Annotated in this window: 37 protein-coding genes; 20 read left to right on the top strand and 17 right to left on the bottom strand. The window is 72.1% G+C overall.

Going from position 1 to position 50,978, the window contains the following annotated elements; genetic code table 11:
- The first annotated feature begins 125 nt into the window (after positions 1-125).
- On the top strand, positions 126-461 hold the full coding sequence (locus C1I95_RS03720) for a hypothetical protein (RefSeq protein ID WP_438941278.1): 336 nt from the start codon (positions 126-128) through the stop codon (positions 459-461).
- 73 nt (positions 462-534) lie between these two features.
- Here C1I95_RS03720 and C1I95_RS03715 read toward each other — a convergent pair whose 3' ends face one another.
- The 3 genes from C1I95_RS03715 to C1I95_RS03705 all read right to left on the bottom strand — a co-directional run bounded on the left by C1I95_RS03715 (position 535) and on the right by C1I95_RS03705 (position 3,762).
- On the bottom strand, positions 535-1,794 hold the full coding sequence (locus C1I95_RS03715) for an acetyl-CoA C-acetyltransferase (protein ID WP_111212338.1): 1,260 nt from the start codon (positions 1,792-1,794) through the stop codon (positions 535-537).
- Positions 1,795-1,909: 115 nt separating this feature from the next.
- Entirely contained in the window at positions 1,910-2,713 is an 804-nt protein-coding gene (locus C1I95_RS03710) for an SGNH/GDSL hydrolase family protein (RefSeq protein WP_111212337.1), read from the bottom strand.
- Positions 2,710-3,762 (bottom strand): SGNH/GDSL hydrolase family protein, encoded by a 1,053-nt coding sequence (locus C1I95_RS03705; RefSeq protein WP_111212336.1) that lies wholly within the window; start codon positions 3,760-3,762, stop codon positions 2,710-2,712. Before C1I95_RS03705 ends, C1I95_RS03710 begins: the two co-directional genes overlap by 4 nt.
- A 139-nt stretch (positions 3,763-3,901) precedes the next feature.
- Here C1I95_RS03705 and C1I95_RS03700 point away from each other — a divergent pair, with 139 nt between their 5' ends.
- The 3 genes from C1I95_RS03700 to C1I95_RS03690 all read left to right on the top strand — a co-directional run bounded on the left by C1I95_RS03700 (position 3,902) and on the right by C1I95_RS03690 (position 7,249).
- The gene (locus C1I95_RS03700; protein WP_111212341.1) at positions 3,902-4,258 is read left to right on the top strand and encodes a YkvA family protein; all 357 of its coding nucleotides are present in this window, start codon (positions 3,902-3,904) and stop codon (positions 4,256-4,258) included.
- 85 nt (positions 4,259-4,343) lie between these two features.
- A complete protein-coding gene (locus C1I95_RS03695; protein WP_111212335.1) occupies positions 4,344-5,714 on the top strand; it encodes a cystathionine beta-synthase in 1,371 nt (456 codons plus the stop codon).
- 584 nt (positions 5,715-6,298) lie between these two features.
- Positions 6,299-7,249 carry a glycoside hydrolase family 11 protein gene (locus tag C1I95_RS03690; RefSeq protein WP_438941277.1) on the top strand — a complete coding sequence of 317 codons (951 nt, stop codon included), beginning with the start codon at positions 6,299-6,301 and terminating at the stop codon, positions 7,247-7,249.
- 221 nt (positions 7,250-7,470) lie between these two features.
- On the opposite strand, the gene C1I95_RS03685 is transcribed toward C1I95_RS03690, so the two are convergent.
- Positions 7,471-7,980: a GNAT family N-acetyltransferase gene (locus C1I95_RS03685; protein ID WP_111212333.1), complete on the bottom strand. Its 510-nt coding sequence runs from the start codon at positions 7,978-7,980 to the stop codon at positions 7,471-7,473.
- Entirely contained in the window at positions 7,977-8,906 is a 930-nt protein-coding gene (locus tag C1I95_RS03680; protein WP_111212340.1) for a ribonuclease Z, read from the bottom strand. Before C1I95_RS03680 ends, C1I95_RS03685 begins: the two co-directional genes overlap by 4 nt.
- A gap of 476 nt (positions 8,907-9,382) precedes the next feature.
- Between C1I95_RS03680 and C1I95_RS03675 the strand changes: the two genes are divergently transcribed.
- Entirely contained in the window at positions 9,383-11,092 is a 1,710-nt protein-coding gene (locus C1I95_RS03675; RefSeq protein WP_146605628.1) for an alpha/beta hydrolase domain-containing protein, read from the top strand.
- A gap of 124 nt (positions 11,093-11,216) precedes the next feature.
- On the opposite strand, the gene C1I95_RS03670 is transcribed toward C1I95_RS03675, so the two are convergent.
- The 3 genes from C1I95_RS03670 to C1I95_RS03660 are packed head-to-tail and all read right to left on the bottom strand — an operon-like array spanning position 11,217 to position 16,110.
- Complete coding sequence (locus tag C1I95_RS03670) at positions 11,217-12,410, bottom strand: osmoprotectant NAGGN system M42 family peptidase (RefSeq protein ID WP_111212339.1); 1,194 nt, start codon at positions 12,408-12,410, stop codon at positions 11,217-11,219.
- Positions 12,407-14,323: an N-acetylglutaminylglutamine synthetase gene (gene ngg, locus C1I95_RS03665; protein ID WP_111212331.1), complete on the bottom strand. Its 1,917-nt coding sequence runs from the start codon at positions 14,321-14,323 to the stop codon at positions 12,407-12,409. Before ngg ends, C1I95_RS03670 begins: the two co-directional genes overlap by 4 nt.
- A 2-nt stretch (positions 14,324-14,325) precedes the next feature.
- Positions 14,326-16,110, bottom strand: a complete 1,785-nt coding sequence (locus tag C1I95_RS03660; protein WP_111212330.1) for an N-acetylglutaminylglutamine amidotransferase — start codon at positions 16,108-16,110, stop codon at positions 14,326-14,328.
- A gap of 451 nt (positions 16,111-16,561) precedes the next feature.
- Between C1I95_RS03660 and C1I95_RS03655 the strand changes: the two genes are divergently transcribed.
- Together C1I95_RS03655 and C1I95_RS03650 are read left to right on the top strand one after the other, a co-directional pair.
- A complete protein-coding gene (locus C1I95_RS03655) occupies positions 16,562-22,765 on the top strand; it encodes an RHS repeat-associated core domain-containing protein (protein ID WP_111212329.1) in 6,204 nt (2,067 codons plus the stop codon).
- Between the two features lie 80 nt (positions 22,766-22,845).
- Complete coding sequence (locus C1I95_RS03650; RefSeq protein WP_146605626.1) at positions 22,846-23,247, top strand: hypothetical protein; 402 nt, start codon at positions 22,846-22,848, stop codon at positions 23,245-23,247.
- A gap of 96 nt (positions 23,248-23,343) precedes the next feature.
- Here C1I95_RS03650 and msrA read toward each other — a convergent pair whose 3' ends face one another.
- The 4 genes from msrA to C1I95_RS03630 form a co-directional block, all read right to left on the bottom strand.
- The gene (gene msrA / locus C1I95_RS03645; RefSeq protein ID WP_111212327.1) at positions 23,344-24,006 is read right to left on the bottom strand and encodes a peptide-methionine (S)-S-oxide reductase MsrA; all 663 of its coding nucleotides are present in this window, start codon (positions 24,004-24,006) and stop codon (positions 23,344-23,346) included.
- An 84-nt stretch (positions 24,007-24,090) separates the two neighbouring features.
- Complete coding sequence (locus C1I95_RS03640; RefSeq protein WP_111212326.1) at positions 24,091-24,507, bottom strand: HIT family protein; 417 nt, start codon at positions 24,505-24,507, stop codon at positions 24,091-24,093.
- 52 nt (positions 24,508-24,559) lie between these two features.
- Positions 24,560-25,231 carry a nucleotidyl transferase AbiEii/AbiGii toxin family protein gene (locus C1I95_RS03635; RefSeq protein ID WP_158566276.1) on the bottom strand — a complete coding sequence of 224 codons (672 nt, stop codon included), beginning with the start codon at positions 25,229-25,231 and terminating at the stop codon, positions 24,560-24,562.
- Between the two features lie 22 nt (positions 25,232-25,253).
- Complete coding sequence (locus C1I95_RS03630; protein ID WP_111212324.1) at positions 25,254-25,580, bottom strand: hypothetical protein; 327 nt, start codon at positions 25,578-25,580, stop codon at positions 25,254-25,256.
- A gap of 96 nt (positions 25,581-25,676) precedes the next feature.
- Between C1I95_RS03630 and C1I95_RS03625 the strand changes: the two genes are divergently transcribed.
- The 4 genes from C1I95_RS03625 to ilvA are packed head-to-tail and all read left to right on the top strand — an operon-like array spanning position 25,677 to position 30,399.
- Positions 25,677-26,819, top strand: coding sequence for a cystathionine gamma-synthase (locus tag C1I95_RS03625; protein ID WP_111212323.1), 1,143 nt, complete (start codon positions 25,677-25,679; stop codon positions 26,817-26,819).
- A gap of 16 nt (positions 26,820-26,835) precedes the next feature.
- The gene (locus C1I95_RS03620) at positions 26,836-28,245 is read left to right on the top strand and encodes an amidase (RefSeq protein WP_111212322.1); all 1,410 of its coding nucleotides are present in this window, start codon (positions 26,836-26,838) and stop codon (positions 28,243-28,245) included.
- Positions 28,246-28,288: 43 nt separating this feature from the next.
- The gene (locus tag C1I95_RS03615; RefSeq protein WP_111212321.1) at positions 28,289-29,182 is read left to right on the top strand and encodes a DUF4328 domain-containing protein; all 894 of its coding nucleotides are present in this window, start codon (positions 28,289-28,291) and stop codon (positions 29,180-29,182) included.
- Positions 29,179-30,399, top strand: a complete 1,221-nt coding sequence (gene ilvA, locus C1I95_RS03610) for a threonine ammonia-lyase (RefSeq protein WP_111212320.1) — start codon at positions 29,179-29,181, stop codon at positions 30,397-30,399. Before C1I95_RS03615 ends, ilvA begins: the two co-directional genes overlap by 4 nt.
- Before the next feature lie 72 nt (positions 30,400-30,471).
- Here the strand turns inward: ilvA and greA are convergent, their stop codons facing one another.
- Together greA and C1I95_RS03600 are read right to left on the bottom strand one after the other, a co-directional pair.
- On the bottom strand, positions 30,472-30,969 hold the full coding sequence (greA, locus tag C1I95_RS03605; protein WP_111212319.1) for a transcription elongation factor GreA: 498 nt from the start codon (positions 30,967-30,969) through the stop codon (positions 30,472-30,474).
- Between the two features lie 180 nt (positions 30,970-31,149).
- Positions 31,150-31,584, bottom strand: coding sequence for a DUF4307 domain-containing protein (locus C1I95_RS03600; protein WP_111212318.1), 435 nt, complete (start codon positions 31,582-31,584; stop codon positions 31,150-31,152).
- Positions 31,585-31,790: 206 nt separating this feature from the next.
- Here C1I95_RS03600 and mca point away from each other — a divergent pair, with 206 nt between their 5' ends.
- The 6 genes from mca to purE all read left to right on the top strand — a co-directional run bounded on the left by mca (position 31,791) and on the right by purE (position 39,557).
- A complete protein-coding gene (gene mca, locus C1I95_RS03595; protein WP_111212317.1) occupies positions 31,791-32,672 on the top strand; it encodes a mycothiol conjugate amidase Mca in 882 nt (293 codons plus the stop codon).
- Positions 32,673-32,720: 48 nt separating this feature from the next.
- Positions 32,721-33,014: a hypothetical protein gene (locus C1I95_RS03590; RefSeq protein WP_111212316.1), complete on the top strand. Its 294-nt coding sequence runs from the start codon at positions 32,721-32,723 to the stop codon at positions 33,012-33,014.
- A gap of 179 nt (positions 33,015-33,193) precedes the next feature.
- Positions 33,194-35,725 (top strand): putative bifunctional diguanylate cyclase/phosphodiesterase, encoded by a 2,532-nt coding sequence (locus tag C1I95_RS03585; protein WP_111212315.1) that lies wholly within the window; start codon positions 33,194-33,196, stop codon positions 35,723-35,725.
- A 62-nt stretch (positions 35,726-35,787) separates the two neighbouring features.
- Entirely contained in the window at positions 35,788-37,827 is a 2,040-nt protein-coding gene (locus tag C1I95_RS03580; protein ID WP_111212314.1) for a thioredoxin domain-containing protein, read from the top strand.
- A gap of 51 nt (positions 37,828-37,878) precedes the next feature.
- On the top strand, positions 37,879-39,069 hold the full coding sequence (locus tag C1I95_RS03575) for a 5-(carboxyamino)imidazole ribonucleotide synthase (protein ID WP_111212313.1): 1,191 nt from the start codon (positions 37,879-37,881) through the stop codon (positions 39,067-39,069).
- Positions 39,066-39,557, top strand: coding sequence for a 5-(carboxyamino)imidazole ribonucleotide mutase (gene purE, locus C1I95_RS03570; RefSeq protein ID WP_111212312.1), 492 nt, complete (start codon positions 39,066-39,068; stop codon positions 39,555-39,557). The genes C1I95_RS03575 and purE overlap by 4 nt, the downstream gene beginning before the upstream one ends.
- Positions 39,558-39,668: 111 nt before the next feature.
- Here the strand turns inward: purE and C1I95_RS03565 are convergent, their stop codons facing one another.
- Positions 39,669-44,573, bottom strand: coding sequence for an SCO7613 C-terminal domain-containing membrane protein (locus tag C1I95_RS03565; protein WP_111212311.1), 4,905 nt, complete (start codon positions 44,571-44,573; stop codon positions 39,669-39,671).
- A 93-nt stretch (positions 44,574-44,666) separates the two neighbouring features.
- Entirely contained in the window at positions 44,667-46,094 is a 1,428-nt protein-coding gene (locus tag C1I95_RS03560) for a UDP-glucose dehydrogenase family protein (RefSeq protein ID WP_111212310.1), read from the bottom strand.
- A 252-nt stretch (positions 46,095-46,346) separates the two neighbouring features.
- Between C1I95_RS03560 and C1I95_RS03555 the strand changes: the two genes are divergently transcribed.
- A complete protein-coding gene (locus C1I95_RS03555; RefSeq protein ID WP_111212309.1) occupies positions 46,347-47,510 on the top strand; it encodes an acyl-CoA dehydrogenase family protein in 1,164 nt (387 codons plus the stop codon).
- Between the two features lie 82 nt (positions 47,511-47,592).
- On the opposite strand, the gene C1I95_RS03550 is transcribed toward C1I95_RS03555, so the two are convergent.
- Positions 47,593-48,246: a hypothetical protein gene (locus C1I95_RS03550; RefSeq protein ID WP_111212308.1), complete on the bottom strand. Its 654-nt coding sequence runs from the start codon at positions 48,244-48,246 to the stop codon at positions 47,593-47,595.
- A gap of 23 nt (positions 48,247-48,269) precedes the next feature.
- On the opposite strand from C1I95_RS03550, the gene C1I95_RS03545 reads away from it, so the two are divergent.
- Entirely contained in the window at positions 48,270-48,788 is a 519-nt protein-coding gene (locus C1I95_RS03545; RefSeq protein ID WP_111212307.1) for an acyl-CoA thioesterase, read from the top strand.
- Between the two features lie 226 nt (positions 48,789-49,014).
- Positions 49,015-50,976: an acetoacetate--CoA ligase gene (locus C1I95_RS03540; RefSeq protein WP_111212306.1), complete on the top strand. Its 1,962-nt coding sequence runs from the start codon at positions 49,015-49,017 to the stop codon at positions 50,974-50,976.
- Positions 50,977-50,978 lie beyond the last annotated feature (2 nt).

The raw sequence follows: 50,978 nt of genomic DNA, 5'->3' as shown, positions 1-50,978 counted from the left end.
CCCCGCCCCGCTCCGCCCCGTCGATCATGCGATTCTGGTCGCGGCATAACGGTCCAAAAGGGGTTTTTGGGCGACCGAAACTGCATGATCGACGGCGGCGGGGTGGCGGTGCGTAGAGTGCGGGCGTGGGTGGCGACGAGGTGCGGGGCGTGGAACTGGGGCGGGGAGTGGAACTGCTGGTGCGGCAGGTGGGGCACTGGCAGCAGCCGCGGTGGTCGGCCATCGCGTCGGCCGGCAACGTTTCCCGAGGGGATCTGGTGCACCGGCTGGTGCAGGAGATCGCCAACCTCACCGCCGACGCGGAGGGCGAGCCGCGGCGCAGCGTACCCCGGCTCGACAACGACCTGGCCCTGCCCGACCAGCTCCGGGTGGTCGCGACCGACCTGCTCGCCGCCGGCCCGCCCGACGAGGTCCTGGCCCGGGCCGCCACCGAGGTGGCCGCGACCCGGACCGCGCTCTAGGAGCGCCGACCCGAACCTGCTCGGAGCGCCGACCCGAACCTGGTGGCGGTGCCGGCCGGCCCGCCCAGATCGCTCAGCTGAGGCGTTCGAGGACCATCGCCATGCCCTGCCCGCCGCCGACGCACATGGTCTCCAGGCCGATGGTCTTGTCGTGCCACTGCAGGGCGTTGAGCAGCGTGCCGGTGATCCGGGCACCGGTCATGCCGAAGGGGTGGCCGACGGCGATCGCACCGCCCATCACGTTCAGCTTCTCCTCGGGGATGCCGAGCTGGCGGTACGACGGGATCACCTGGGCGGCGAACGCCTCGTTGATCTCGACGAGGTCGACGTCGTCGATGGTCATCCCGGCCCGCTTGAGCGCCTGCCGGCTCGCCTCCACCGGGCCGAGCCCCATGATCTCCGGCGACAACGCGGTGACGCCCGTGGAGACGATCCGGGCCAGCGGGGTGATCCCCAACTCCTCAGCCCGCTGGGCGCTCATCACGACCACGGCGGCGGCCCCGTCGTTGAGCGGGCAGCAGTTGCCGGCGGTGATCCGGCCGTCGGGGCGGAAGACCGGCTTCAGTGTGGAGACCGCCTCCAGGGTCACCCCCGGACGCGGACCGTCGTCGGCGCTCACCAGCGTGCCGTCCGGCGTGCTGACCGGGGTGATCTCGCGGGCCCAGAAGCCGTCGGCGATCGCCTTCTCGGCCAGGTTCTGGCTGCGTACGCCGAAGGCATCCATGTCGGCGCGGGTCACGTCGTACACCTGGGCGAGGTTCTCGGCGGTCTGCCCCATGGCCAGGTAGACGTTGGGCAGCGCCTCCTTCTCGCGCGGATCGGTCCAGACCGGTGCGCCGGCCTCGGCGCGGACCTTGGACCGCTCGCGTGCCTCGGCGAACCGGGGGTTCTCCCAGCGACCCACCACGGCCTGTGCCTCGGGCGGCAGGACGTCGGAGTTGCCCCGGGCGTACCGGGAGACGGCCTCGACCCCGGCGGAGACGAAGACGTCGCCCTCGCCGGCCCGGATCGCGTGCATCGCCATCCGGGTGGTCTGCAACGAGGAGGCGCAGTAGCGGGTGAGCGTGGCACCGGGCAGGCCGTCGAGGCCCATCAGTACGGCGACCACGCGGGCCATGTTGAAGCCCTGCTCGCCGCCGGGCAGGCCGCACCCGAGGTAGAGGTCGTCGATCTGCTGCGGATCGAGCTGGGGAACCTTGTCCAGGGCGGCACGCACGATGGTGGCGGCCAGGTCGTCCGGACGGAGGTCGCGGAGGGACCCCTTGTGGGCCCGGCCGATGGGGGAGCGGGCGGTGGCGACGATGACGGCGTCGCGGGACGACTCAATCGGCATGGGCCAACGTTAACGCCCCGGTAACTTGCGGCGGAAGTTGTCCGGCCGCCGGGAAATGTCACCCTCTGCCGCCCACCCGAACACCGAGTGCCGGCGCTCACCGCCGGCCGGAGAGTCAGCGTCGGGGGGTGACCGCTGCGGCGGCGGCCACCGCCGGCAGCAGGGCGTGGGCCCAGACCCGGTAGCCGTCGGCCGAGGGGTGGTAGCCGTCGTGGCAGAAGGTGCCGGCGTCGGCCCGGAACACCGGGCCCGTCTCGGTGGCCAGGTCGACCACTGTCCCGCCGGCGTCGAGCACCGCGCTCGTCTGGGCTCGACCGACCCGGCGACCGACCCAGCCGACCACCTGGCGCAGCGGCGGCGCGATCGCCCGTACCGCGCCGAGGTCCGGACAGGTGCCGACCACCACCTCGACGCCGGCCTGCCGCAAACGGTGCACGGCCGCGCCGAGGTACGCGGCGGCATCGGCCGGCCGCCGCAGGCTGGTGGCGTCGTTCGCACCGACCAGGATGACCGCCACGTCCGGCCGCTCGCCGAGCAACGCCCGGGCCACCTGAGTGGCCAGGTCGGTGGAGCGGGAACCGGAGACACCGACGCTGGACAGGTGCACCTGCCGCCCGGCCGGCCCCTCGGCGAGCAGCTCGGCCAGTTGCCCGCCGATGGTGTCGCCGAGGCGGTCCACCCCGACGCCGAGCGCGGAGGAATCGCCGAGCAGCACCAGGCGCACCGGCGGGGCGTCGGCCCGGCCGACGGTTGCCCGCAGCGCGAGGCCCAGCTCGGGCTGGGCGTACCGGCGGTTGCGGGCCATCACGGCCTGGCCGGCGAGCACGGCCGCGCCGCCGAGCGTGCCGGCGAGCAGGGAGACCGCCGCGGTGCGGGCCAACCGCGCCGCGGCCCGGGCACCAGGCGACAGGCTGGTCATGTGAGTCCCTCCACTGCGGGTGAGTCGATGGCGGAGGCGGACTGCGGCGCCGCGCCGACACCGAAGAGCCCCCGGCGGCGCAGCTGTGCCCAGCGGCCGGCCGGACCGCCCTCGCTGCCGCGGACCCGCGTACCGCTGACCTCCGTCCCCGGGTGCCGAGCCGCCTCCTGAGCGGCCTTCGGCAACGACCGTACGCCTTCCGCGCGCGTGAGCGTAGGCCTGCGTTCGGCGCCGTACCCCAAGGCGGACAGCACCGTGGGCAGCAGGGCGGCGGCGGCCGCGGCGTAGCCCTCGGCCGAGGGGTGGAACCGGTCCCAGGCGAACATCCGCCCGGGCTCCGCGGCGAACCGTGGACCGAGCAGGTCGCCGAGGGAGACCGTCCAGCCACCGGCCGAGACGACGGCGATGGTCTGGGCGGCGGCGAGCTGCCGGCTCCACCGGCGGGCCAGCCACCGCAGCGGCGGCTGGATGGGGCGGATCGCGCCCAGGTCGGGGCAGGTGCCGACGACCACCTCCGCGCCGGCCGCGCGTAGTGCGCGCACCCCTTCGACGAGGTAGCGGATGGCCAGGGCGGGCGGGGTGCGGTTGGTCACGTCGTTGGCGCCGATCAGGATGACCGCGACGTCGGGATCGCACTCAAGGGCCGCCTCGACCTGGAATCTGAGGCCGGCCGAGATGGCGCCCACCACGGCGAAGCGGTGCAGCCGGACGGGGCGCTGGAGCCGGCGGGACAGGCCGGTGGCCAGCAGCGCGCCGGGTGTCTCCCGGCGCCGGTGCACGCCGTACCCGGCGGCCGAGGAGTCGCCGAGGACGACCATGGTGACCGCGGGGCCGGGAAACTTCGCGCCGTAGACTCCGTCGCATCGTGGTGGCGGCGCCTCGGCCATCGGGATGATGCGCCGGGCCTGGCGGGCCTGTCCGAGGAGCACGCCCGTGGTCGCCGCTGCGGCCGCCACGGTGGCGCCCGTGCCGATCGCCGCCAGGCGGGCCACCCGCCAGGCGCGCTGCCAGCGTGGACGATCCGGTACGACGGAACCAGCCACCCCCATACCGCGACACTAGCGCGCCAATCCGACGGGCCGCTGTCGTCGTGACGGCACCCCGGTGCCTGGAAAACGACCGCTCTGGGTACTTGGATGGGCAGTGTTGCGTCGGTTCGTCACGCTGCACGTGGAGAGGAGCACGACGATGGCTAAGACGTTGAAGCGGGGTGCGGCGTTCGTGGCGCTGGCGCGGGCGCTGACGGCCGGTGCCCGCGGCGGCCCGACGATCGGCAAGCGGGTCGGCGCGCTGCCCCGGATGATCGCGGCCACCGCCCGAGGGCAGTACGACGGCGGCCTCCGGCTGGCCATGATGACGGCGGCGACGGCGTACATCGTCTCCCCGATCGACGCGGTCCCGGAAATGTTCCTCACCGTGTTCGGGCTGATCGACGACGCGGTGATGGTCACCTGGCTGGCCGGCGCGGTGCTCGCCGAGACCGAACGGTTCCTGGAGTGGGAGGCACGTCGCAGCTCCGTGATCCCCGGCCACGTGGTGCCCTGACCCGACGTACCCTGGGCGCGGGAATTTCACGGAATCACCCGCCCCGGCCTGCGGCGCCGGCGCCGGAGGAGAAGGGCACAACGCGGTGCAGTACTACGACAACGTCGTCGAGATGATCGGCAACACCCCGCTGGTGCGGCTGCGCAACGTCGCCGAGGGCATCCAGGCGACCGTTCTGGCGAAGGTGGAGTACCTCAACCCCGGCGGGTCGGTGAAGGACCGGATCGCGCTGCGCATGGTGGAGGACGCCGAGGCCGCCGGGATCCTCCGGCCGGGTGGCACCATCGTCGAGCCGACCAGCGGCAACACCGGCGTCGGGCTGGCCCTGGTGGCCCAGCTCAAGGGCTACAAGTGCGTCTTCGTCTGCCCGGACAAGGTCAGCCAGGACAAGCAGGACGTGCTGCGGGCGTACGGCGCGGAGGTGGTGGTCTGCCCGACCGCCGTCGCGCCGGAGGACCCCCGTTCGTACTACAACGTCTCCGACCGGCTGGCCCGGGAGATCCCCGGCGCCTGGAAGCCCAACCAGTACGCCAACCCGGCGAACCCGCGCTCGCACTACGAGACGACCGGTCCGGAGCTGTGGAAGCAGACCGAGGGCCGGATCACCCACTTCGTCGCCGGGGTGGGCACCGGCGGCACCATCTCCGGTATCGGGCGCTATCTGAAGGAGGCGTCGGACGGCAAGGTCAAGGTCATCGGCGCGGATCCGGAGGGCTCGGTCTACTCCGGCGGCACCGGTCGGCCGTACCTGGTCGAGGGCGTCGGCGAGGACTTCTGGCCGGAGACGTACGACCGGGGCCTGGCCGACGAGATCATCGAGGTCTCGGACAAGCAGTCCTTCGAGATGACCCGGCGGCTGGCCCGTGAGGAGGGGCTGCTGGTCGGCGGCTCCTGCGGCATGGCGGCGGTGGCGGCGCTGGAGGTGGCCCGCTCGGCCGGCCCGGACGACGTGGTCGTGGTGCTGCTGCCGGACGGTGGCCGGGGCTACCTCTCCAAGATCTTCAACGACAACTGGATGGCCCGCTACGGGTTCCTCGACAACTCCGGCTCCGAGCCGACGGTGGCCGAGGCGCTGGCCAGCAAGCCGGGTGGGCTGCCCGAGCTGGTGCACGTACACCCGACCGAGACGGTCCGCGACGCGGTCGACTACATGCGCGAGTACGGCGTCTCCCAGCTGCCGGTGCTCAAGGCCGAGCCGCCGGTGGTCACCGGCGAGGTGGCCGGCTCGATCGCCGAGAAGGACCTGCTGGACGCCTTGTTCACCGGCCAGGCCCAGCTGCACGACACCATCGAGCGGCACATGGCCGCGCCGCTGCCGATGATCGGTGGTGGCCAGCCGGTCAGCGAGGCGGTGAACCTGTTGGAGAAGTCCGACGCCGCGTTGGTGCTGATCGACGGCAAGCCCAAGGGCGTACTCACCCGCCAGGACCTGCTCGCCCACCTCGGCGCCCGCTGACCTACCGAGCGACGGCCGGGCGACCTCGCCCGGCCGTCGTCGTCTGCATCCCCGCCGGGTCGGGCCACGCCGTCACGCCGTGGTGCATCGGCGGTGCGCGTGGTGCACCATCGGTGCGCCGGAAGCCTCCGAAACTTTCGGTGTTTCCTGCTCGGGATCTTGGTTACCTCAACCCGGACTCCGATGACCCGCGCCCGAGGATTCGTCAGGCAGACGTGGCCAAATAGCCAGGCTTGACGACAATAAGCGGCGGCCGGTTGTTACGACCAGGCTTCCGTGGAGTTTCCGGAAGTTGTTGACAGTGCGACTGGGTCGGACCAATACTGTCGCCATCGAAGCAGCTCGATAACTGCTCGATGGCCACCCCACCGCGACCCATTCCTCCGGTCGTGCCGGAAAGGACGACCGGTCCCACCACCACCGCGTAGTGCGATGCCGGCAACGTCCGGCGGCTGGCACCTGGCCACCGGAACCTCGCCGGGTCGTACGCGCTGCTGGCCCCCCGCCAGCCGTCAGGAGGAGGAAGCCCGCACATGAACAACATCCCCGCCCAACCGACAAGCCGCAGGCGCAGGCGTCTCCGGATGCTGATCGCCGGCGCCTGCGCCGCGGTGCTGGTGACGACCGGTGTCGCCGCGATCGGATCCAGCCCCGCCTACGCCCAGACGGTGACCTCGAACTCCGAAGGAAACCACAACGGCTACTTCTATTCCTTCTGGAAAGACAGTGGCAATGTCTCCATGACCATGGGCAACGGCGGCCAGTACAGCGTCCAGTGGAGCAACGTCAACAACTTCGTCGCCGGCAAGGGCTGGAATCCCGGCACGCGTCGGGCCGTGACCTACTCGGGCACCTTCAGCCCGAACGGCAACTCGTACCTGACCCTCTACGGGTGGACGAGGAGCCCGCTCGTCGAGTACTACATCGTCGACAGCTGGGGCAGTTGGCGTCCCCCGGGTGCGAATTCCATGGGCACGGTCAACACCGACGGCGGCACGTACGACATCTACCGCACGCAGCGGGTGAACCAGCCCTCCATCGACGGCACCGCGACCTTCTACCAGTACTGGAGCGTCCGGACGTCGAAGCGGGTGGGCGGCACCATCACCGCGGGCAACCACTTCGACGCGTGGGCCAGCCGCGGCATGAACCTCGGCAACCACTACTACCAGATCATGGCCACCGAGGGATATCAGAGCAGCGGAAGCTCCAACATCACGGTGGGCAGCAGCGGAGGTGGCTCCAACCCCACCACGCCGCCGCCGGGTAGCGGTGGCTGCACGGTCAGCGTCAACCGCGCCGAAGATTGGAACGACCGCTTCAACGTGACCTTCTCGGTCAGCGGCACCAACAACTGGGTCGTCAGCATCCGTACGAACGGCAGCCAGAGCCTGCAGAACAGCTGGAACGCTTCGGTCAGCGGCAGCAGCGGCACTCTCACGGCGCGCCCGAACGGTAACGGCAACAACTTCGGTATCACCCTGTACAAGAACGGCAACAACACCACACCCACCGCGACCTGCGCGACCGGCTGACCGGACCCGCAGAGTAGGGATGCCGGCCTCGTCCGGCATCCCTACTCTCGCGACAAGGGGCCTCGACGCACAGTGCGCGCACCAGCGCGGCAAACTGTCCGCCCATCCCGCGAACCTTGTGATGATCACGCTCGATCTCGGATCGAGTGGCATCAGCGGGCGGAGGAAGCCACTGGATCCCGGATTGAGCATGATTCCGGATCCAATGCGCGCCGGGCGGGTCAGAGCGGGCGGGCGTAGCGCAGTTGCGGAGTCTGCGCGGTGCCGATCACGTCGACACGTTCCACGCCGGTCGGCGACCAGCCGCCGCGCTCGTAGAAGCCGCGGGCGACGTTGTTCTCGCGCAGTACCCAGAGCGCCGCGCGACGCCAGCCTCGCGCCCGCATGGCGGCCAGCGCGTCGACCATCAGTGCCCGGCCGATGCCCCGACCGCGCTCGGCCGGGGCCAGGTGAATAGCGCAGAGCAGCCCAGTGTCCGGTTCGTCCTCGTCGTCCGGGCCGAGGTAGCTGAACCCGGCCAGGGCGTCGCCCCGCACGGCCAGGATCATCCGATGGCTGTCGCGCTCCCAGGACCACCGCTCCGCCCAGTAGGCGCCCATGGCCTCCGGGGTCGGGTTGGCCAGCGCCTCCGGCGGCAGGAACGACGAGTACGCGGCGACCCGGGACCGCTGGTGGAGCTGCCCCACCGCCATCAGGTCGCCGGCGGTCGCGGAACGCAGCGTGACGGTCACCCGGCCGAGGGTACCCGCCGGGGCGGGACCTGCACCGTGGTCAGGTCCTCGGCGATCACCAGTTCGCCGTCGAAGTGCCGGCGGGCCTCCTCGGCGAACCGGGCCGGGTCGGCGTACCGCTGGGAGAAGTGGGTGAGCACGAGCCGGCGTACCCCCGACTCGGCCGCCACCCGGGCGGCCTGGCCGGCCGTCAGGTGCCCGACCTCGGCGGCGAGCGCGGCCTCCGACTCCAGGAAGGTCGCCTCGATCACCAGCAGGTCGGCGTGCTCGGCCAGCGCGTACACCCCGTCGCAGAGGCCGGTGTCCATCACGAAGGCGAATCGTTGCCCCGGCCGGTGCACGCTCACCTCCTCCCGGGTGACCCGGCGCCCGCCGAGGTCGAGGTGGCCGACGCGCTGCAACTCGCCGACCGCCGGCCCGGCGATGCCGTACGCGGCCAGCTTCTCCGGCAGCATCCGGCACCCGTCCGGTTCCACCAGCCGATAGCCGTACGTGTCGATCGGGTGCCGAAGCCGGCGAGCCTCCAGCGTGCCGCAGCGCAGCGCGATCCGCTGCCCGTCCGCCTCGATCGGCGCCACGGCCAGCTCGGCGGTCTCGTGGAAGGAGCTGGCGTGCCGAAGTCGGGTGAAGTAGTCCGCACCGGCGGCGGGGAAGTGCACCGGCACCGGGTGCGGCACCCGGTCCAGGGACAGCCGCTGGATGATGCCGGGCAGGCCGAGGCAGTGGTCGCCGTGGAAGTGGGTGACGCAGATCCGGGTCAGGTCGGTGGCGGTGACCGTGGTGTGCAGCAGTTGCCGCTGGCTGCCCTCGCCCGGGTCGAAGAGGATCACCTCGTCGTCCCAGCGCAGCACGTACCCGTTGTGGTTCCGGACCCGGGTGGGGGCCTGGCTGGCCGTCCCGAGCACCACCAGCTCGCGCATGGACACAACGACCTCCAGGGCTGGCGCGGCCGGTCCGGCGTAGCCGGACATGAAGCGACCCCCGGGGCTTCCGCGCTGACGCGGGCCGACTGGACTGGGCCGGCACCCCGGGGGTCGGGTGGCTGTCGTGGTTTCGCCGCACCGCTGCCACACGGTCTCGACGATTCTTACTGTCCGCCCCCGCAGGGTCGGATCACTGTCGAGGACAGCGGCTAGCGGACAGCCACCTCACGAGTCCGATTGCTATACAAGTCTGGACCACCTCCTTTCCCGTGTACCGCCACGCTATCCAGTCGGCCCCGGCCGGGCAACGGATTTCGATCACAGGCACCATGGGTGACTTTCGTAGGAATCAGCAAAAGATGCGACGCTCGCGCCCTATCTTTCGCCTGATTCGACCGTTACGGTGTGCGGCAGAACGGTAACGGCCTCCCCACCGCCAACAGACGTCTCACCAGTCGCTCCCCATCGTGAGGTGAACCTTGTCTGTCCTGCCCACGTTCCGCCGACATGCCCCTCGGTTCCTGCTCGCACTGGGCCTGGCCGGCACGTTGACCGTGTCCCTCGCCCCGCCCGCCGCCGCCGTCGACCGCGGCCCGGGAGCAGCCCGTCCCTCCACTGCGACCGGTGAACGCGTCGCCGACCCGGTGGTCGCCGGGCCGATCGCCCGGACCTCCCAGGTCGGGCATCCCAGCCGTGGGTACCCGTTCCTCGCGACCGACCTCAACCTCGCCGCGCTCGGCTACGTCGAGCAGGAGTTCTTCATCTCGGGCACGGCGACCCGTTACGCGACGCGGGGTACCGACACGGCGGTGGTGACCAGCGCCGACCACCCGTACGCCACCCGGATCGTGGTCCGCCGGCCGCTCACCCCCAAGGCGTTCAACGGCGTGGTGATCGCCGAGTGGAACAACGTCAGCAACCAGTGGGACCAGGAGGTCGACTGGTTCCAGTCGCACGAGCACCTGATCCGGGAGGGGTACGCGTGGGTCGGCGTCTCCGCCCAGCGGGCCGGGCTGCACTCCCCGACGGGCCTGCTGGCCTGGAGCCCGACCCGCTACGGCACGTTGGACGTCACCGTGGGCGGGACGATCAACGACGACAGCCTCTCGTACGACATCTTCAGCCAGGCGGTGAAGGCGGTACGCAGCCCGACCGGCGTCGCCCCGCTCGGCCGACTGTCGCCCCAGTACGTGATCGCGACCGGTCACTCGCAGTCGGCCGGGCGCCTCGCGAACTACTACAACGGCGTTCAGCCGCTGGCCAACGTCGTCGACGGGGTCGTCCTGCACGGCGGCGGCGGGGTCCTGCGTACCGACCTCACCCGCCCGGTGTTCCGGATCAACTCCGAGGGGGACGTGTCCAGCGGGATCCTTCCCGCGGCGGCCCGGGCGCAGGCCGACTCGCCGGTCCTCCGCTCCTGGGAGGTGGCCGGCGCATCGCACGGGGACTGGAAGCTCATCACCGACTACGGCCCGTTGCGGAAGCGGGACATCGGCAGCTACCCCGGCGGATACCCGGGTGAGCCGCAGACCTGCGCGCTGCCGGCGCTGTCGCGGGTGCCGCAGCACATGGTGCAGAACGCGGTGTACGACCACACCGCCAACTGGATTGCCCACGGCGTGCAGCCGCCGATCGCGCCGAAGATCCAGATGACGGGCAACACCGTTGCCCGTGACGAACTCGGGCTCGCGCTCGGCGGCATCCGGCTCGCCCAGCACGAGGTGCCGCTGCGGATCAACAGCGGCAGCAACACCGGGCCGGGCTTCTGCTTCCTCGACGGCAGCTCGGTGCCGCTGTCCGACGCTCAGCTCGCCGCGCTCTACCCGACCGTGTCGTCGTACGTCGACGAGACCGTGGCGGTGACCATGGCCAACGTCCGTGCCGGCTACCTCCCGCGGGCGTTCACCCGTGACCCCGCCTGGTACTCCGACATCCGCGAACTCATCGGCGAGTACGTCGCCGCCGGCCGGATCACCGAGCGCGTCGGGGCGCAGCTCGAGGTCCGCCTCGGGCCTGCCGAGCGGGCGGGTGTCGACGGCCGCGATCGTCCCGCGATCGTCCTGCTGGGGCACCTGGCCGACAAGGCGGATGCCCTGATCACCGGTGACCCTGCGGCCCGGGACGCAGTGCTGCGCGTGACCGAGGCGCTCGTCGCGCTCCTCAACGAGGCGAAGGGGACGGACCGGTAAGGGTCGGCTGCGGGGTGCCGGCTGCCGGCCGGCGCCCCGCCAGCCACCGCCCGCAGCCCGTCGGACGGTGCGCCGCCGCGCCGGGCCGGCGGTGGGGCCGACCCGGCGCGCACGGGAGCGACGGTCAGGACGCCTGGGCGATACCGATCGGGCCCTCCCGGGGGCCGTCCGCGCTGGCCGGCTGGACCGCCAGCGACGGGAAGTCGGCCAGGTCGCCCTCCGGCTCGGCGTCCCACTCGGGGAACACCAGGTCGCTCTGTAGGTAGAGGCAGAGCAACTGGGCCAGGTGGCGCAGCCCGTCGAGGTGGGTGCGCTCGTGGCCGTGGGTGGCGTCTACGCCGAAGCCGAGCAGCGCCACCCGGGCATGCGCCCCCGCCTCCACCGCCGCCGCCACGTCCGAGCGGTAGTAGTCGAAGACGTCCCGGACCAGGTCCACGTCGTGCTCGCGGGCGATCGCCGCCAGGTTCCGGGTGAGGTGGTAGTCGAACGGCCCCACCCCGTCACCCATCGCCAGGGTGGCGGCATGCTCCCGGGACTGCTGCCCGGGCGCGACCACCGCCGCGTCCACCGAGACGATCTCGGCGACGTCCGGGTCGAGACCGTGCGACGCGCCGTGGCCGATCTCCTCGGTCACGGTGACCAGCAGGTGCGCGGTGACCACCGGCTTCACCCCCGCGTCGACCATCGCCTTCATCGCGGCGAGCACCGCGGCCACCCCGGCCTTGTCGTCCAGGTGCCGGGACTTGACGTACCCGCTGGGCGTGACCGTCGGGTTGGGCAGGAACGCCACGAAGTCGCCCGCGTCGATGCCGAGCGCCCGCAGGCCGGCGATGTCGTCCACCGGCTCGTCGACGCGTACCTCGACCTGCTCCCAGCCGATGCCCTGGAGATCGACCCCCTCGTTGTAGCGGTGCCCGCTGGCCTTGAGCGGCAGCACCTGGCCGGTGATCACTCGCTCCAGGTCATCGGTGAAGATCCGTACGTGGGCCCCCTCGGCGAACCGGGCGCTGTGCGTACCGATCGGCTTCAGCTCCAGCCGGCCGTTCTCCTTCAGCCGCTTGACCATCCCGCCGATGGTGTCGGTGTGCACCACGATCGCCCGGTCCGCCCCGGTCTCCCGAGGGCCGGGCAGGCAGGCGCTGAGCGCGCCCCGACGGGTCAGCGTGGACGGGATGCCGAGCGCGGAGAGCCGCTCGCCCACGTACTGCTGCACGTGGTCGGTGCGCCCGGACGGGCTCGGGATGTCCAGCAGCTCGACCAGCACCTGGCGCAGGTAGTCCAGGTCGATCGGCAGCGGAGTGGTCTTGCGTACGGTCATGCACCAGATGGTGCCGCACCCGCCGGGGTCCACAGCCGTTGCGGTGCCCGCGTCCCGGGGAAGAGCAGATCCACGAAACGCTCGGCCGTGGGCTGCGGTTCGTGGTTGGCCAGCCCGGGCCGCTCGTTGGCCTCGATGAAGACGTGGTCGGGTCGGTCCGGTGCCGGAACCAGCAGGTCGAGCCCGGTGACCGGGATGTCCAGCGCCCGGCTGGCGGCCACGCACGCCTCGGCGATCACCGGGTGCAGCTCGCCCGTGACGTCGTGGATGGTGCCGCCGGTGTGCAGGTTGGCGGTCCGCCGTACGGCGAGCACCTGCCCCTCGGGCAGCACGTCGGGCAGTTCGTACCCGGCCTCGGCGACCACGTCCCGGGTCATGTCGTCCAGCGGGATGCGGGACTCGCCACCGGTGGCGGCGGCCCGGCGGCGGCTCTGCCGCTCGATCAGCTCGGCGATGTCGTGCACGCCGTCGCCGGTGATCGAGGCGGGCCGGCGTACCGCGGCGGCCACCACCTCGTGGTCGATCACCACGACCCGCAGATCCTCCCCGGTGCACAGCTCTTCGAGCAGCACGTCGGGGCAGAACCGGGCGGCCAGTTCGACGGCGGCGGCCAGCGCCTCGGTGGTGCCGACCCCCACGGTGATGCCGTTGCCCTGCTCGCCACGCGCCGGCTTGACCACCAGCTGGCCCACCTCGGCCAGGAACTCCGCGTCGGCCGAGTCACCGGTGGCGGTACGCCCGCCCGGCACCGACAGGCCGGCCTCGGTCAGGATCCGGCGGGTGACCCGCTTGTCGTCGCAGCGGCTCATCGCCACCGCCGAGGTCAACTCGGACAGCGACTCCCGGGTGAGGATCGTCCGGCCGCCACTGGTCAGCCGCAGCTCGCCCCACTCCGGATCGGTCACCTCCACCCGGATGCCCCGCCGCATCGCCTCGTCGGCGACGATCTTGGCGTACGGGTTGAGCCCGTCGTAGCCGACCGGCATGGCCGGCAGGAACAGCCGCTCGTTGATCGGGTTCTTGCGCTTCACGCAGAGCGTGGCGGTGCGGTAGAAGCCGAGCCGCTCATAGAGCCGGATCGCCCCGGCGTTCTCGGCGAGCACGGACAGGTCGACGTACGCCCGGCCCCGGGCGACCAGCCGGGCGGCCAGCTCGGTGATCAGCGCCTGGCCGGTGCCGGGCGGCGCCTGGTTGAAGTCGACGGTCAGGCACCAGAGACTGGCCCCCCGGTCCGGGTCGTCGAAGACCGCCACGTGATCGACGCCGGTGATGGTGCCAACGATCTCGCCGGTCGTCGCCTCCGCAACCAGGTGCAGGAAGCGATCGGTGGCGGCGTTGTCGACCAGCACCTCGACCGGCGCGGTGACCATGCCGTTGGCCGCGTAGATCCGGTTGACCGCGTCTGCGTCGGCGGCGTCGCGCAGCCGGCGGATGCGTACCCCGGGCAGTTCCGGCCGGCCGTCGATCGGCGCCGGTGTGTCGGCGGTGCCGGCCTCCTCGGCGGTCCCGGTGGCCTGCCGCGGGCCGCCCCGGGTGTCGCCGAGCGGCAGCCGGTAGGTCAGCGACGGGTCGATGAACAGCTCGTCGGGCAGCCGGGAGACCAGTACGTGCGGGTCGCGCAGGTAGATGCAGATGTCCCGGGCGCCGGCCGCCTCGGAGCGCAGCACGTCGGCGACGGCGGCCTGGTCGGTGAAGGTCTGCCCGAAGACCAGCCGGCCCCAACCGCAGTCGAGGACGATCCCCTCGCCGCCGTTCGGGCGTTCGTCCTCCCCGGCGTCCGGACCGCCGCCCGCGGCGACCGGATCACCGCCCGGGGCGACCGGATCACCGCCCGGCCCGACCCGCTCGTACCGCCGTCCCGCGCCCCGACCCCGGTCGGTCCGGGCCACCCCCGTTGCCAGGGTGTCGGTCACGGTCAGTCGATTCCGTGGCTCTGGAGCCACATTTCCAGGAGTCCGAGTTGCCACAGCTTGTTTCCGTTCAACGGGGTCAGTTCGGCGTTGGGCGCGTCGAGCAGGGCGTTGACGTAATCGGCGCGGAACAGGTCGCGGCGGCGGGCCTCGGGCGCGGACAGCGCGTCGCGTACCCGGTCGAGGAGCTTGCCCTCCAGGTGGGTGAGGCCCGGCACCGGGAAGTAGCCCTTGGGTCGGTCGATCACCTCGTGCGGCAACACCCGGCGGCCGATCTCCTTGAGCACACCCTTGCCGCCCTGGGCCAGCTTCAGCTCCGGCGGGCAGGCGGCGGCCAGCTCCACGAACTCGTGATCCAGGAAGGGCACCCGGGCTTCCAGCCCGTGCGCCATGGTCATGTTGTCGACCCGCTTGACCGGGTCGTCGGTGAGCATGATCTGCGTGTCGAGGCGCAGGCCGGCGTCGACCGCGGTCTGCGCGCCGGGCCGGGCCAGGTGCCCGGCGACGAACGCCCGCGCCGGGTCGCCATCGGCGAGCCAGTCGGGGTTGAGCACCCGGGCCAGCCCGGCCGCGTCGCGGTCGAAGAACGCCTGGGCGTACGTGTCGAGGGCCTGCTCACGGTCGATCCGGTGCAGCGGCGGGTACCAGTGGTAGCCGGCCAGGATCTCGTCGGCGCCCTGGCCGGACTGCACCACCTTGACGTGCCGCGACACCTCCTGGCTGAGCAGGTAGAACGCCACGCAGTCGTGGCTGACCATGGGTTCGCTCATGGCCGCGACGGCGGCCTCCAGCGGGGGCACCAGATCCTGCGCGGCGACCCGGATCTGGTGGTGGTCGGTGTCGAAGGTCTTGGCGACCACGTCGGAGTAGCGGAACTCGTCGCCCTCCCGGCCGCCGACGGCGTCGAAGCCGATGGAGAAGGTGGACAGCCCGCGCTGCCCCTCACCGGCGAGTAGGGCGACCACCAGGCTGGAGTCCAGGCCGCCGGAGAGCAGCACGCCGACCGGCACGTCGGCGACCATCCGCCGACGTACGGCGGTGGTCAGCGACTCCAGCAGGGCATCCTGCCAGTCCTTCTCGGACCATCCGGTGTGCTCGGGCCGGCGGAGGAACGGTGGGTCCCAGTAGACCCGCTCATGGGTGCGACCGTCGGGCTCGTAGACCCGGACGGTCGCCGGTGGCAGCTTGGTGACGCCACGCAGGATGGTGCGGGGCGGCGGCACGATGCTGTGGAAGCTGAGGTAGTGGGCCAGCGCCACCGGGTCGATGGTGGTGTCCACGCCGCCACCGGCGAGCAGCGCGGGCAGCGTGCTGGCGAACCGCACCACGTCGGGCGACTCGGCGAGGTAGAGCGGCTTGATGCCGAGCCGGTCCCGGGCGAGCACCAGGCGGCCGGTGTCCCGCTCGCTGATCGCCACGGCGAACATGCCGACCAGGTGGTCGACGAAGTCGAGCCCCCACTCGGCGTACGCCTTGACGACGACCTCGCTGTCCCCGCTGGAGAAGAAGTGGTGGCCCTTGGCCTGCAACTCGGCGCGCAGCTCACGGTAGTTGTAGATGCAGCCGTTGAAGACGCCGGTCAGGCCGGCGGCGGAGTCCACGATGGGCTGGCCGCTGGCGGCCGACAGGTCAATGATTTTCAGCCGCCGGTGACCGAGGGCCACCGGCCCCTGGGCCCACACTCCGCTGCCGTCGGGCCCCCGGTCGCACATCGTGGTGGCCATCCGTTCCACCGTGGCGACGTCGGCACGCGTCGCGTCCCGTCGGAACTCTCCAGCCAGTCCGCACATGCCAGCCCATGCTGCCAGAGGTTGTTGCGATTCGCCTGTTGAGACTATGACGGTCGTGTAACAGCATTGCTAGAATCCCCGCCCCCGCGATCAAGTTGGCGAAACGGCACCGGGGATTCCGGGCGTTTCGTGTCGACGTCAGTGCGCTCGTACCGATCGGTGCCGCCCCCGCAATGTGACGAATGCCGCTATCCGGATCGCGGCCCGGTAGCCGGTAGGTGCGCGCGGTGTCCAGAGCGTCGCCGTTCGCCGCCTGGCAAGGGCCGAACGGTCGATCTTCCGTAGTGGATATAGGGATGTGTCGACGTCTCGCTGCTCATACGGTCTGACCACACGCTGTCACCACGGGGGAGGATCAGTGCGTAGTTCTACGACTATGCCTTCGCACGAACGAGAGTCAGGCCAGGCACGGCGCACAGCGCAGCGGTGGATAGGTGCCGGACTGGCTGTCGTGCTCGCCGCGACCATGGCGGACTGGGCCGTTGCCCGGCCGGCGCAGGCGGCGCCCCCGTCGGAGCCCGCGCCAGCACCGGCGGCACCGCAGACGCTGGAACGGCCGGACGAGGCCGCCGCGATTCACACGGCGCGGCTGACCGGCAAGAAGGTACGCATCGGCGAGATGACCTCCGAGACCTCGGAGTTCTGGGCGCTACCGGACGGTCGGGTGGAGGCAGAGGTCCACCTCGGTCCGGTACGGGTGCGCGACGATGCCGGCGAGTGGCAGGCGGTCGACTTCAACCTGGCCAAGCAGCCGGACGGTTCGGTCCGGGCGAAGGTCCACCCGAGCGGACTACGGCTCTCCGGCGCTGCCGGCTCCGGTGAGCACGACCTCGTCACGGTCGGCCGGGACAGCGACCAGCTCTCCCTGGGTTGGTCCGGAGAACTCCCGGAGCCGGAGGTGGACGGCGTCCGGGCCACCTATCCCGAGGTGCGCCCCGGGGTGGACCTGGTCGTCGAGGCGACCCGGACCGGTTTCGAGCAGTTCCTGGTGGTCAAGAACCGGGCCGCGGTCGCGCAGGTACGCAGCATCGCCCTGCCGCTGCGCGGCAAGGGCCTCAAGGCGGTGGCGGACGACCGGGGCGGCTTCGAGATCCGTGACGCCGCCGGCGAGACCGTCGGTGTGTCACCGGAACCGCTGATGTGGGACGCGCGGGTCGATGCGAAGTCCGGCGAGCGGCTGCGGCAGACCCGGGTCGGTAAGAAGGTCGGCGCGGCCAAGGCGGGCCGCCTGGCGGTGACCCTCACCCCGGACGAGGCGTGGTTGACCGACAAGGCGACCACCTTCCCGGTGACCATCGACCCCGCCGTGACGCTCAAGCCGAACTACGACGCGTTCGTGCAGGTCGGCTTCACCAGCGACCAGTCCGCGGCGACCGAGTTGAAGGTCGGCACCTATGACGGCGGCACGACGAAGGCTCGCTCGTTCCTCAGTTTCCACAGCATGGAGTGGCTGCAGGGCAAGCAGGTCCAGGCGGCGACGCTGTACCTGTGGAACCACCACTCCTGGTCGTGCACGGCGCGGCAGTGGGAGACCTGGCAGACCGGCTACGTCAACACCTCCGCCCGGTGGACGAACCAGCCGACGTGGGTGAAGCGGTTGGGCTACACCACCGCGACCAAGGGCTACAACTCCTCGTGCGCCGCCGGTCGGGTCAACGCGTCGGTCACGACCGCCTTCGCCGACCACGCCAACGGCGTCACCTGCTGTAGCACCGTCAACATCGGGCTGCGGGCCGCCTCGGAGACGGACAACTTCGGGTGGAAGAGGTTCCACTCGATGGAGGGCGCGAACGACCCGTACGTGACGCTGACCTACCAGACGCCGCCCACGGCCACGGCGCGGGCGACCGTGCCGTCGCTGCCGTGCGCGACGGGTACCAGCACGCCGTACGTGAACACGAAGACACCGCAGCTGCGGGCGCAGATCACCGACGCGGAGGGCTCGCAGGTGCGGGCCGAGTTCGAGTGGCTGACCGGCGGCGGCACCCGGATCGGCGGCACCACCGTCGGCCCCGGCGCCTCGGGTTCCTGGCTGGCGACCACGGTGCCGGCCGGAGCGTTCGCCGAGGGCGGCACCTACTCGTGGCGGGTCCGCGGCAACGACGGCAGCGCGAACGGCCCGTGGACCGGCTACTGCGCGATGATCATCGACACGGTGGAGCCGTCGGCGATGCCGACGGTGTCGTCGACGGCGTACCCGGCCGGTCAGTGGGCCGGTGCGGTGGGGACGGCGGGCAGCTTCACCTTCGGTGCCTCCGGCGTGAGCGACGTGGCGGCGTACGAGTACGGGCTCAACGTGAACCCGCCGAACCAGACGGTGAACGCGCCGAGCCTGGGGGCGAACGCGACGGTGTCGATCACGCCGACGGCGGATGGTCCGCAGACGTTGTACGTGCGGTCGCGGGACCGGGCGGGCAACCAGTCGGCGATCCGCAGCTACACGTTCAACGTCGGCTCCGGGGCGGTGACGGCACCGAAGGAAGGCGACCTCACCGCGGCGAAGACCGCGATCACCGGTATCGGCCAGGCGGCGGCGACCGGGGTGACGTACCAGTGGCGGCGTGGTGACGCCGACGCGTGGGTGAACATCCCGGCCGGGCACGTCACGGTCGCCGCCGGTGGCGGCGCGGTGACCTGGCCGCTCCCCACCACCGGCGGTGGCAACTTCGCCAAGTTGAACTGGGACGTCGAGGCCACCCTCGCCGCTGCGGACGCGGAGTCGATTCCGCGCAACGGTCCGTTGCAGCTGCGGGGCACGTTCACCGGCGGCACGGGCGGCACGTCCAGCGCGGTGAAGATCACGTTTGACCGGGATCAGGCGTCGGCGGCGTCCCAGGAGATCGGCCCGGGCTCGGTCAACCTGATCACCGGCAACTACAGCCTCTCGGACACCGACGTGTCGGTCGACTCGTACGGCAGCGACCTGACGGTGACCCGGTCGTACAACTCGCGGCGGGCCGGGCAGTCGGACGCGGCGAACATGTTCGGGCCCGGCTGGGTCTCCGGCACGGTGGTGGAGGAGGCGGAATCTCCCTACACGTCGCTGACCGTGTACGGGTCGCTGGTGCAGGTCGGGCTGCCGGAGGGCGACACGATCGGATTCACCAAGCGCACGGCGACCGCCTTCGACCCGGAAATCGGGATGGAGTTCCTGCGGCTGTCCTATGCCAGCGGCAGTGACTCGTACTCGTTGATCGACGAAGACGGCAACAACGTCACCTTCACGAGGGTGGCCGGCACGGCGGCGGGGAAATACTTCCCGACCTCGGTGATGGTGCCTGGCAACAACCAGACCACCACGTTGGGCTGGGAGAGGGCCACCGTCGCCGGCAAGGAGGTGGTCCGTCCGGTCCGGATGCTCGCGCCGGTGGCGGACGGGGTCAACTGCGCCACGCTGACCCGGGGCTGCCGCGCGCTGACCTTCACCTACGCCACCACGACGACCGCGACCGGCACGGCCGAGTCGGCGTGGGGTGACTACACCGGCCGGGTGAAGGAGATCGCGTTCACCGCCTGGGACCCGGACCTGCCGACCCCGGCCATGCGTGCCGTGCCGATTGCCCGGTACGCGTACGACAACGCCGGCCGGCTGCGCGCGACCTGGGACCCGAGGCTGGACTGGAACGACGCCGGCACCACGCGTCAGCTGCGGGAAACCTACGACTACACCACCGACGGGATCCTCAGCGCGGTCAAGCCGGTGGCGGAGGAGCCATGGCAGCTGAGCTACACCACCGTCCCGGGTGACCCGGGTGTTGGTCGGCTGCACAAGGTGACCCGCACCGCACTGAGCGCCGGCACCGCCACCCAGACGTTGGTCTACCAGGTGCCGGTCTCCGGTGCGGGTGCGCCGTACGACCTGTCGCCGACGCAGACCAACCGGTGGGCGCAGCCCGAGGCGCCCGTCGACGCGACCGCGGTCTTCCCGGCGAACCAGGTGCCCACCGGTAACCCGGCCACCGGAGCACTGCCCTCGTCGTACGAGCGGGCCACGGTCACCTACCTGGACGCCAACGCCCGGCAGGTCAACACCGCCACGCCGGGCGGGCACCTCAACGCCACCTGGTACGACCAGTTCGGCAACACCGTCCGCACGCTCACCGCCGGGAACCGGGCCCGCGCCCTCAACGCCAGTGCGTCTGACAACGCGGCGGCGGAGAGCATGCTGGCCCGCAGCCGATCCACGCTCAACATCTACTCCGCCGATGGGCAGCGACTCACCAGCACCCTCGAACCGGAACACGACGTGATGTTGGACAGCGGCGTGGTGGTGCGTGGGCGCAAGCACACGATGAACACCTACGACCAGGGTGCACCCAACACCGGCGGGCCGTACAACCTGATCACCAAGCAGGACGTCGGCGTGCGGATCTGGGACGCGGGCGGCGTGGAAAGCGACCACGACATCCGCACCAGCACCATCACCTACGACTGGGGCCTGCGCCAGCCGACCGCGGTGACCGTGGATCCGAGTGGTCTCGCCCTGACCACCCGCACCACCTACGACCCGATCACCGGCCTGGTCACCGCCACGACCACGCCGGCCGGCGGCACCAGCACCACCACCCCGGCCACCCGCCGGACCGTCTACTACCGAGCCACCTCCGGCTCCGGCTACCCCGAATGCGACCTGCGGCCGGAATGGGCGAACCTGCCCTGCCGGGTGCAGCCGGGCGGACAGGCGGCCTCCGGGCCGGAACTGCCGGTCACGGTGACCACCTACGACATGCACCAGCAGACCCGGGTGGTCACCGAGAAGACCAACGCCGCAACGCTGCGGACCACCACCACGACCTACGACAGCGCCGGCCGGGCGTACGAGATCAGCGTGGCCGCGGCGTCGGGGCTCGGCACGGCGGTACCGATCACCCGCAATGTCTACCAGCCGGCCACCGGGCGGCTGGTCCGTACCCAGCAGGTGGTCGGTGGGCTGGCGACCGCGCAGGTGGAGCAGGGCTACGACAGCCTCGGCCGGCAGACCTCCTACACCGACGCCGACGGGATCAGCTCCACGACCACGTACGACCTGCTCGGCCGGGTGGCGACCAGCAACGACGGCAAAGCCACCCGCACCTACACCTATGACGGCGGCACCGAACGACGCGGCCTACCCACCTCCGTCACCGACACCCAGGCCGGCACCTTCAGCGGCAGCTACGACGCCGACGGAAACCTGACCACGGAGACCTGGCCCAACGGCGTACAGGTCACCACCGCCACCGACGAGACCGGCAACCAGACTGGCCTCACCTACGTCAAGCCGGGCTGCGCCGTCGCCGACTGCACCCTCTACACCGAGTCAGTGGTCGAGTCGGCGCACGCCCAAGGGCGCGACCGGGCGTCCACTCTGTCGGGGCAGACCTACAGCTACGACAGGGCGGGCCGGCTCACCTCGGTCCGGGACACCATCGGCGGCCAGTGCACCACCCGGTCCTACGGGTTCAGCACCTCGTCGAATCGCACCTCCGTCACCGAGTACGCACCCGGCGGCGACGGTGCCTGCCAGAGCACGGCGGCGGCGGCGTCCCGGACCTGGACGTACGACACCGCCGACCGGGTGAACACCACCGGCTACACCTATGACGCCCTCGGCCGGACGACCACGGTGCCGGCGGTCGACAGCGCCAGTTCATCGAGCGGGAACGTGACGGTCACGTACCACTCGACCGATCTGGTCGACACGATCACGCAGGGCGGCCGGACCACCGACTACACCCTCGATGTGACCGGAGAGCGGATCCGCTCCTGGACCGACAACTCCACCGGCACCGCGGTGCAGTCGGTGCATCACTACGACGGCGACGGGGACAGCCCGTCGTGGACGCAGGAGACGGCCGAACTGTTCACCCGCCCGGTCACCGGCATCTCCGGGATGGCGGGCAGCTACGACAGCGAGAGTGGGCAGGTCGACTGGCAGATCGCCAACCTGCACGGCGATCTGGTCGCAGCGATCGACGGTGACGACGAGGGACTCTCCCGTACCAACGAAACCACCGAGTACGGCGTCCCACGCAACGCCGCCGATGTCGGTACCCAACGGTACGGCTGGCTCGGCGGCAAACAACGCGCCGCCGACACCCCGTCCGGCATCATCCTGATGGGGGTACGCCTCTACAACCCCGTCACCGGCCGATTCCTCCAGGTCGACCCCGTCTACGGCGGCAACGCCAACCCGTACGACTACTGCTCCGGCGACCCCCTCAACTGCTTCGACCTCGACGGCAAGATCAGTTGGGGCAAGATCTTCGACCGGACCGCGACGGTGCTGGCGGTGGCGGGACTGTTCGGATGTGGTGCCTGCGCAGCCGTCTCTGCTGCCATCTCCCTCGGTCGCGGCATCTACAAGGTGTCACGCGGGGACCGATCCGGGTGGTGGGATATCGCCGGCTCGGCCACCTTCGGCGCCGGAAAGGCATTCAAGTTCTACAACAAGGCACGAAAAGCGAAGGCAATCAGTCGCGCACCGAAGGGCGTGCCCGGAAAGGGTGCGGTCAACAAGCGAAAGAGGCAGAAGGCCGCCGCCGCGCACCGGGGTTTCCACCGGAGATACACCATGCGAGCTGATCGAATCGACCGAGGGTATAGTTCCTTCAACATTGCGAGAGGGACGTACGACGAGATTCGAAGCTATCGAAGGACGCGGCGGTTCTGGTGAAAAGCGCCGGTGGTGAGGGGGCGCGGCTCCCGCTTCCCCTCACCATGGCGGGCTGGGTTGCGCGATCGATCGAGTCCGTGATGCGGAAGCGCGCCGCCGACAATTGGAGCCTCTCCTCCGGCTATTCGCTCTGGCTGGAGAAGATCGCGTCGGAGCGGCGGGTGGCGACCGAGGAGACAGAGGGCGAATGGGAGTCGCTCGTCGCGCGACTGATGTTCGCTCTGCTGTTCGTCTTCGGTGCGGTGCTGTTGGTCCTCACGCTTCCCCTGATGGCGATTCCGAACCCGGTGGGCGATGTCGTTGCGGCAGGTGTTGCCCTACTCGGCGTGGCGGCTGTGGTCGCGTCGTTATGCGGGGGCCTTACCGACCATGCGCTGGCGGTGGTGCGACGGAAACACCAGATCGCGTTCGACATCGTGTTCCTGAGCGTCACGACGCTCGCCTGGCTCCTGTTCGCGCTGACGGTCATCTACGGCGGGTAGCCATCGCAACACCGGCGGGGGAGCGCCTGGCGAGGTAGTGGCGGTGTGCCGAAGGGGCCCGCAGCACCATGCTGCGGGCCCTCCCCGTGAACGTGGTCAGCCGGCAGTGCGGGCGACGCCGACCGGGCAGCTCAGCCCGTTCGGGCCGTGGTTGCAGTAGCCGTTCGGGTTCTTCGTCGGCGCGAGGTACTGCTGGTGATAGTCCTCGGCCAGGAAGTAGTCACCCAGCCGACCGATCTCCGTAGTGATCTCACCCTTGCCGGCGCGGGCCACGATCGGCGCGAACGCGTCCCGGGACGCCTGCGCGGTGGCCAGCTGCTCGTCGGTGGTGACGTAGATCGTCGACCGGTACTGGGTACCCACGTCGTTGCCCTGGCGCATGCCCTGGGTCGGGTCGTGGTTCTCCCAGAAGACCTTGAGCAGGTCCTCGTAGCTGATCTTCGTGGGGTCGTAGACCACCTGGACCACCTCGGCGTGCCCGGTTTCGCCGGAGCAGACCTCCTCGTAGGTCGGGTTCGGGGTGTAACCACCCGCGTAACCGACCGAGGTGGTGAACACTCCTGGCAGCGTCCAGAACAGCCGCTCGGCGCCCCAGAAACACCCCATGCCGAACACGGCGACCTGCGAGCCCTCGGGGAACGGACCCTTCAGCGGGGTCCCGAGCACCTCGTGCCGGTCGGCGACCGGCATCGCGATCGGGCGGCCGGGCAGGGCCCGGTCGGGGGAGATCATCTCGGCCTTCATGCGGCGGAGGAACACGGTGGAACTCCTTTCGTACCCTTCCCCGCCTGCAACACCGGCGGACCTCACTTCCTTACCCGCCCCGCGTCCGCTCAGGCCCGCTCACACCCCGAGGGCGATTCGGATACGGTCCGCGTAGGAGGTGGCGTCGGCGTCGTCCGCGTAGCGGGTACGCGGCCAGAAGAAACCGCGCAGCCCGTCGCCCTTCGTCCGCGGCACCACGTGGGTGTGCAGGTGCGGCACCGACTGGGACACCTTGTTGTTCATCGCCACGAACGTGCCACCCGCGCCCAGACCGGCCTCCACCGCCGTGGCGAGCCGCCGGACCAGGCCGAAGTATCCGGCGACGGACTCCGGCGGCAGGTCGGCGAGGGTGACCAGGTGTGTGCGGGGCACCACCAGCAGGTGCCCCTTGAACACCGGCCGGGTGTCCAGGAACGCCACCCCGTCCGGTTCATCGACGACCCGGAACGCCGGCACCTCGCCCGCCACGATCCCGCAGAACACGCACCCCGCCATCGGCCCAGGCTAATGCCGGCCGGCGAACCCTGGCCGGCGGCCCGCCTCAGGCTTACGCCGGATCGAGGTAGGCCTCCCACTCGTCTCCTGCGACGCCGACCGGGCCGGTCTCCCCGTTCGCCAGCCGAGACCGGATGTCCGCCTCCCAGGCGAGCGCCCACCCGCACAGCGCCTCGACGTCGCCCTCGCTGAGCCCGTAGGCCATGAAAGTCTCGTCATCAAGTTCGCGGACGCCACCAAGCCGGTCGGCCAACTCCGCCAAGGAGAAACCGATGGTGTGCTGTGCGCCCAGCGACTCCAGCTCGTGCCGGTTCAGTCGGCCGTTGGCGGCGCAGATGTCGATGTAGTCCCGGTGCGCTGCGCGTTCGTGCAGGGCTCGCACCTTCAGCCCGACCGCATCCTCGAGCGCGAGGACAGGACCGATGCTGAGTTGCGCGGGAGGCCCGATCGCTTCCTTCAGGAGATCGACTTCACATTCGGTCGCCTCCGCGGAGATCACGAGTCGCGCCATTCGCGGGGTGGCCTCGATGATGCGTGCGGCGAAGCCGCCGGCGACGTAGGCGTCGGCGAGCCGTTCGGCCACCGCCGGCAGCGGCATGGCGGTCGCCGTTGCGAAGTCGATGTCCCGAGAGGGCCTACTGGTCAGCTCGTGTGCCGACAGGGCGTAACCACCCGCGAGGACCAAGCCGAGATCCTCGCCGGCGTCGAAGCCGATGCGCAGCAACCGTCGGTGTAGTTCCTCCATGTCATGCGGCCAACTCGGGAAGCTGCCGCTCCCAGACGGCAACCAGGCGGCGGGAAGTCAGCCGCCGGATCCGGGGCCAGTCGGCGCGCAGCAGGAGGGCGTTGACATAGCGGATGATGTCCTCACGCTGGCCGCAATCCAGGAGCGTGCGGTAAAGCGTCAGACGCTGTCGGGCGTCGCCGACGTCGAACTCGGTCAGGCCGGACCAGGCCAGTCGTACGGGCAGGGCGACGCGACCATGATCGGGACCTGCCAGCAGGTCGAGCGAGGCCGGGATGCGGTCGGCTACGCCGATCAGGCGGGATGGCAGCGTCTCGGTCGGGGTCACCCGGCCAGTATCGCCCAACGGTCCGACAGGACGTCGGAGGCGAACCGCGCCGGGTTCCATACGCTGGGACGGGGCGGGAGGACTAACGTCTGCGGAATGAACCACGGCTTCGAGACGCTCGCCATCCACGCCGGCCAGGACCCCGAGGCCCGCACCGGCGCGGTGATCCCACCGATCTACCAGACCAGCACGTACGCCCAGGACGCGGTCGGCGCGCCCCGGCTCGGCTACGAGTACAGCCGCTCCGGCAACCCGACCCGGGACGCGCTCCAGGAGTGCCTGGCCGCCCTGGAGGGCGGGCCGGTCGGGCTGGCCTTCGCCAGCGGCCTGGCCGCCGAGGACACCCTGCTGCGTACCGTCTGCGCCCCTGGTGATCACGTGGTCATCCCGGACGACGCGTACGGCGGCACGTACCGGCTCTTCGCGAAGGTGGCCGAGCGGTGGGGCCTGGCGTACACCCCGGCGAAGGTCTCCGACCCGGACGCTGTGCGGGCCGCGATCCGCCCCGGCGTCACCAAGGTGGTGTGGGTGGAGACGCCGACGAACCCGCTGCTCGGCATCGCCGACATCGCCACCCTCGCCGCCGTCGCGCACGACGCCGGAGCGCTGCTGGTGGTCGACAACACCTTCGCCTCGCCGTACCTGCAGCAGCCGATCGCGCTCGGCGCGGACGTGGTGGTGCACTCCACCACCAAGTACATCGGCGGGCACTCCGACGTGGTCGGTGGTGCGCTGGTGGCGGCCGACGCCGCACTCGGCGAGCAGCTGCGCTACCACCAGAACGCGATGGGCGCGGTCAACGGGCCGTTCGACGCCTGGCTGACCCTGCGCGGCATCAAGACCCTCGGTGTACGGATGGATCGGCACTGCGACAACGCCGAGCGGATCGCCGCGTACCTGGACGGGCACGCCAAGGTCGGTCAGGTGCTCTACCCGGGGCTGCCCTCGCACCCCGGGCACGAGGTGGCGGCGAAGCAGATGCGCCGGTTCGGCGGGATGATCTCGTTCCGGGCCGCAGGCGGGGAGGACCACGCCGTCGAGATCTGCAACCGGGCCAAGCTTTTCGTGCTCGCCGAGTCGCTCGGTGGGGTGGAATCCCTGATCGAGCACCCGGGCCGGATGACACACGCGAGTGCTGCCGGCTCGCCGCTTGAAGTTCCCGGCGATCTCGTGCGACTGTCTGTCGGCATCGAGACGGTCGAAGACCTGCTCGCCGATCTGGAGCAGGCGCTGGGCTGACCGCTGGCTGGGGAGGATGGCCGTGCAGGACATCATGCCGACCTGGGTCGGGGCGACCGCCAAACAGATCGCCCGGGGCGTACGGCGGGGGGACGTCTCCGCCACCCAGGTTCTGGCCGACCACCTCGACCACGTCGCGCAGGCCGACGTCGACCTCGCCGCGTTCCGCACGGTACGCGGCGGGGCGGCGGTCACCGAGGCGGAGAAGGTCGACGAGCAGGAGGACCTGGCCAACCTGCCGCTGGCCGGGGTGCCGGTCGCGGTCAAGGAGAACACCCCGGTGGCCGGCATGCCCACCTGGAACGGTTCCGCCGCGGTGCGTACCGCGGTGGCGGAGGCCGACCACGAGGTGGTCCGCCGGCTGCGCGGTGCCGGCGCGGTGATCCTCGGTGTCACCCGGATGCCCGAGCTGGGCCTCTGGGGGGTGACCGACGACGACACGGCGATCACCCGCAACCCCTGGGACCGGGGGCGTACCCCGGGCGGCTCGTCGGGCGGCGCGGCGGCGGCGGTGGCCGCGGGGCTGGTGCCGATCGCCCACGGCAACGACGGACTCGGTTCGATCCGCATCCCGGCCGCCTGCTGCGGCCTGGTCGGCCTGAAGCCGGGGCGGGGAGTGGTGCCCTGCCAGCTCGGCGCGGAGGACTGGTTCGGGTTGACCGAGCACGGCGTGCTCACCACCACGGTCGCCGACGCGGCCGTCGGCTTCCAGGTGCTCGCCGGCCGCGCCCAGGAGAAGCTCGTCCCGCCGCAGCGGCTGCGGGTCGGCGTGTCGCTGCGGTCCCCGGTGCGCGGCGTGTCGCCCGACGCGCCGAACCGGGACGCGGTCGCCGCCGCCGGCCGGCTGCTCGCCGCGGCCGGGCACGACACCGTGCCGGCCGACCCCGTCTACCCGACCGCCCTGGGGTTGCAGGGCATCGCCACCTGGTTCGCGGCCGCCGCCGCGGACGTGCGCGCCGTCGGGATCGACCGGCGCAGCCTGCAACGCCGCAGCCGCCGGCACGTCGCGCTCGGCGAATGGGCGTGGCGGCGCGGGTACGTCCGGGAGGCCGACCGGCTCGCCTGGCGCGAACGGTCGATCGGATTCTTCGCCGACCACTCGGTGGACCTACTGCTCACCCCGGCCCTGGCGACCGTGCCGCCGCCGGCCACCAACTGGTCGACCCGGTCCTGGCAGGCCAACATGCTGGCCAACATCCGGTACGCCCCGTACGCGGCACCGTGGAACATCGCCGGCCTGCCGGCGCTGGTGGTGCCGGTGGGCCGCCGCCCGGACGGGCTGCCGCTAGCCGTGCAGTTGGTCGGCCCGCCCGGCTCGGAACTGCTGCTACTCGGCGTCGCCGGCCAGTTCGAGATGGAGGCCCCGTGGCCGCGGCACGCCCCGGGTTACCCGCGCGTCGGAACGGGGTCGCCGGCCAGCGCTTGACCCTCTACGCTCCCGGTGCCACGTACCGGGAGGACCCAGGGTCATGCGCTGCCACACCTGCGACGCCGACGTCGACGTACGCACCATGGAATGTCCGATCTGCCGCACGCCGGTCGGTTCTCCCGCGCTGTACCCCGGTGCCCGGGTCCGGCCGGTCCACGGTATCGGTCGGGCCGCCGCGGTCGCCGTGGGCGCGACCACCCTGGCACTCCTGTTGACGCTGGCGATCCAACCGGTCAACGCACTGGTCGCGCACCGGGCGGCGGCCGGGGCCGACGGCGACCAGTTCCTGCTGATTACTGGCCTGCTGGAACTCACGGCAGGGGTGGCGCACGGCGCGGCGTTCCTGGTGGCCGTCGTGCTCGTCATCGTCTGGAGCTGGCGGGCCCGGATGAACCTGAACGCCTTCCCGGGCGCCGGGCCGACCCTCTCCGACGGATGGGCGATCGCCGGGTGGCTGGTGCCGTTCGTCAACGTCGTGGTGCCCTACCGGGTGGTGGCCAACATCGCCCGGGACAGCCTCTGGCGGCTGAGCACCCCGTGGCTGGTCAGGGTCTGGTGGGCGGCCTGGCTGGCGTACCTGTTCACGGATCGACTCACCAGCTCCGTCGCGGAGTACGAGGCTCTGCCGTATCCACCGGAGACCGAGGCCGACTTCGAGGCGTACGTCGACTACTACGCCTCGTCGGCCGGGGCGTACCTCGTGCCCACGCTGGCCTGTGTGGTGGCCGGGGGGTCGCTTATCGTGCTGATCCACCGGATCTCCGCCGCGCAGACCGCCCGGATCGCGCGCGGGATGCCCGCCGGCCCGATCGTGCCCGGCATGACCGTGGCCGCGCCAGCCAGCCCGGCCGGGGCGGCGCCGAGCACGGGCGGCCCGACGGGCACCCCGCCGCCGGCCGAGTCCGGCGGGGCGGGTGGCACGATCGGGGCATGACGGAACTGGTCAGCCTGGACGACGTGCGGGCCGCGAGGGAGCTGCTCGCCGGCGTCATCCGCATCACCCCGCTGGAGCCCTCCCGCCCGCTCAGCGCCGCGCTCGGCGGCCCGGCCTGGCTCAAGTGCGAGAACCTCCAACGGGCGGGGTCGTACAAGGTGCGCGGCGCGTACGTGCGGATCTCGCGGCTGTCGGCGCAGGAACGCGCCCGGGGCGTGGTCGCGGCGAGCGCCGGCAACCACGCGCAGGGGGTGGCGCTCGCCGCCGGGCTGGTCGGCACCCACGCCACCGTCTTCATGCCGGTGAACGCGCCGCTGCCCAAGGTGGCGGCCACCAAGGGGTACGGCGCCCAGGTCGAGCTGGTCGGAGCCACGGTGGACGAGTCCCTGGTGGCGGCGCAGACGTTCGCCGAACGCACCGGGGCGGTGCTGATCCACCCGTTCGACCACCAGGATGTGATCGCCGGGCAGGGCACGGTGGCGCTGGAGATCCTGGAGCAGTGCCCCGAGGTGAAGACGATCGTCACCGGGGTCGGCGGGGGCGGGCTGATCTCCGGCATGGCGGTGGCGGCCAAGGCGCTCCGGCCGGACGTCCGGGTGATCGGAGTGCAGGCGGCGAGCGCGGCGGCCTTCCCGCCGTCACTGGTGGCCGGCGAGCCGGTACGGCTGCCCGCCTTCGCCACCATCGCCGACGGCATCGCGGTCGGCCGCCCCGGCGACATCACCTTCACCCATGTCCGCAAGCTCGTCGACGAGATCGTCACCGTCACCGAGGAGGACATCTCGCGGGCGCTGCTCATGCTGCTGGAGCGCGGCAAGCAGGTGGTGGAGCCGGCCGGTGCGGTCGGCGTGGCGGCGGTGCTGGCCGGCGTGGTCGAGGTGGAGACCCCGCTGGTGGCCGTGCTCTCCGGCGGCAACATCGACCCGCTGCTGATGCTGCGGGTGATCGAACACGGCCTGGCCGCGGCCGGCCGCTACCTGCGGGTCACCGTGCGCTGCTCGGACCGCCCCGGGCAGCTCGCCTCGCTGTTGAGCGAGATCGCCGAGCAGCGGGCCAACGTGGTGGACGTGGAGCACCAGCGGGCCAACCCGCACCTGCGCCTCGGCGAGGTCGAGGTGGCGCTGTCGGTGGAGACCCGGGGCGTCGAGCACTCCGACATGCTGATCAGTGCCCTGCGGGCCAGCGGTTACCAGGTGACCATCGCGCCAGAGGCGTGACACCGTCCGGTGTCACGCCTCTGCACGAATGGGGGCGGCCGGCTGCGGATCGCGTCGCGCCGGCGGCGTGCCTCAGCCGGAGAACGGCTCGAAGCTGACCACGGTCACCTTGATGTCCGCGCCGCTGGGCGCGGTGTAGGTGCAGGCCTGACCGGCCTTGCCGCCCAGGATCGCCTGGCCGAGGGCCGACTCGGGGCTGTAGACCGTGAGGTCGGTGGTCGAGGCGATCTCGCGTGAGCCGAGCAGGAAGGTCTCTGTGTCGTCGGCGTCGTCGTCGAAGTAGATCGTCACGACCATCCCGGGCGCCACGGCGTCGACGGTCGGCGCCTCGCCGACCTGGGCCGTGCGGAGCAGCTCCTTCAGGTAGAGGATGCGCCCCTCGGCCTTGCCCTGCTCCTCGCGGGCGGCGTGGTAGCCGCCGTTCTCGCGCAGGTCGCCTTCCTCGCGCCGGGCGTTGATCTCAGCGGCGATGATCGGCCGATTGGCGATCAACTCGTCGAGCTCGGCCTTCAGGCGGTCGTACGCGTCCTGGGACAGCCAGGTGGCGGGCGCCTCGTTGCCATTGGACACAGGCGGTCCTCCTCCGTTGTGCGTGCTGGCTGACAGGTGAACCCTTAAGTTACCAGTGCGGTGCGACAAGGAGTGTCGGCGATCACGTCCTGTGCGCCGAGGAAGCACGGTCAGGGCCACCCCTCGACAGTCACCTCGGCGCCGGCCAGCGGCCGGGTCGGCGGGTCGCGGCGGGCGGCCTCAGGCGGGCGGTCGGCAGCGGACGACCTCACCGATGAACGGCCGGGCGCTGGTGGCGAGACGGTGCCGGACGGTGAGGTGCCGCTGCCCCGCTTCGCCGGTCACCGGCACCTCCTCGCGGGCCACCTCGGCGCCGGCGTGGTCCCGGGCGCGCAGCACGCACACCGCCGACCCGCCGTCCGGCAGGTTCACCCGGAAGTCGACCACCACCTGGGTGTCCGTGATGTCGCTGTAGGAGATCACCTGGACGTCGTAGGCCGGGTCGCCGTACTGCCGGTAGAGCCGGACCGAGATGACGGTGAGCGCCGCGACCACGGCGACCGCCAGCAGCGCGGTCAGCACCGGCCGGCGGCGACCGGGCGTGCGGCGGCGGCCGTACCGGCCGGACGGGAACACCGGCGTGTCCGATGGAAGTGTGGCGTGCGTCTCGGTCACCGGCGGGTATCTCCCTGGCGTTGTTGTCGGCGGCATCGGCAAGAATGGCAGAGGTCCGTCATCCCTGCCCGACTCGGTGCCAGATATGGCTGGTGTCAAATATGACAGGCCGGCCCGGGCCGGTACCGCGACAGGGAGAATTCCGGCAGGTCAACGGTTGGCCCAGGGGCGGGTGCCCCGGTGGGCAGAGACGAGGAGCGCCAACTTTGGCAGAACAACTTCGACTCATGGCCGTCCACGCGCACCCCGACGACGAGTCGAGCAAGGGCGCCGCGACCACGGCGAAGTACGTCGCCGAGGGGGTGGACGTGCTGGTCGTGACGTGCACCGGTGGGGAGCGCGGCAGCGTGCTCAACCCCAAGCTCGACCGGCCCGACGTGTGGGCCAACATCGCCGACATCCGGCGGGCGGAGATGGACGCCGCGCGGGCCATCCTCGGCATCGAGCAGGCGTGGCTGGGCTTCGTCGACTCCGGCCTGCCCGAGGGCGACCCGCTGCCCCCGCTGCCCGAGGGCTGCTTCGCCCTGCAGGACGTCGCGGTGGCCGCCGGCCCGCTGGTGCGCCTGATGCGCGAGTTCCGCCCGCACGTCGTCACCACGTACGACGAGGAGGGCGGTTACCCGCACCCCGACCACATCATGTGCCACAAGGTCAGCGTGGCGGCCTTCGAGGCGGCCGGCGACGCGGAGCGCTACCCCGAGCTGGGTGAGCCGTGGCAGCCGCTGAAGCTCTACTACGACATCGGCTTCTCCAAGGGCAAGATCCTGGCGCTGCACGAGGCCATCCTGGCCACCGGCATCGAGTCGCCGTACGCGGAGTGGCTGACCCGCTGGGAGGACCGGCCGGACAAGGGCCCCCGGATCACCACCCGGGTGGAGTGCGCCGAATACTTCCCGGTCCGCGACGACGCGCTGCGTGCCCACGCCACCCAGGTGGACCCGGACGGCTTCTGGTTCCAGGTGCCGATGGAGTTGCAGCAGCAGGCCTGGCCCACGGAGGATTTCCAGCTGGTCCGGTCGATGGTCGACAGCCCGCTGCCCGAGTCCGACCTGTTCGCCGGCGTACGCGAGACGGCTCATGCCCGCTGATCCGGCGGCGGGCTACCCTGGTCGCACACCGCACTCAGGAGGAACGCCATGCTGACCGCTGCCCAGGTGCTCGCCCAGAACAACTTCGGGGACACCCGCACGGGTGGCCTGGCCGGTCCGATGGGCCTGTTCCTCATCCTGGTCCTCGGCACCGCCACCGTGCTGTTGATCCGCAACATGAACGCCCGGTTGCGCCGGCTGCCCGACCGGTTCCCCGGTCAGGAGCCTGCCGCCGAGGCGGGCAACGCGGACCTGACGGTCGCTGATCCGACAGATGGGACCGTGATGAGGGATTCATCCGTAGAGGTTGCCAACGGGCGCGAGCAGCGCCGCGACACCTGATCGGGGCATGATTCACGTCGAACCGGATGGTCGCCCCCTGTTGCGACCATCCGGTTTGGCTTAGCCTTCCGCCGGGGGACCAGAAGTCTCCCGAGCCGTGCGCGGGAGGGGGCGCCGATGACGACCGCAGTCGGGTTCGCCCTCCGCGTGTCCTGTCCCCGGTCGGCGGGAGGAGGTCGGTGACCTCCGGCAGGGCTGGTCATTCGCTCGACCGGCCCCCAGGCCGTGGTACGCCACTCCGGGTTCACCTGCTCACGGCCGCCGTCGTCAGCACCGCGCTGATCGCCGCCGTGGTCGGGCTGAGTCTGCCGGTGCGGCTGCCGGCCGACGATCCGCTCGGCGGCCTGGCCCGGTTCGGCATCGCGGTCGCCGCGTTCGCCCTGTCGCAGCTGGCCCGGCTGCGGTTCCGGGCCGCAGCCGGCGTGGTCAGCATCACCTGGGGCGAGGCCGCGCTGGTCGTCAGCCTCTACCTGGTCCCGCCCGGTTGGCTGCCCGCCGCGGCACTGATCGGTGTCGCGCTGGCCTGGACGGCGCTGTCCGTGGTGGACGAGGGCCGGTCGACCTGGGACGTCGTCCGCATCGCCGGCGCGCAGACCGCCGCCACCGCGCTCGCGGTGTCGGTCACCACCGCCCTGGGCCAGCCGATGCTGGCCACCCCGACCCCGGCCCTCGCGCTCGCGGTCGCCGCCGGAGCGGTTACCTACCTGCTGGCCGGCGCATGGCTGGGCGGGGTCATGCTGGCGCTGCGGCACGGCATGCCGATCGGCCGCCCGCTGCTCGCCGCGCTGCGGGGCAAGCTGCTGATGTTCGTCGGCAACGTGGTGCTCGGCCTGCTCGTGGTAGTGCTGATCGAGAGCGACCCCCGATGGCTGCTGCTGCTCCCCGTCCCGCTGTGGCTGCTCCAACAGACCTACCGGCAGCGGCTGCGCGACGAGCGTGAGCGGCGTACCTGGCGGTCGTTCGCCGAGGCGACGGCCGCGCTCAACCAGCTCGACGAGCGCGGTGTGGCCACGGCGGGCGTCACCGGCGCCCTGACGCTGTTCGAGGCGGAGGTCGCCGACGTGGAGGTGGTCCGGGGCGACGGACGGTGGCGCCGCTACCGGGCCGACCCCGGCGGCCAGGTGGTCGACCGGGAGATCGCGCCCCCGGAGGATGACGAGCCCGCCCCGGAGGAGCTGGTCCGCGACCTGTCGGTGAGCGACACGCGGGTCGGCCGGCTGCGGGTGCGGTTCCCCCGCACGGCACCGCCCAGCGGGCGGGAACGGGACGCTCTCGCCGCCTTCGCCGACGCGCTGGCCGCCGCCCTGCACGACGCGGCGACCCACCGGGAGCTGCGGCTGGTCACCGCGCGTTCGTCGTACGAGGCGGTGCACGATTCGCTGACCGGCCTGGCCAACCGGGCGGCCATGCTCAGCCGGGGTGACCAGGCGCTGCGGCAGCTCGCCCACGACCATCCCGTCGCCCTGCTGCTGCTGGACATCGACCAGTTCAAGGAGGTCAACGACACGCTCGGGCACGCTGCCGGCGATCAGCTGCTGCGGCTGACCGCCAACCGGCTCGGCACCCTGGGCCGCTCCGGTGACCTGCTGGCCCGGCTCGGCGGCGACGAGTTCGCCCTGCTGCTGACGTCCGTCCCGGTGGTGGACGACCGCACCGCCCCGACGGCGTACGCGCTACGCCAGGCTCGGGACATCGCCGAGCGGCTGGCCGCGCCGGCCGAGGTGGCCGGCGTACGGATGTCCGTCGAGGTTTCCGTCGGTGTGGTGGTGGCCGGGGCGGGCACCGCCGACCTGACCGAGCTGCTGCGCCGGGCCGACATCGCCATGTACCAGGCCAAGGCCGGCGGTGGCAGCGTGGCCACGTACGACGGCTCACGAGATGCGGCCAGCACCGACCAGCTGGCCCTGCTCGCCGAGCTCCAGGAGGCGTTGCAGGCCGACGATCAGCTGGTGCTGGTGTTGCAGCCGGCGGTCGACCTGACCACCGGAGCGCCGACCGGCGTGGAGGCGTTGATCCGCTGGCGGCACCCGCGCCGGGGCTGGCTGGGTCCGGCCGATTTCATCCGGCCGGTGGAGAACAGCGATCAGCTCGGCCCGTTCACCCGTTACGTGCTGGACAAGGCGCTCACGGTCGCCGCCGGCTGGGCCCGGGAGGGTCTGGACATCCCCATCTCGGTCAACCTTTCCGCCCGCAGCCTGCTCGACCACCGGTTGCCGGCGGAGATCGCCGAGGCGCTGCGCCGGCACCAGGTGCCGGCCGACCGGCTGGTCCTGGAGATCACCGAGACGGTGGTGATGAGCGACCTGGAGGTCATCGACCAGGTGCTGAGCACATTGCGGTCGATGGGCGTGCAGTTGGCGGTCGACGACTTCGGCACCGGGTTCTCCTCGCTGGCCTTCCTCGCCCGGATCCCGGTGGACGAGCTGAAGGTCGACCGGTCGTTCGTGCTCCGAATGGCGGATTCACCGCAGGCGGCAGCGATCGTGCGCAGCACCGTGGGGTTGGCCCACGAGCTGGGGTTGCGGGTGGTGGCCGAGGGGGTGGAGACCGCCGCACAGCGGTCGGCGCTGGCCGAGCTGGGCTGCACCGCCGCCCAGGGTTACCACTTCTTCAAGCCGATGCCGGCCGACAAGATCGGCGCCGTCCTCGGCTCCCTGGCCCGTCAGGCCCCCACCAACGTCCTCCCGCTCCGCGCCGACGGCGCCTCCTGAGCCGCCGCCCGGCACCCGGCGTCCGCCCGGCGGCCGTGGGGCCGGCTGGATATGGTCGTCGGGTGAACCGACTCGCGGACGCCACCAGCCCCTACCTGCTCCAGCACGCCGACAACCCGGTGGACTGGTGGCCCTGGTGCGACGAGGCGTTCGCCGAGGCGAAACGGCGGGACGTGCCGGTGCTCATCTCGGTCGGCTACTCGGCCTGCCACTGGTGCCACGTGATGGCGCACGAGTCGTTCGAGGACGAGACCGTCGGCAAGCTGCTGAACGAGGGCTTCGTGTCGATCAAAGTGGACCGTGAGGAGCGGCCCGACGTCGACGCCGTCTACATGACCGCCACCCAGGCGATGACCGGCCAGGGCGGCTGGCCGATGACGGTCTTCGCCACCCCGGACGGCGTCCCGTTCTTCTGTGGGACGTACTTCCCCCGCCCGAACTTCGTCCGGTTGCTCCAGTCGGTCAGCACCGCGTGGCAGGACCAGCGGGATGCCGTGCTGCGCCAGGGTGCCGCGGTGGTGGAGGCGATCGGCGGCGCCCAGGCCGTGGGTGGTCCGACCGCCCCGCTCACCGCCGAACTGCTCGACACCGCCGCCGACCAGCTGGCCGGCGAGTACGACGAGACCAACGGCGGGTTCGGCGGCGCACCCAAGTTCCCGCCGCACATGAACCTGCTCTTCCTGTTGCGCCACCACCAGCGCACCGGCTCGGCGCGGAGCCTGGAGATCGTCCGGCACACCTGCGAGGCGATGGCCCGGGGCGGGATCCACGACCAGCTGGCCGGCGGGTTCGCCCGCTACTCCGTCGACGCGCACTGGACGGTGCCGCACTTCGAGAAGATGCTCTACGACAACGCGCTGCTGCTGCGGGTCTACACCCAGCTGTGGCGGCTCACCGGCGACGCGCTGGCGCTGCGGGTGGCCCGGGACATCGCCCGGTTCCTCGCCGACGAGCTGCACCGGCCCGGCCAGGGCTTCGCCTCGGCGCTGGACGCGGACACCGAGGGCATCGAGGGGCTCACCTACGCCTGGACCCCGGCCCAGCTGGTCGAGGCGCTGGGCGAGGAGGACGGCCGCTGGGCCGCCGACCTGTTCGCGGTCACCGAGGCCGGCACCTTCGAAGAGGGCATGAGCGTGCTGAAGCTGGCCCGGGACGTCGACGACGCCGACCCGGCCGTGCGGGAGCGCTGGCAGGGCGTCGTGAGCAGGCTGCTGGTCGCCCGGGATGCCCGACCCCAGCCGGCCCGGGACGACAAGGTGGTGGCCGCCTGGAACGGGCTGGCCGTCACCGCGCTCGCCGAGTTCGTCCGGCTCGTCGAAACCTCCGGCCGGATCGGTAGCGAGGGGGAGGCCAACCTGCTGGAAGGGGTCACCATCGTCGCCGACGGCGCGATGCGGGACACCGCCGAGTACCTGGCGCGGGTGCACGTGGTGGACGGGCGGCTGCGCCGGGCCTCCCGGGACGGCCGGGTCGGCGAGCCGGCCGGGGTGCTGGAGGACTACGGCTGCGTGGCCGAGGCGTTCTGCGCCATGCACCAGGTCACCGGCGAGGGGCGGTGGCTGGAACTGGCGGGGCAACTGCTCGACGCCGCCCTGACGCACTTCGCCGCGCCCGGCGGAGCCTTCTACGACACCGCCGACGACGCGGAGCAACTGGTCACCCGGCCGGCCGACCCGACGGACAACGCGACCCCGTCCGGCCGGTCCGCGATCGCCGCGGCCCTGGTCACGTACGCGGCGCTGACCGGGGAGAACCGCTACCGGGAGGCCGCCGAGGCGGCGCTGTCGACCGTCGCGCCGATCGTCGGGCGGCACGCCCGGTTCACCGGGTACGCGGCGACCGTGGGCGAGGCGCTGCTCTCCGGGCCGTACGAGATCGCGGTGGCCACCGGGGACCCGGCCGGTGATCCGTTGGTCGGGGCGGCGTATCGGCACGCCCCGCCCGGCGCGGTGATCGTGGCGGGCCACCCGGACCAGCCGGGAGTGCCGCTGCTGGCCGGCCGGCCGTTGCTCGACGGACAGCCCGCCGCGTACGTCTGCCGGGGTTTCGTCTGCCAGCGACCGGTTGCCGGCGTCGACGACCTGGTGACGCAGCTGGGCTGAGCCGGATCCGGCGGTCGCCGTCGCGGCCGGCCCGGATAGGCTGGCGGCGCTATGGATTCCCGAACCGGTCTGCCCGTTGTCGGCATGGTGGGCGGCGGCCAGCTGGCCCGGATGACCCACCAGGCCGCGATCGCCCTCGGCCAGTCGCTGCGCGTGCTCGCGCTCACCCCGGACGACGGGGCGGCCCTGGTCGCCGCCGACGTCCAGTACGGCGACCACACCGACCTGGCCGCGCTGCGTACCTTCGCCAAGGGCTGCGACGTGGTCACCTTCGACCACGAGCACGTCCCGACCGAGCACATCCGCACCCTGACCGGCGAGGGGGTGAAGCTGTTCCCGCCGGCCGACGCGCTGGTGCACGCCCAGGACAAGCAGGTGATGCGGGAACGGCTCGGTGCCCTCGGCGCGCCGAACCCGGCCTGGCGCCCGGTCGCGTCCCCGGCCGACCTGGTGGCCTTCGGCGACGAGGTGGGCTGGCCGGTGATGCTCAAGGCGGCCCGTGGCGGGTACGACGGCCGGGGCGTCTGGCCGGTCACCGACGCCGCCAACGCCACCGAGCTGGCGGAGACGCTGCTCGCCGGCGGTACGAAGCTCATCGTCGAGGAGCGGGTGGCGCTGCGCCGGGAGCTGGCCGTGCAGGTGGCCCGCTCGCCGTTCGGGCAGGTGGCCGTGTACCCGGTGGTGGAGACGGTGCAGCGGGACGGGATCTGCGTCGAGGTGCTGGCCCCGGCCCCCGGTCTGCCGGAGGAGCTGGCGGTGTCCGCGCAGCAGCTCGCCATCGACCTGGCCACCGCGCTCGGCGTGGTCGGCCTGCTGGCGGTGGAGCTGTTCGAGGTGGCCGACCCGGCCGGCCCCGGTGGCAGCCGGATCGTGGTCAACGAGCTGGCGATGCGCCCGCACAACTCCGGGCACTGGACCATCGAGGGCGCCCGGACGTCGCAGTTCGAGCAGCACCTGCGGGCGGTGCTGGACTACCCGATGGGCGACACCTCGCTGACCGCGCCGGTGGTGGTGATGGCGAACGTGCTCGGCGGCGAGCCGGGCGGCATGCCGGTCGACGAGCGGCTGCACCACCTTTTCGCCGCCGAACCGACCGCCCGGGTGCACCTGTACGGCAAGCAGGTCCGCCCCGGCCGCAAGATCGGGCACGTCACGGTGCTCGGCGACGACCTGGACGAGGTACGCGGGCGGGCCGCCCGGGCGGCCCGCTGGTTGCGCGACGGTACGGAGGGATCCGCGTGAGCAGCGTTGGCGTGATCATGGGCAGTGACTCGGACTGGCCGACCATGAAGGCCGCCGCCGAGGTGCTCGCCGAGTTCGAGGTGTCGTACGAGGTGGAGGTCGTGTCGGCGCACCGCACCCCGATCAAGATGATCGACTATGGCCGGGCCGCCGCCGGTCGGGGCCTGAAGGTCATCATCGCCGGTGCCGGTGGGGCGGCACACCTGCCTGGCATGATCGCCTCGGTCACGCCGCTGCCGGTGGTCGGCGTACCGGTGCCGTTGAAGCACCTCGACGGTCTGGACTCGCTGCTGTCCATCGTGCAGATGCCGGCCGGCGTGCCGGTGGCCACCGTGTCGATCGGCAACGCGCGTAACGCCGGGCTGCTCGCCGTCCGCATCCTGAGCACCGCTGACCCCGCCCTGTTCGACCGGATGTCGGCGTACCAGGCCGACCTGGAGCAGCTGGTCGCCGAGAAGGACGCGGCGCTGCGCGCCTCCCTGGCCTGACCCGGTCGGCCGCCCCGCCGGCCAGCGGCGTACCGCGCCCCGGCTCACCGAACCCGGCGGCGTACCGCGCCCTCTACCCCACCACGACGAACGCCGCCGTGACCCTCCGGTTCACCGCATGCCGCGTAGCGCGGTCTGGAGGCGTTCCTGAGCGCGGCGGCGGCGTTCGTTGCTGGCCCCGAGGACCAGCAGCAGGAAGCCGACCGGGATCAACGCCAGCCACGGTCCGAGGCTGAACAGCGCGTGCACCGCCGCGATGGCGGTGACCGCCGCACCGACGATCACCGGTGCCTGCTGCTGGCTCATCGAACCGAAGACCAGCACGGCGACGGCGCCGAGCAGCAGCAGGACCTGACGTAGCGTGCTCGAATCGGTGGCCAGCACGATCGCCAGGGTGGGTACGAAGGCGGCCACCAGCGCCGGCCCGTACGCCACCCAACTGCTCAGGTCGGCCCGCTGGCGCAGTTCCAGGACGCCCACCAGCAGCGCCAGCGCCGCGAACGGCAGCGTGTACGCCTCGGGCAGCGCCACGTGGGCGACCCGCATCAGGATCCACCAGGCGGTGATCTCGCAGACCACCACCGCCCAGAACAGGATGCGCCGCTCGGTCGGCCGGCGACCGGGCCGGGCCGCCGCGACACCGAGGACCGCGCCCCAGGCGGCCAGCAGCGCGGCGATGTGTCGAGGCGAGTCGAAGGCCAGCGCCAGCGCGATCAGCGCGGCCGCGTACCCGCTCCATTCCACTGTCGCCGCCTCGCGCTGTGCCTCGGGACGGCGCAGCCGGGGCAGGGTGGCGGCGACGACCTGCAACGCCGCGCCGACCGCGAGCACCCCGAACGCCGACCAGACCGCGGCGAGCCCGGCCACCAGACCGGCGGTGAGTACGAAGAGTTGCGCCATCAGCGAGGCGAACAGCCAGCCGAGGATGCGCGCCGCCGAGGTGGTGCCGTACAGCGCGGCGACCACACCGACGCCGACCGCGCCACCGAGGGTGAACAGGGTCAGCTCACGGGTGGCGAGGCTGCCGGCGAGGCCCGCCCCGCCGGCGGCCAGGCCGATCACGAAGACGAGTACCCGAGCCAGCCGCAACGAGCGGGCCCGCTCCTCGATGGCCGGGGGCGGGGTCAGGGCCAGCCCCAGCATCGAGATGGTGAACACCGCCAGCGCCGAGAGGGTGGTCGCCGGCCAGCCGCCGCCGAGCGCGACCGGAGTGATCAACAGGGTCACCGCGGCACCGGGCAGCACCACCGGCACCGCCCGGGAGCGCCGGCCGCCGCTGAAGCCGGTGGCGGCCAGTGCCGCCGTCGCGGTGAGCAGCAGCGCGGTGAGCACATGGGTCGGGTTGACCGCGGCCGGTGGTGGGGTGAGCAGTTCCGGTGGCGGCCCCTGCCAGATCCTCCGGAGCGTGCGGTGCGGGTCGACCAGCGCCGCCAGCAGTGCCGGGGCGAGGGAGACCAGCGCCAGGATGGTCGGCAGCGCGGCGGCGGCCAGGGCGCCGGCGGCCGGGCTCACCCGCCACCGGCGCCGCGCACCGTCGTCGGGCAGCCGGAGTGCCCCGTCCAGCAGCACCGACCAGCGGCGGACCGGATGCGCCGCGCCAGCCGGCGGCTCGGTCGCGCCCCGGACCAGTTCGGCGAGCACTCCGAGCAGGGCCGCCGCAGCGGCATAGACGCCGACCGGCAGGCCGATGGGTACGGCGGCCAGCGCGGTCACCGTCGCCCCGCCGACCACACCGGCGCTCGCCCAGGGCAGGTACTGCGGTACCTGCCGGCGGGCGGCGGCCACCGCGGCCAGGCCGAGGCTGGACGCGGCCAGGCCGGCGGTCAGCACCACCTGGGGCGAATGGCCGAACTCGGCGGCCAGGGTGGCCATGGCGCCCGGCAACGCCAACAACGCCGCTCCCAGGCCCGCGCCGCCGATCTGCGCCAAATGCGGCGGCATTCCCTCGCTGTGGATGTCCTCGACGAGCGGCTCGGCCGTGGCGCGGGCCAGCGCCGCCACCACCGCGCCGATCAGCGCGATGCTGCCCAGGGCAAGCGCGGTGGTCCACGGCCGGACCAGGCCGGCGCCGGCCGCGTGCAACGCGACCACCCCGGCGACCGTGATCCGGGACATCGCGGCCCGGGGATCGACGGAGGCCACAGCGGCCATCCCGGAGACGGTGGCGACCATGCCGCCGATCAGGACCGGCGACCACCACGGCAGGTTGAACGCGGCGGGAGCGCCGATGGTGGCCAGCACGACCGCCACGCCGGACACGTCGTAGCGCCAGGGTGGCGGCAGCAGGATGCCGGCGGCCACCGCGAGCAGAACCAGCGCGATCGGGCCCTGCCAGGTCGTGCCACCGGTCGGCGCGGCCGGCCAGCCGCTCAGGTCGCCGTGCCAGATCGGGCCGGGGGTGGCCAGGACGCCGACGCCACCCCGCAGGGCCATCCAGCCGGCCAGCAGGCCGATCAGCACGCCACCGACCGCGAGACCGAGGACGGGCCCGCGCCGCGACTGTTCGGGCATCGCCCGCGCGGCGACGGCGACCACCAGGACCAGCGCGGCGGCGACGGCGAGTTGCCCGCCCGGCGCGAGCACCGCACCGATCCGCAGCAAGGTGGCGACCAGGGCGACGGTCACCGCGGCGGCGGCCAGGTCGGAACCGTCCAGGGTCAGGTCGGAGCGGCGGCCCGCATCGATCGACGGAGCCAGGAAGAGCAGTACGGCGGAGACCAGCAGCAGCGCACCGACCCAGGCGTCGGCCACGGTGGCTCCCGGTGCGCCGAACCCGGCCGCGGCGACCACCAGTGCGCCGAGGCCGGTGCCCACCGAGAGCGGCACCGGGATCTGCCGTTGGGACACCTGGACGACGGCGGCGTAGCCGAGGGTGGCGCAGACCGCGAGGAAACTGGCTGCCAGCACCGGCACGGTCGCCTCGCGCAGGCTCCCCGGGGTCGGCGTGGCGTCGCTGGGCAGAGTGGCGGCGACGAAGGCGGCCACCGCCCCGGGCAGCGCGAAGGCGGCGCCGCCGGCGGCCCAGGCCGAGACGATGTCCGCGGTGGCCGGGGCGAGCCGGATCCGGGGGGCGGCGGCGATCAGGGCGCCGGCCAGCACGAGGGCGACCAGCACGGCGGCGGTCAGCGCCGGGCGGGCCAGGGCGGCGCCCGCGCCGGCCAGCCCGACGCTGGCGGCGGCCACCGCGTGGGCCAGCGCCGCCCGGGTGGTGCGGGCGGACAGCCCGAGCGCCCCGATGCCGATCGCGGTCAGCACCATCGGCCACGGTGCCAACGTCCAGGCCAACCCGAACGAGGCCGGTACGGCGAGGGCGGTCAGCGCGGCGCCGGTCACCGCGAACTCGCGGCGGATTTCCGGCGGCAGCGCCAGCACCGCGGCCACGGTCAGCAGGAAGGCACTGGCGGCGAGCTGCCAGGCGGCCGGTCCCACCGCGGCGGCCAGTTCGGCCAGATACCGGTCGAGGTCCGCCGCCCAGGCCGGCAGGGCGGCCCGTACCGGGGCGATTCCGGCGCGCAGGGCGCTGCCGGCGACCACCACCCCGCTGACCGTCAGCGCCACGGCGGCGGCCAGCTGCGGCCCACGCCGGGCCGACTCCGGCACCGCGCGTACCGCGAGGCCGGTGACCGTGATGACGGCCGCGATCAGCAGCAGCGAGCGGCCAGGCAGCGCCACCGAGGCGATCCGGCCCAGTGCGCCGATGACGGCGAGGGTGAGCACGCCCGCGCCGATGTCGGGCAGCGGGGGACGCCGCAGCAGCAGCGTCCCGGCCAGGCAGACGGTGGCGGCCAGCAGCAGCACCAGGCCGGCGCCGGTCGCGCCCGGCACGGTGGTGGTCCGCAGCAGAGCGGTCACCGCGTACGCGAGGCCGACCGTGACCGCGACGCCGTGCAGCGCCCAGGTCAGCTCCCGCAGCCCCGGCACCGGCCGGGTCGGTGGGGCCGCCTGGGCGTCGGCGGTGGGGTCGAGCAGTTCGCCGGCCTCCTCCGGTGCCCCCTCGGGCCGCCCATCGGCCTGCCGCTGCCGGGGTGTGTTCGCCCGGCCCGACGCGGTCGGGGTCACTTCGCCGGCGAGCGGCTGCTCCACCGTGACCGGGGAGCGGGCCAGCCACAGGTCGAGCACGGCCACCACGGTGAGTACCAGTGCCCAGCCCGCCGGGCCGGTGATCCGGTCGTACGCCAGCAGCGGCACCACCGGCTGGGCGGCCAGCACGGTGGCGAACCGGGGGGCGCGCAGCCGGGTCCCGCCGGCGTACCCGGCGGAGACGGCGGCGGTGACCGCGAAGATCACCCCGGCGAACACCGCGCCGGAGGCGTCGTCGCCGATCCAGTCCACTGCCCACAGCGCGTACCCGGCGAGCGGCACCAGGAGCAGGCCCACCGCGGCGATCGTCTCGGCGGTGGAGGTCAGCCCCCGCTTGGCCAGCACCGGCGGGGCGAGCAGCATGAGGACGGTCGCGAGCAGCAGGATGCCGAGGCGGGCCAGCGCGTCCATCGAGCTGGTCGCGACCACGGCGAAGACCACCGCGGCGACGCCGAGCAGCAGCGCGCCGAGGCCCAGGGGGATGTTCTGGACCTCCCGCGAGGACGCCTCCGGCGGGTGCTCGGGGTCGTCCGCGTCCAGCCAGACCGGGGCGACCGGTGGTGGCGGCGGCGGATCTTCCGTACCGGCGGTGGCGCCCTGTCGGGGCACCCGGGGTGGCGCCGCGCCGTCGGTCGGCGGTCGGCGCGGCGGTCGGCGCCGCAGCACGCGGCGGGGGCGGGCGGTCTGCCGGCTGCGCTCGTCACCGGTGTTGCCGGCGTGCGCGAGGATGTCCCGCTGGAAGAGCGCCGCCTGCATCTTGGCGGCGAGCTTCCGCTGCTCGCTGGCGATGGCGGCCTCGCGGGCCTTCATCTCCGCGATGGACTTCTCGATCTCCGCCAGGTGCTCGGCCCACTGTGGCTGGTGGGCGCCGCAGTGCGGGCAGCGCACCGCCGGCTTGAACTCCCGGCCGCACGAGGAGCACTGAAAGGTCGCCACGACACCCCTCCACCCGCACTGTGGATTCCCACTGTCGCAGCATGCCCAATGCGGGCCAGGAATTCGACAGTTGTCGGCGGGTCACCGCGAGGACTACGGCCGCCCCAGGCCCCGGTACTCCCAACCGGCCTGCGTCCACAGTGCTGAGTCGAGGCAGTTCCGGGCGTCGACCACCCGTCGACCCGCGACCAGCTCACCGAGGACGGTCGGGTCGGCGTTACGGAAATCCGCCCACTCGGTGAGTACGCAGACCAGGTCGGCGTCGGTCACCGCCCCGGTCATGTCGGGCTCGTAGGTCAGCTCCGGTACCGCCCGGCGGGCGTTCTCCATGCCCTGGGGGTCGTAGACGTGCACGTCGGCGCCGGCCTTTTGCAGCAGCGCCGCGACGGCGAGGGCGGGCGCGTCGCGGACGTCGTCGGTGTTGGGCTTGAAAGTCGCGCCGAGCACCGCGATCCGGGTGCCGGACAGGTCCGGGCCGGCCGGGCCGGAGCGCCGGCCGAGCAGGTCGGCGGCGAGTTGCAGGACCCGGGTGCGGCGACGCAGGTTGATCAGGTCGACCTCGTGCAGGAACCGCAGTGCCTCGCCGGCACCGAGCTCCTGGGCCCGGGCCTGGAAGGCGCGGATGTCCTTGGGCAGGCAGGCGCCGCCGAAGCCGAGCCCGGCCTGGAGGAAGCGGTTGCCGATCCGCGGGTCGTACCCGATCGCCCGGGCCAGCTGGGTGACGTCGCCGCCGGAGGCCTCGCAGACCTCGGCCATCGCGTTGATGAACGAGATCTTGGTGGCCAGGAAGGCGTTCGCGGCCACCTTGACCAGCTCGGCGGTGGCGAAGTCGGTGACCACCAGGGGCACCTCGCGGTCCTCGGTGGCGGCCAGGTCGAACACGCCCTTGTGCGCCGCGTACAGCATGCCGTTGGCCCACTCGCTCTTGACGCCGACCACGATCCGGTTCGGGCGCAGTACGTCGTCGACGGCGAAGCCCTCCTGGAGGAACTCGGGGCTCCAGGCCACCTCGACGCCGAGGTCGGCCGGGGTGTGCTTGCCGACCAACTGCTCCACCCACTCGGCGGTGCCGACCGGGACGGTGGACTTGCCGACGATCAGCGCCTTGCGGGTCAGGTGCTGGGCCAGGCTGGTGACCGACGCCTCGACGTACGACAGGTCGGCGCCCATCCCGTCGGCGCGCTGCGGGGTGCCGACGCAGATGAAGTGCACGTCACCGAAGTCGGCGGTCTCGGCGATGTCGGTGCTGAACCGCAGCCGGCCGGCGGCCAGGTTGCGCCGGAGCAGCTCGTCGAGGCCGGGCTCGTGGATCGGTACCTTGCCGGCGTTGAGTTTGGCGATCTTGTCCGCGTCGACGTCGAACCCAAGTACCTCGTAACCAAGTTCGGCGTAGCAGATCGCGTAGGTCGCGCCGAGGTAGCCGGTGCCCAGGAAGGTCACCCGGGGGCGGGCGGCACCCGAGGGCGGTGTCACCGCGGCGATGCCGGGCATCGGCTGGGTGTTCGGGTACGGGATGGTCACGCCTGTCTTCTCCGCTCGCACTGGCGCCGCGTGGTCGCGTCGCGTTCCGCTGCGGCGCCTGGCGGGGCACCGGTGAGAGTTGTTCTCTGTCTGTCTTCCATCATCGCCGAGCGGCGTGGGTGCTCCGCCAGTGGCCGAGCCTACGCGCCGGTAACAACACCTGAACTGTGGCCGTTATCCTTCAGTCTGCGTGCTGGGCGCCCAGGTGACGCTACAGACTCCGCATGATAGTGGTGAAGGGGAGGGGCCGGCATGGCCGCAGAGCAGTCGTTCGACGTGTATCGGTTGCCCGAGGAGCATGAGGCGATCCGGGACGCGGTCCGTGAGGTCTGTGCGGCGAAAGTGGCACCGCACGCCGCTGAGGCGGATGAGACCGGTGAGTTCCCGAAGGCGTCGTACGACGCGTTGCGCGCCGCCGACTTCCACGCCCCGCACATCCCGGCGGAGTACGGCGGCGCCGGAGCGGACGCGTTGGCCACCGCGATCGTGATCGAGGAGGTGGCGCGGGCCTGCGCCTCGTCCTCGCTCATCCCGGCGGTGAACAAGCTGGGCACCATGCCGCTGCTGCTGGCCGGCTCGGACGAGCTCAAGCGCCGCTACCTGACCCCGGTCGCCGCCGGCGAGGGGATGTTCTCGTACTGCCTCTCCGAGCCGGAGGCCGGCAGCGACGCGGCGTCGATGACCACCCGGGCGGTGCGTGACGGTGATCACTGGGTGCTCAACGGCGTCAAGCGGTGGATCACCAACGCCGGCGTCTCCGAGTTCTACACCGTCTTCGCGGTGACCGACCCCGACGCCCGCTCCCGGGGCATCTCCGCCTTCGTGGTCGAGAAGTCCGACCCGGGGGTCAGCTTCGGCGCGCCGGAGAAGAAGCTCGGCATCAAGGGCTCACCGACCCGCGAGGTCTACCTGGACGGCGTGCGGATCCCGGCGGACCGGATGATCGGCGCCGAGGGCACCGGCTTCGGCACCGCGATGAAGACCCTGGACCACACCCGGGTCACCATCGCCGCGCAGGCCGTCGGCATCGGCCAGGGCGCGCTCGACTACGCCAAGGGGTACGTCGCCGAACGCAAGCAGTTCGGCAAGGCGGTCGCCGAGTTCCAGGGTGTGCAGTTCATGCTCGCCGACATGGGCATGAAGCTGGAGGCGGCCCGGCAGTTGACGTATGCCGCGGCCGGCCGGTCCGAGCGGGGCGACGCCGACCTCACCTACTTCGGCGCGGCGGCCAAGTGCTTCGCCTCGGACGCCGCCATGGAGATCACCACCGACGCGGTGCAGTTGCTCGGCGGTTACGGGTACACCCGGGACTACCCGGTCGAGCGGATGATGCGCGACGCCAAGATCACCCAGATCTACGAGGGCACCAACCAGGTGCAGCGCATCGTGATGGCGCGTCAACTGCTCAAGGGCTGAGGCTGCCGCTCACTGTCTGCACCCACCCGATCGTCACCCGCCCGGCGCTCTGTGTCGGGCGGGTGACGATCGCTCCGTCGGGTCAGTTGGTGGCGTCGTCGCGCCGGGGCAGGCTGCCCGGCGGCGCCGACCAGGGCGAGGCGCTGCCGGTACGCCGGGGCAGCGGCTCGGTCGGCGTCGGGTCCGGGTCGGGGTAGCCCAGGCTCAGCGGGGAGGTTTCCCGTTCCGCCGGGTCGGCCGGCGGCCAGTCGGACAGGGACAGTTCCTGCGTCGGGGTTTCCGCCGCCACCGGCATCGGTCCGGTGACCGGCCGCGGCCAGGGCCGCCAGCGCTGCCCGCTGAACGTCGCCATCAGCAGCAGCAGGCCGATCAGGAAGAGCGTGCCGTTCTCCACCGGCAGCCGCAGGGGTAGCGGGTCGCCGAGGAACTCCCAACCGCCCGGGATGCGGTCGCGCACCCGGAACGGCGTCACGAACAGCCCGACGTACGGGGTGATCAGGAGCAGCCCGGCCACCAGCGGACCGAGCGGTGAGACGCGCAGTGTGCCGAGCAACCCCAGCACGATGCCGCCGACAGCGAGGTAGACGGCCGGTTCGATGAGGTTGGCCGTGTTGGAAGTGCCGATCTCCACCCACCGGTTGACGGTGCTGGCCGACCCGTCCTGCCCGAGGGTGACAAGCACCCAGGTGACCGGCGCCACCACCAGCCCGGCGAGGAGGCTCCACAGATGTCGCATCCGCGCACCGTACCGTTTTCGACATGACCGAGCACCCCTCCGCCACCCTCGCGGGCAAGCCGACGTCGTACTCCCGGGTGACCCTCAGCCGGATCATGACCGCCGTCGACGTGAATCTCTACGGAACCGTGCACGGCGGGGTCCTGATGAAGTTCGTCGACGATGTCGCCGGGGCCGCGGCGGCCCGGCACAGCGGCGGTACGGCGGTCACCGCCGCGATCGACGAGATCGTCTTCTCCGAGGCGGTCCGGGTGGGCGACCTGGTGCACGCGTACGCCCAGGTGAACTGGACCGGACAGACCTCGATGGAGGTCGGCGTACGGGTGATGGCCGAGCGCTGGGACTCGGCCGAGGACGCGCCGGTGCGGGTGGCCACCGCGTACCTCGTGTTCGTCGGTGTCGAGGTGGGCGGGGCGCCACGGCCGGTGCGGCCGGTGCTGCCCGAGACCCTGGAGGACGAACGTCGCTGGCGGGAGGCGGAGATCCGGCGGGCCCACCGGCTGGCCCGCCGCCGCGCCATCCAGGCCCACCGCGCGCAGTGAGCCGCGCGGTCACGGCCCCGCCCGCGGCGGTGCTCGGGTTGACTTCGCCGGGCGTTGACCAGGAGCCCCTCCTCGCCGGGCGCCCACACCGATGGTGGGTGGGGCGTGTGGGGCGGGCACATGCGCCGGCCGGGGTTGGCTGCGGAGAATTACGCTTCGAGGTAGGGCAAGATGGCGCCACGGCCCACCGCACAGCGTCGTGCCGGGCCCGGGGAGGAGTGGATCAGTGACTGACGTGCTGTGGACGCCGCCGGCGGACGTGCTCCAGCGGTCGCGGATCGGGGCGTACCTGCGCTGGCTGGCCGAGCACCGCGGGCTGGAGTTCGCCGACTACGACGCGCTGTGGCAATGGTCGGTCACCGACCTGGAGACCTTCTGGCGCTCGATCTGGGACCACTTCGAGGTCGTCGCGCACACCCCGCCGACCGCCACCCTGACCGAGCGGGGCATGCCGGGTGCCCGCTGGTTCCCCGGTGCCACGCTCAACTACGCCGAGAACGTGCTGCGGATGCCCGGCAAGGGTGACGACGACCCGGTGGTCGTCGCGCACACGCAGACCCGCGCGCCGGTGGTGCTGACCGCCGCGCAACTGCGCGAGCAGGTCCGTCGGGTGGCCGCCGGGCTGCGCCGGCTCGGTGTCGGCACCGGCGACCGGGTGGCCGCGTACGCGCCGAACATCCCCGAGACGTACGTGCTGCTGCTGGCCACGGCGAGCCTCGGGGCGATCTTCTCCTCCTGCGCGCCGGAGTTCGGCACCCGCAGCGTCACCGACCGGTGGCAGCAGATCGAGCCGAAGGTGCTGGTGGCCGTGGACGGCTACCGCTACGGCGACAAGCCGGTGGACCGGCGCGGCGAGGTGGCCGCGATCCGGGCCGCGCTGCCCTCGCTGCGGCACACCGTGAGCATCTCGTACCTCGACCAGGTGGTGCCGGAAAGCGCGATCTCCTGGGCCGACCTGGCGGCGGAGACCGACGAACCGCTGGGCTTCACCCCGGTGCCGTTCGACCACCCGCTGTACGTGCTCTACTCCTCGGGCACCACCGGTCTGCCCAAGCCGATCGTGCACGGCCACGGCGGCATCCTGCTGGAGCACCTGAAGATGCTCGCCCTGCACCACGACCTGGGCCCGGCCGACCGCTTCTTCTGGTTCACCACCACCGGCTGGATGATGTGGAACTTCCTGGTCTCCGGGCCGGCGGTGGGCGCGGCGATCGTGCTGTTCGACGGCAACCCCGGCCACCCCGACCTGGGTGCGCTGTGGCGGCTGGCCGCGGAGACCGGCACCACGTACTTCGGCACCTCGGCACCGTTCCTGCTGGCCTGCCGCAAGGCGGGCCTGGTGCCACGGGAGATCGCCGACCTGTCCGCGCTGCGTGGGGTCGGCTCGACCGGTGCGCCGCTGCCCGCCGAGGGCTTCACCTGGGTGTACGACACGGTCGGCACGGACCTCCAGCTTCAGTCGCTGTCCGGCGGCACCGACGTGTGCACCGGCTTCGTCGGCGGGGTGCCGCTGCTGCCGGTGCATGCCGGGGAGATCACCTGCCGGGCGCTGGGCGCCAAGGTGGAGGCCCGGTCACCCGACGGCACTCCCGTCATCGGCCAGCTGGGCGAGCTGGTGATCACCGAGCCGATGCCGAGCATGCCGGTGGGCTTCTGGAACGACCCGGACGGGGTTCGCTACCGGGAGGCGTACTTCGACGTCTACCCGGGGGTGTGGCGGCACGGCGACTGGATCACCATCAACGAGCGCGGCGGTTGTGTGATCACCGGCCGCTCCGACGCCACCCTCAACCGGGGCGGCGTACGGCTGGGCACCGCCGAGTTCTACTCGGTGGTGGAGGGGCTGGACGAGGTCGTCGACTCGGTGGTGGTGCACCTTGAGGACGACGAGGGCGGCGCCGGCGAGCTGCTGCTGTTCGTGGTGCTCGCCGAGGGCCTGACGCTGGACGACGAGCTGCGGAAGAAGATCTGCCGCGAGCTGCGTACCGCCCTGTCTCCCCGGCACGTGCCCGACGAGATCCATCAGGTCCGCGCCGTCCCGCGAACCCTGTCGGCGAAGAAGCTGGAGGTCCCGGTCAAGAAGATCCTCACCGGCACCCCCGTCGACCAGGCCGCGGCCAAGGGCGCCCTGGCCAACCCCGAATCCCTGACCGCCTTTGCCACCCTCGCCCAGCACCGCGCCCCCTGACC

It is taken from the genome of Micromonospora craterilacus (assembly GCF_003236315.1).
Taxonomy (GTDB): domain Bacteria; phylum Actinomycetota; class Actinomycetes; order Mycobacteriales; family Micromonosporaceae; genus Micromonospora; species Micromonospora craterilacus.
The sequence above is the reverse complement of the archived record's forward strand: the minus strand, read 5'-3'. Positions and strand labels throughout refer to the sequence as shown.

Coding starts and splice junctions, on each gene's coding strand:
- ilvA (WP_111212320.1), top strand. CDS start 29,179: ATGACGGAACTGGTCAGCCTGGACGACGTGCGGGCCGCGAGGGAGCTG.
- C1I95_RS03575 (WP_111212313.1), top strand. CDS start 37,879: ATGGATTCCCGAACCGGTCTGCCCGTTGTCGGCATGGTGGGCGGCGGC.
- C1I95_RS03715 (WP_111212338.1), bottom strand. CDS start 1,794: ATGCCGATTGAGTCGTCCCGCGACGCCGTCATCGTCGCCACCGCCCGC.
- C1I95_RS03620 (WP_111212322.1), top strand. CDS start 26,836: ATGGCCGTGCAGGACATCATGCCGACCTGGGTCGGGGCGACCGCCAAA.
- C1I95_RS03710 (WP_111212337.1), bottom strand. CDS start 2,713: ATGACCAGCCTGTCGCCTGGTGCCCGGGCCGCGGCGCGGTTGGCCCGC.
- C1I95_RS03550 (WP_111212308.1), bottom strand. CDS start 48,246: ATGCGACATCTGTGGAGCCTCCTCGCCGGGCTGGTGGTGGCGCCGGTC.
- C1I95_RS03660 (WP_111212330.1), bottom strand. CDS start 16,110: ATGTGCGGACTGGCTGGAGAGTTCCGACGGGACGCGACGCGTGCCGAC.
- C1I95_RS03555 (WP_111212309.1), top strand. CDS start 46,347: ATGGCCGCAGAGCAGTCGTTCGACGTGTATCGGTTGCCCGAGGAGCAT.
- C1I95_RS03625 (WP_111212323.1), top strand. CDS start 25,677: ATGAACCACGGCTTCGAGACGCTCGCCATCCACGCCGGCCAGGACCCC.
- C1I95_RS03590 (WP_111212316.1), top strand. CDS start 32,721: ATGCTGACCGCTGCCCAGGTGCTCGCCCAGAACAACTTCGGGGACACC.
- C1I95_RS03690 (WP_438941277.1), top strand. CDS start 6,299: ATGCTGATCGCCGGCGCCTGCGCCGCGGTGCTGGTGACGACCGGTGTC.
- C1I95_RS03700 (WP_111212341.1), top strand. CDS start 3,902: ATGGCTAAGACGTTGAAGCGGGGTGCGGCGTTCGTGGCGCTGGCGCGG.
- C1I95_RS03670 (WP_111212339.1), bottom strand. CDS start 12,410: ATGACCGTACGCAAGACCACTCCGCTGCCGATCGACCTGGACTACCTG.
- C1I95_RS03705 (WP_111212336.1), bottom strand. CDS start 3,762: ATGGGGGTGGCTGGTTCCGTCGTACCGGATCGTCCACGCTGGCAGCGC.
- C1I95_RS03615 (WP_111212321.1), top strand. CDS start 28,289: ATGCGCTGCCACACCTGCGACGCCGACGTCGACGTACGCACCATGGAA.
- C1I95_RS03545 (WP_111212307.1), top strand. CDS start 48,270: ATGACCGAGCACCCCTCCGCCACCCTCGCGGGCAAGCCGACGTCGTAC.
- C1I95_RS03640 (WP_111212326.1), bottom strand. CDS start 24,507: ATGGCGGGGTGCGTGTTCTGCGGGATCGTGGCGGGCGAGGTGCCGGCG.
- C1I95_RS03650 (WP_146605626.1), top strand. CDS start 22,846: ATGCGGAAGCGCGCCGCCGACAATTGGAGCCTCTCCTCCGGCTATTCG.